Origin of the sequence: Salinibacterium sp. CAN_S4 (assembly GCF_015752305.1) — a bacterium.
Classification (GTDB): Bacteria; Actinomycetota; Actinomycetes; order Actinomycetales; family Microbacteriaceae; genus Rhodoglobus.
The window spans coordinates 57,672-114,773 of the sequence record NZ_JADOVB010000003.1; the positions used below are offsets into that span (position 1 = coordinate 57,672).

General features: G+C 64.8%; 53 protein-coding genes, 1 tRNA gene and 1 riboswitch (2 of these 55 running past the window's edge). Of the genes, 16 read left to right on the plus strand and 38 right to left on the minus strand.

The features are described from left to right. On the minus strand, positions 1 to 192 hold the start of the coding sequence (locus IWX81_RS09280) for an ABC transporter permease subunit (protein ID WP_334593692.1). It extends 1,194 nt beyond the left edge of the window; only the first 192 of its 1,386 coding nucleotides appear in the window; the start codon lies at positions 190 to 192; the stop codon falls past the left edge of the window. Further along, a complete protein-coding gene (mmsA, locus tag IWX81_RS09285) occupies positions 189 to 1,712 on the minus strand; it encodes a multiple monosaccharide ABC transporter ATP-binding protein (protein ID WP_199281274.1) in 1,524 nt (507 codons plus the stop codon). Before mmsA (IWX81_RS09285) ends, IWX81_RS09280 begins: the two co-directional genes overlap by 4 nt. A 239-nt stretch (positions 1,713 to 1,951) precedes the next feature. On the opposite strand from mmsA (IWX81_RS09285), the gene IWX81_RS09290 reads away from it, so the two are divergent. Further along, positions 1,952 to 3,127, plus strand: a complete 1,176-nt coding sequence (locus IWX81_RS09290) for an ROK family transcriptional regulator (RefSeq protein ID WP_199281053.1) — start codon at positions 1,952 to 1,954, stop codon at positions 3,125 to 3,127. A 146-nt stretch (positions 3,128 to 3,273) separates the two neighbouring features. Beyond that, positions 3,274 to 3,993 (plus strand): ATP-binding cassette domain-containing protein, encoded by a 720-nt coding sequence (locus IWX81_RS09295; RefSeq protein WP_334593889.1) that lies wholly within the window; start codon positions 3,274 to 3,276, stop codon positions 3,991 to 3,993. Positions 3,994 to 4,074: 81 nt separating this feature from the next. Here IWX81_RS09295 and mmsB read toward each other — a convergent pair whose 3' ends face one another. The 15 genes from mmsB to IWX81_RS09370 form a co-directional block, all read right to left on the minus strand. Beyond that, positions 4,075 to 5,295: a multiple monosaccharide ABC transporter permease gene (mmsB, locus tag IWX81_RS09300; protein ID WP_199281054.1), complete on the minus strand. Its 1,221-nt coding sequence runs from the start codon at positions 5,293 to 5,295 to the stop codon at positions 4,075 to 4,077. Between the two features lie 29 nt (positions 5,296 to 5,324). Continuing rightward, positions 5,325 to 6,854: a multiple monosaccharide ABC transporter ATP-binding protein gene (gene mmsA, locus IWX81_RS09305; RefSeq protein ID WP_199281055.1), complete on the minus strand. Its 1,530-nt coding sequence runs from the start codon at positions 6,852 to 6,854 to the stop codon at positions 5,325 to 5,327. 114 nt (positions 6,855 to 6,968) lie between these two features. Then, positions 6,969 to 8,096, minus strand: coding sequence for a multiple monosaccharide ABC transporter substrate-binding protein (gene chvE / locus IWX81_RS09310; RefSeq protein ID WP_334593695.1), 1,128 nt, complete (start codon positions 8,094 to 8,096; stop codon positions 6,969 to 6,971). 115 nt (positions 8,097 to 8,211) lie between these two features. Continuing rightward, positions 8,212 to 8,922 carry an L-ribulose-5-phosphate 4-epimerase gene (locus tag IWX81_RS09315; protein ID WP_199281056.1) on the minus strand — a complete coding sequence of 237 codons (711 nt, stop codon included), beginning with the start codon at positions 8,920 to 8,922 and terminating at the stop codon, positions 8,212 to 8,214. A 153-nt stretch (positions 8,923 to 9,075) separates the two neighbouring features. Further along, complete coding sequence (locus tag IWX81_RS09320; protein ID WP_199281057.1) at positions 9,076 to 10,092, minus strand: LacI family DNA-binding transcriptional regulator; 1,017 nt, start codon at positions 10,090 to 10,092, stop codon at positions 9,076 to 9,078. Between the two features lie 97 nt (positions 10,093 to 10,189). Continuing rightward, positions 10,190 to 11,710, minus strand: coding sequence for an L-arabinose isomerase (gene araA / locus IWX81_RS09325; protein ID WP_199281058.1), 1,521 nt, complete (start codon positions 11,708 to 11,710; stop codon positions 10,190 to 10,192). Positions 11,711 to 11,725: 15 nt separating this feature from the next. Next, the gene (locus IWX81_RS09330; protein ID WP_199281059.1) at positions 11,726 to 13,309 is read right to left on the minus strand and encodes a xylulokinase; all 1,584 of its coding nucleotides are present in this window, start codon (positions 13,307 to 13,309) and stop codon (positions 11,726 to 11,728) included. Next, a complete protein-coding gene (locus IWX81_RS09335) occupies positions 13,306 to 14,013 on the minus strand; it encodes an L-ribulose-5-phosphate 4-epimerase (RefSeq protein WP_199281060.1) in 708 nt (235 codons plus the stop codon). The genes IWX81_RS09330 and IWX81_RS09335 overlap by 4 nt, the downstream gene beginning before the upstream one ends. Beyond that, positions 14,000 to 15,082 carry a LacI family DNA-binding transcriptional regulator gene (locus IWX81_RS09340; protein ID WP_199281061.1) on the minus strand — a complete coding sequence of 361 codons (1,083 nt, stop codon included), beginning with the start codon at positions 15,080 to 15,082 and terminating at the stop codon, positions 14,000 to 14,002. Before IWX81_RS09340 ends, IWX81_RS09335 begins: the two co-directional genes overlap by 14 nt. A gap of 31 nt (positions 15,083 to 15,113) precedes the next feature. Next, a complete protein-coding gene (locus IWX81_RS09345) occupies positions 15,114 to 16,016 on the minus strand; it encodes a cyclase family protein (protein WP_199281062.1) in 903 nt (300 codons plus the stop codon). A gap of 226 nt (positions 16,017 to 16,242) precedes the next feature. After that, positions 16,243 to 17,133, minus strand: a complete 891-nt coding sequence (locus IWX81_RS09350; RefSeq protein ID WP_199281063.1) for a sugar ABC transporter permease — start codon at positions 17,131 to 17,133, stop codon at positions 16,243 to 16,245. Then, positions 17,133 to 18,716, minus strand: coding sequence for an ABC transporter permease subunit (locus tag IWX81_RS09355; protein ID WP_199281064.1), 1,584 nt, complete (start codon positions 18,714 to 18,716; stop codon positions 17,133 to 17,135). Before IWX81_RS09355 ends, IWX81_RS09350 begins: the two co-directional genes overlap by 1 nt. A 64-nt stretch (positions 18,717 to 18,780) precedes the next feature. Next, complete coding sequence (locus IWX81_RS09360; protein WP_199281065.1) at positions 18,781 to 20,001, minus strand: sugar ABC transporter substrate-binding protein; 1,221 nt, start codon at positions 19,999 to 20,001, stop codon at positions 18,781 to 18,783. 267 nt (positions 20,002 to 20,268) lie between these two features. Continuing rightward, on the minus strand, positions 20,269 to 21,453 hold the full coding sequence (locus IWX81_RS09365; RefSeq protein ID WP_199281066.1) for a cystathionine gamma-synthase: 1,185 nt from the start codon (positions 21,451 to 21,453) through the stop codon (positions 20,269 to 20,271). A 17-nt stretch (positions 21,454 to 21,470) separates the two neighbouring features. Beyond that, positions 21,471 to 22,835 (minus strand): cystathionine beta-synthase, encoded by a 1,365-nt coding sequence (locus IWX81_RS09370; protein WP_199281067.1) that lies wholly within the window; start codon positions 22,833 to 22,835, stop codon positions 21,471 to 21,473. Here IWX81_RS09370 and IWX81_RS09375 point away from each other — a divergent pair. Together IWX81_RS09375 and IWX81_RS09380 are read left to right on the plus strand one after the other, a co-directional pair. Then, complete coding sequence (locus IWX81_RS09375) at positions 22,816 to 23,622, plus strand: DUF3105 domain-containing protein (protein ID WP_334593700.1); 807 nt, start codon at positions 22,816 to 22,818, stop codon at positions 23,620 to 23,622. The genes IWX81_RS09370 and IWX81_RS09375 overlap by 20 nt on opposite strands. Beyond that, positions 23,600 to 24,280, plus strand: a complete 681-nt coding sequence (locus IWX81_RS09380; protein WP_199281068.1) for a DUF305 domain-containing protein — start codon at positions 23,600 to 23,602, stop codon at positions 24,278 to 24,280. Before IWX81_RS09375 ends, IWX81_RS09380 begins: the two co-directional genes overlap by 23 nt. On the opposite strand, the gene IWX81_RS09385 is transcribed toward IWX81_RS09380, so the two are convergent. From IWX81_RS09385 to IWX81_RS09400, 4 genes are all read right to left on the minus strand, one after another. Next, entirely contained in the window at positions 24,277 to 26,118 is a 1,842-nt protein-coding gene (locus IWX81_RS09385) for an ABC transporter ATP-binding protein (protein ID WP_199281069.1), read from the minus strand. The genes IWX81_RS09380 and IWX81_RS09385 overlap by 4 nt on opposite strands. 72 nt (positions 26,119 to 26,190) lie before the next feature. Further along, positions 26,191 to 27,171, minus strand: a complete 981-nt coding sequence (locus IWX81_RS09390; RefSeq protein ID WP_199281070.1) for a carbohydrate ABC transporter permease — start codon at positions 27,169 to 27,171, stop codon at positions 26,191 to 26,193. Next, entirely contained in the window at positions 27,168 to 28,295 is a 1,128-nt protein-coding gene (locus IWX81_RS09395) for a carbohydrate ABC transporter permease (protein WP_199281071.1), read from the minus strand. Before IWX81_RS09395 ends, IWX81_RS09390 begins: the two co-directional genes overlap by 4 nt. Before the next feature lie 130 nt (positions 28,296 to 28,425). Beyond that, a complete protein-coding gene (locus IWX81_RS09400) occupies positions 28,426 to 29,763 on the minus strand; it encodes an ABC transporter substrate-binding protein (protein WP_199281072.1) in 1,338 nt (445 codons plus the stop codon). Positions 29,764 to 30,060: 297 nt separating this feature from the next. Between IWX81_RS09400 and IWX81_RS09405 the strand changes: the two genes are divergently transcribed. Further along, positions 30,061 to 31,080 carry a LacI family DNA-binding transcriptional regulator gene (locus IWX81_RS09405; protein WP_199281073.1) on the plus strand — a complete coding sequence of 340 codons (1,020 nt, stop codon included), beginning with the start codon at positions 30,061 to 30,063 and terminating at the stop codon, positions 31,078 to 31,080. A 74-nt stretch (positions 31,081 to 31,154) separates the two neighbouring features. Here IWX81_RS09405 and IWX81_RS09410 read toward each other — a convergent pair whose 3' ends face one another. After that, a complete protein-coding gene (locus IWX81_RS09410) occupies positions 31,155 to 31,358 on the minus strand; it encodes a hypothetical protein (RefSeq protein WP_199281074.1) in 204 nt (67 codons plus the stop codon). 298 nt (positions 31,359 to 31,656) lie between these two features. Between IWX81_RS09410 and IWX81_RS09415 the strand changes: the two genes are divergently transcribed. Then, positions 31,657 to 33,264 carry a helix-turn-helix transcriptional regulator gene (locus IWX81_RS09415; protein ID WP_199281075.1) on the plus strand — a complete coding sequence of 536 codons (1,608 nt, stop codon included), beginning with the start codon at positions 31,657 to 31,659 and terminating at the stop codon, positions 33,262 to 33,264. 89 nt (positions 33,265 to 33,353) lie between these two features. Here IWX81_RS09415 and rplL read toward each other — a convergent pair whose 3' ends face one another. From rplL to IWX81_RS09450, 7 genes are all read right to left on the minus strand, one after another. Beyond that, positions 33,354 to 33,737, minus strand: coding sequence for a 50S ribosomal protein L7/L12 (gene rplL, locus IWX81_RS09420; protein WP_199281076.1), 384 nt, complete (start codon positions 33,735 to 33,737; stop codon positions 33,354 to 33,356). 65 nt (positions 33,738 to 33,802) lie between these two features. Continuing rightward, positions 33,803 to 34,318, minus strand: a complete 516-nt coding sequence (rplJ, locus tag IWX81_RS09425) for a 50S ribosomal protein L10 (RefSeq protein ID WP_199281077.1) — start codon at positions 34,316 to 34,318, stop codon at positions 33,803 to 33,805. A gap of 279 nt (positions 34,319 to 34,597) precedes the next feature. Further along, positions 34,598 to 35,443, minus strand: coding sequence for an NAD-dependent epimerase/dehydratase family protein (locus IWX81_RS09430; protein WP_199281078.1), 846 nt, complete (start codon positions 35,441 to 35,443; stop codon positions 34,598 to 34,600). 389 nt (positions 35,444 to 35,832) lie between these two features. After that, positions 35,833 to 37,308 carry a sensor histidine kinase gene (locus IWX81_RS09435; protein WP_334593706.1) on the minus strand — a complete coding sequence of 492 codons (1,476 nt, stop codon included), beginning with the start codon at positions 37,306 to 37,308 and terminating at the stop codon, positions 35,833 to 35,835. Further along, positions 37,305 to 38,054: a response regulator transcription factor gene (locus IWX81_RS09440; protein ID WP_199281079.1), complete on the minus strand. Its 750-nt coding sequence runs from the start codon at positions 38,052 to 38,054 to the stop codon at positions 37,305 to 37,307. Before IWX81_RS09440 ends, IWX81_RS09435 begins: the two co-directional genes overlap by 4 nt. Before the next feature lie 127 nt (positions 38,055 to 38,181). Beyond that, positions 38,182 to 39,282, minus strand: coding sequence for a Gfo/Idh/MocA family protein (locus tag IWX81_RS09445; RefSeq protein WP_199281080.1), 1,101 nt, complete (start codon positions 39,280 to 39,282; stop codon positions 38,182 to 38,184). Continuing rightward, a complete protein-coding gene (locus IWX81_RS09450) occupies positions 39,279 to 40,040 on the minus strand; it encodes a sugar phosphate isomerase/epimerase family protein (RefSeq protein WP_199281081.1) in 762 nt (253 codons plus the stop codon). The genes IWX81_RS09445 and IWX81_RS09450 overlap by 4 nt, the downstream gene beginning before the upstream one ends. A 137-nt stretch (positions 40,041 to 40,177) precedes the next feature. Between IWX81_RS09450 and IWX81_RS09455 the strand changes: the two genes are divergently transcribed. Next, positions 40,178 to 40,777 (plus strand): YqaJ viral recombinase family protein, encoded by a 600-nt coding sequence (locus IWX81_RS09455; RefSeq protein WP_199281279.1) that lies wholly within the window; start codon positions 40,178 to 40,180, stop codon positions 40,775 to 40,777. Here the strand turns inward: IWX81_RS09455 and IWX81_RS09460 are convergent. Both IWX81_RS09460 and IWX81_RS09465 read right to left on the minus strand, forming a co-directional pair. Beyond that, positions 40,733 to 41,413: a DUF998 domain-containing protein gene (locus tag IWX81_RS09460; RefSeq protein WP_199281280.1), complete on the minus strand. Its 681-nt coding sequence runs from the start codon at positions 41,411 to 41,413 to the stop codon at positions 40,733 to 40,735. The genes IWX81_RS09455 and IWX81_RS09460 overlap by 45 nt on opposite strands. A gap of 3 nt (positions 41,414 to 41,416) precedes the next feature. Continuing rightward, the gene (locus IWX81_RS09465; protein ID WP_199281082.1) at positions 41,417 to 42,025 is read right to left on the minus strand and encodes a Pr6Pr family membrane protein; all 609 of its coding nucleotides are present in this window, start codon (positions 42,023 to 42,025) and stop codon (positions 41,417 to 41,419) included. 110 nt (positions 42,026 to 42,135) lie between these two features. Between IWX81_RS09465 and IWX81_RS09470 the strand changes: the two genes are divergently transcribed. Continuing rightward, on the plus strand, positions 42,136 to 43,101 hold the full coding sequence (locus tag IWX81_RS09470) for an NADP-dependent oxidoreductase (protein ID WP_334593709.1): 966 nt from the start codon (positions 42,136 to 42,138) through the stop codon (positions 43,099 to 43,101). 2 nt (positions 43,102 to 43,103) lie between these two features. On the opposite strand, the gene IWX81_RS09475 is transcribed toward IWX81_RS09470, so the two are convergent. From IWX81_RS09475 to rplK, 3 genes are all read right to left on the minus strand, one after another. Then, complete coding sequence (locus IWX81_RS09475; protein ID WP_334593711.1) at positions 43,104 to 43,712, minus strand: GNAT family N-acetyltransferase; 609 nt, start codon at positions 43,710 to 43,712, stop codon at positions 43,104 to 43,106. 122 nt (positions 43,713 to 43,834) lie between these two features. Continuing rightward, positions 43,835 to 44,527 carry a 50S ribosomal protein L1 gene (gene rplA / locus IWX81_RS09480; protein WP_199281083.1) on the minus strand — a complete coding sequence of 231 codons (693 nt, stop codon included), beginning with the start codon at positions 44,525 to 44,527 and terminating at the stop codon, positions 43,835 to 43,837. Then, positions 44,527 to 44,958 (minus strand): 50S ribosomal protein L11, encoded by a 432-nt coding sequence (gene rplK / locus IWX81_RS09485; RefSeq protein WP_097060284.1) that lies wholly within the window; start codon positions 44,956 to 44,958, stop codon positions 44,527 to 44,529. Before rplK ends, rplA begins: the two co-directional genes overlap by 1 nt. A gap of 268 nt (positions 44,959 to 45,226) precedes the next feature. On the opposite strand from rplK, the gene IWX81_RS09490 reads away from it, so the two are divergent. After that, the gene (locus tag IWX81_RS09490) at positions 45,227 to 46,333 is read left to right on the plus strand and encodes a DUF222 domain-containing protein (RefSeq protein ID WP_199281084.1); all 1,107 of its coding nucleotides are present in this window, start codon (positions 45,227 to 45,229) and stop codon (positions 46,331 to 46,333) included. Positions 46,334 to 46,357: 24 nt separating this feature from the next. Continuing rightward, on the plus strand, positions 46,358 to 46,618 hold the full coding sequence (locus IWX81_RS09495) for an HNH endonuclease signature motif containing protein (protein ID WP_199281085.1): 261 nt from the start codon (positions 46,358 to 46,360) through the stop codon (positions 46,616 to 46,618). Between the two features lie 220 nt (positions 46,619 to 46,838). Here IWX81_RS09495 and nusG read toward each other — a convergent pair whose 3' ends face one another. The 3 genes from nusG to IWX81_RS09510 all read right to left on the minus strand — a co-directional run bounded on the left by nusG (position 46,839) and on the right by IWX81_RS09510 (position 48,326). Then, positions 46,839 to 47,843 (minus strand): transcription termination/antitermination protein NusG, encoded by a 1,005-nt coding sequence (gene nusG / locus IWX81_RS09500; RefSeq protein ID WP_199281086.1) that lies wholly within the window; start codon positions 47,841 to 47,843, stop codon positions 46,839 to 46,841. Positions 47,844 to 47,920: 77 nt separating this feature from the next. After that, positions 47,921 to 48,202: a preprotein translocase subunit SecE gene (gene secE, locus IWX81_RS09505; RefSeq protein ID WP_199281087.1), complete on the minus strand. Its 282-nt coding sequence runs from the start codon at positions 48,200 to 48,202 to the stop codon at positions 47,921 to 47,923. Between the two features lie 51 nt (positions 48,203 to 48,253). Further along, positions 48,254 to 48,326, minus strand: a tRNA-Trp gene (locus IWX81_RS09510). A gap of 235 nt (positions 48,327 to 48,561) precedes the next feature. Between IWX81_RS09510 and IWX81_RS09515 the strand changes: the two genes are divergently transcribed. The 3 genes from IWX81_RS09515 (at position 48,562) to IWX81_RS09525 (ending at position 53,505) form a co-directional block, all read left to right on the plus strand. Next, positions 48,562 to 49,878, plus strand: a complete 1,317-nt coding sequence (locus IWX81_RS09515; protein ID WP_199281283.1) for a UDP-glucose dehydrogenase family protein — start codon at positions 48,562 to 48,564, stop codon at positions 49,876 to 49,878. 292 nt (positions 49,879 to 50,170) lie between these two features. Next, positions 50,171 to 52,201 (plus strand): choice-of-anchor G family protein, encoded by a 2,031-nt coding sequence (locus tag IWX81_RS09520; RefSeq protein WP_199281088.1) that lies wholly within the window; start codon positions 50,171 to 50,173, stop codon positions 52,199 to 52,201. Positions 52,202 to 52,314: 113 nt separating this feature from the next. Beyond that, positions 52,315 to 53,505 carry a pyridoxal phosphate-dependent aminotransferase gene (locus tag IWX81_RS09525; protein ID WP_199281284.1) on the plus strand — a complete coding sequence of 397 codons (1,191 nt, stop codon included), beginning with the start codon at positions 52,315 to 52,317 and terminating at the stop codon, positions 53,503 to 53,505. A gap of 36 nt (positions 53,506 to 53,541) precedes the next feature. Here the strand turns inward: IWX81_RS09525 and IWX81_RS09530 are convergent, their stop codons facing one another. Next, entirely contained in the window at positions 53,542 to 54,303 is a 762-nt protein-coding gene (locus IWX81_RS09530; RefSeq protein WP_199281089.1) for an SDR family NAD(P)-dependent oxidoreductase, read from the minus strand. 129 nt (positions 54,304 to 54,432) lie between these two features. Continuing rightward, a riboswitch (FMN riboswitch) is annotated at positions 54,433 to 54,586 on the plus strand. A 79-nt stretch (positions 54,587 to 54,665) separates the two neighbouring features. Between IWX81_RS09530 and ribD the strand changes: the two genes are divergently transcribed. The 3 genes in view from ribD to ribA are tightly spaced (each overlapping or abutting the next) and all read left to right on the plus strand, a layout consistent with a single transcriptional unit that may run on beyond the window. Continuing rightward, entirely contained in the window at positions 54,666 to 55,820 is a 1,155-nt protein-coding gene (ribD, locus tag IWX81_RS09535) for a bifunctional diaminohydroxyphosphoribosylaminopyrimidine deaminase/5-amino-6-(5-phosphoribosylamino)uracil reductase RibD (RefSeq protein WP_334593718.1), read from the plus strand. Continuing rightward, positions 55,820 to 56,422 carry a riboflavin synthase gene (locus IWX81_RS09540; RefSeq protein ID WP_199281090.1) on the plus strand — a complete coding sequence of 201 codons (603 nt, stop codon included), beginning with the start codon at positions 55,820 to 55,822 and terminating at the stop codon, positions 56,420 to 56,422. The genes ribD and IWX81_RS09540 overlap by 1 nt, the downstream gene beginning before the upstream one ends. After that, a protein-coding gene (gene ribA, locus IWX81_RS09545) for a GTP cyclohydrolase II (protein ID WP_199281091.1) crosses the window boundary here: on the plus strand, positions 56,419 to 57,102 show its 5' portion. It continues 624 nt past the right edge of the window; the window shows 684 of its 1,308 coding nt (coding positions 1-684); the start codon lies at positions 56,419 to 56,421; its stop codon lies beyond the right edge, outside the window. Before IWX81_RS09540 ends, ribA begins: the two co-directional genes overlap by 4 nt.

Sequence of the window (57,102 nt, forward strand, 5' to 3'; positions counted from 1 at the left end):
GTAGGCGTTGCCATTGACCAGGTTGATGAGGTTGGAAGAATCGAGGGTCTTTCCGCCCGTGACGATCTGGAAGAAGGCGATGATGATCACAAGCGCCCCGAGGATGCCGAACTGCCGGCCGCCTCCGCTGAACATCTTGCGAAGGTCTCGGATCCCCCCGGACTTCTCCGGCTTGGTGGTCATGTCGGTCATAGCTTCGGGGCTTTCTTCTCGGTGGACGTCATGCTCTTCATCAGTGTTTCGGGGTCGGCGCGGTCGGCCGAGATCTCGCTCGTGATCGCACCCTCGAAGATCGTGTAGATGCGGTCTGAGACACCGAGCAGTTCGGGCAGCTCGGACGAGATCATGATCACGCCTTTACCCTGCGCCGCCAGTTCGCGGATGATCGCGTAGATCTCGGTCTTGGCACCGACGTCGATGCCGCGGGTGGGTTCGTCGAGGATCAGGATGTCGGGGTCGGTGAACATCCACTTCGCCAGCACGACCTTCTGCTGGTTGCCGCCGGAGAGCTTATTGACGCCCTCGTACACGGTGGGGGTCTTGATACGCAGGCTCTTGCGGTATTTCTCCGAGACCTGGTACTCCTCGACCTCGTTGACGACGTCCGCCTTCGAGATCTTGGAGAGCTTGGCCGAGACGATCGATCGCTTGATGTCGTCGAGCAGGTTCAGCCCGAGCGCCTTGCGGTCTTCGCTCACGTACGCGATGCCGTTCTCGATCGCCTCGCCTACGTTGCGAACGCGGATCTCCTTGCCGTCCTTGATCAGCTCACCGGAGAGGAAATTGCCGTAGGACCGGCCGAAGATACTCATGGCGAGCTCGGTGCGGCCGGCGCCCATCAGGCCCGCGAATCCGACGACCTCACCGCGGCGCACCGTGAAGCTGGAGTTCTTCACGACCATGCGATCGGCGGCGAGGGGGTGCTGCACGTTCCAGTTCTTCACCTCGAAGAACACCTCGCCGATGTGCGGGTTGCGCTCGGGGAAGCGGTTCTCGAGCGAGCGACCGACCATGCCCCGGATGATGCGATCCTCATCGACACCGTCGGCCTTGACGTTGAGGGTCTCGATCGTCTTTCCATCGCGGATGATGGTGATCTCGTCCGAGATCGCCTCGATCTCGTTGAGCTTGTGGGAGATCATGATCGAGGTGATCCCCCGACTCCTGAGCCCGCGCAGCAGGTCGAGCAGGTGCTGGGAATCCGATTCGTTGAGAGCGGCGGTCGGCTCATCCAGAATCAGGAGTTTCACCGATTTGTGCAGGGCCTTGGCGATCTCGACGAGCTGCTGCTTGCCCACGCCGATGTCTTTAATGAGCGTGTCTGGATCGTCGTCGAGGCCGACCCGAGCCAGCAGTTCGCGAGCCATGCTCTTGGCCTTCACCCAGTCGATGACCCCGCGCTTGGTCGGCTCGTTGCCGAGAAAGATGTTCTCGGTGATCGACAGCAGCGGGATGAGCGCGAGCTCCTGGTGGATGATGACGATGCCGGCGCCCTCGCTCTGGCGGATGTTGCTGAACCGCACCTCGGCGCCCTGGTAGATGATGTCGCCCGTGTAGCTGCCATAGGGGTAGACGCCGGACAGCACCTTCATGAGGGTGGACTTGCCCGCGCCGTTTTCTCCACAGATCGCGTGGATCTCTCCGGCCTTGACCGTGAGGGTGACGTTATCGAGTGCTTTTACGCCGGGGAACTCCTTGGTGATGCCGCGCATCTCCAGGATCGTCGGCTCATTAGTGCCTGCCAACTCCACAGCGTGACCTCCGCGTCATGGCTTTACACGAGATATTCAGTGCAATGCGCCTTGGAGAATCTAACCCCGCGAGGGCTTGGCGTCAAATAGTGAAGACAAGACAGACCAAATCGTGATCTTGATGCAATCTCCGAGGGGTATTTGTTGTCTAATCCGCATTCCACATCCGCGGAAACACGGCACAAGGGTAGGATCTCGATGTGCAGAGCCGACACCCCACGCCGGGTTCGCAGACTTCACTACGCGAAGCCAATCGCGCTCGAATCGTCGAATCCCTCAAACGCCACGGCCACCTGACCCAGGTGGAACTCGCGGGCGCGACGGGGCTGTCTGCCGCGACGATCTCCAATATCGTCAAGGAACTGTCGGGTGCCGGCGTCGTCAACACGGCCGCCACCTCCCGCAGCGGTCGCCGCGCGGTCGAAGTCACGCTCGCCAGGCGACAGGGACTCGTCGCGGGACTCCACATCTCGAAACGGCACCTGCGGGTCGCCATCTCCGACGTCGACCGCACGGTGGTCGCGGAGAACCACCTGCCGCTGGCCGTGGACCACCGGTATGACCGGGAGCTGGATCGTGCCGCCCTGCTCATCGGCGACATGGTCGAGGCACTCGATGCCAGCCTGAGCGATCTGCTCGTGCTCGGAATGGCACTCCCCCATCCGACCGACCCGGCCACCGGGATCATCTCCACTCCTGGGCTCATGCGCGGGTGGGACGGCGTCGCGATCGCGGACTCCATGAGTGAGCGCATCCAACTGCCCGTCTTCGCCGACACCGAGGCCAACCTGGGCGGGCTCGCCGAACTCAGATCGGGCGCAGCACGAGGTTTCACCAGCAGCGTCTACATCAGGGTCGGCTACTCCATCGGTGGCAGCCTGCTCATCAACGGCTCTCCATACCGGGGTGGATCGGGCCGCGCGGGCGAGGTCGGCCACGTCATGATCGACCCGCACGGCCCGCTCTGCGCGTGCGGCAACAGGGGCTGCCTCGAGGTCTTCGCCGGTGGCCCGGCTCTGCTCGAACTGTTCCGGGGAGATCCGGGGATCCACCGCCTTCGGGACCTGCTGCTGCGAGCGGAAGCCGGCGACTCTAGGGCCGGCAGGGCGATTGCCGACGCCGGTCGCCACATCGGGGCGGCCGCCGCCACGGTCAGCACCCTCTTCGATCCCGAGCTCGTGGTCATCGGAGGCGAGATGGCGGAAGCGGGGGAACTTCTTCTCGCACCGTTGCGGCACGAGCTGGAGAGGGCCACGATCGGGGCGCACGCCCCCGACGTCGTCACGGGAACGCTGGGCGACAGGGCCGCCGTGCTCGGGTGTCTGGCTGCAGCGATCGATAACGTAGGTGCCGAGTGGAAGCCCCAACTACGATGACCAGCACGGAGTTCGACGGAGCGGGAACCATGAACGAGGCGCAGAGTCGCACCGAGGAGAAACCGATGATCCAGGCATCGCCTGCTGCAACGACGCAGCCGACAGTGCAGCCGACAGTGCAGTCGACCGTACAGCCGCTCGTCTCGATGACCGGCATCAGTAAGAACTTCGGCGCGATCCGCGCCCTGACCGGCGTCGATCTCGAGGTGTATCCCGGCGAGGTCGTCGCACTCGTCGGCGACAACGGCGCGGGCAAATCCACGCTCGTGAAGATTCTGGCCGGGGTCTTCAAACCCGACGGGGGCAGCATCAGCCTCAGCGGCACGCCCGTGATCATCAGCAATACTGCCGAAGCCTACGATCTCGGAATCGCCACGGTGTTCCAGGATCTCGCGCTGTGCGACAACCTCGACGTCGTCAGCAACCTCTGGCTCGGTCGGGAACTGAATGTGCGCGGCGTGCTCGATCATGTCGGAATGGAGACCCGCTCGTGGGCGCTGCTGCGCGAACTCAGTGCGCGGATCCCTTCGGTGCGGGCACGAGTCTCGACCCTGTCAGGTGGCCAGCGGCAGACCGTGGCGATCGCACGGTCGCTGATCGGTGAGCCGACGATCGTCATCCTGGATGAACCCACGGCAGCGCTGGGTGTCGGCGCTGCCGCCGAAGTGCTCAACCTGATCGAGCGACTCCGCGAGCGCGGCCTCGGCGTGATCGTCATCAGCCACAACATCGCGGATGTGCAGGCCGTCTCAGACCGGATCGTCGTGCTGCGCCTCGGGCGCAACAATGGCCACTTCCACACCGACGACGTGACGAACGAGATCGTGATCTCCGCGATCACCGGTGCGTCAGACTACTCCCGCTGACCAGCAGCACGAACGGCAGCGTCACGAACGACGGATGCCCGGCCGCAAAGCCGCGGCCGGGCATCCGAACGCTACTGAGGGTCAGCGACCGCCCGAGCGGCGCTTGTTGAACACGTCGAAGGCGACCGCAAACAACAGCACGAGCCCCTTGACCGCCTGCTGCCATTCGATGCCGATGCCGAGGATCGACATACCGTTGTTCAGCACACCGATGATCAGGCCACCGATGATGGCGCCACCGATCGTGCCGACACCACCCTGCACCGCGGCTCCACCGATGAAGGCTGCGGAGATGGCTTCGAGCTCGAAGCCGTCACCGGCCTTGGGCCCTGCGAGGTTGAGTCGCGCGGTGAAGACGAGTCCGGCGAGAGCCGCGAGCACACCCATGTTCACGAAGATGTAGAAGTCGACCTGGCGGGTCTTCACACCACTGAGTTCTGCCGCGTGGCGATTGCCGCCGATCGCGTAGATGTGGCGACCGAAGACGCTGCGGTTGGTGACGATGCCGTAGATCATCACGAGCACGGCGAGCACGATCAGCGTGACGGGGATGCCCTTGAAGGTCGCCAGTGCGTAGGCGAAGGCGCCGACACCGATCGTGACGATGACGAGCTTTCCGACGAACCAGGGAAGCGGCTCGACGTCCTGGCCATAGCTCTCGCGAGCGCGACGGGTGCGCAGGCTCTGCACGACGAACGCGATAATCGCGATGGCGGCGACACCCATGGTCAGCGGATCGACAGCGAACTCACCGAAGACATTGGTCAGGAAGCCGTTACCCAGCGCACGGTACTCGGCCGGGAACGAGCCGATGTTCGTGTTACCGAGCACGACGAGCGCGAGCCCGCGGAATATGAGCATGCCGGCCAGGGTCACGATGAACGCCGGTATTCCGACGTACGCGATCCAGAATCCCTGCCAGGCGCCGACCAGCGCTCCGATCAGCAGCGACAGCAGGATGGCGGCCCACCACGGCATGCCGGCATCACGGATCAGCACGCCCGACACGGCGCCGACGAACGCGGCCACCGATCCCACCGACAGGTCGATGTGGCCGGCGACGATCACCATGACCATGCCGATCGCGAGGATCAGGATGTACCCGTTCTGCACGATCAGGTTGGAGATGTTCTGCGGGCGCAGCAGGATCCCGTTGGTCAGGAAGGAGAAGAGCACCACCACGGCGATAAGCGCCAGAAAGATGCCGTTCTTGCCGAGGTCGGTGACGATATGACTGATGGCCGTGGTCGCACGGTTCCGGGGCGGGCCCACCTGCTCGGTGAGTTCGACGTTATCGCTCATTGTGTGTGCTCCTAGTACGTGGCGCCCCGTTAGCGGGGAGCCTCCATGGTCATGAGTTTGAGGAGGGCTTCTGGATTGGCCTTCTCGATGGGCAGTTCACCGGTGATCCGGCCCTCAGAGATGGCGTAGATGCGGTCGCAGATCCCGAGGAGCTCTGGAAGCTCCGACGAGATGACGATGACGCCCTTACCCTCTGCCGCGAGTTTGTTGATGATGGTGTAGATCTCGTACTTGGCGCCCACATCGATACCGCGGGTCGGCTCATCGAGGATGAGTACATCGGGGTTCGAGTAGATCCACTTGCTCAGCACCACCTTCTGCTGGTTGCCGCCCGAGAGCTTCCCGGTCTTCGCCAGCACGGTCGGCGCCTTGATGTTCATGCTCGTGCGGTACTCGTTGGCGACCTTGAACTCTTCGTTGTCGTTGACGAGTCCGAGGCTCGAGAGCCTGTCGAGGGCCGCCATCGAGATGTTGCGCTTGATGTCTTCGATGAGGTTCAGCCCGTACTGCTTGCGATCCTCCGTGGCGTAGGCGAGGCCGTTCTTGATCGCTTCGGAGACCGTGCGGGTCTGGATCTCCTGCCCGTTCTTGAAGACCTTGCCCGTGATGCGGCTGCCGTAGCTGCGGCCGAACAGGCTCATGGCGAACTCGGTGCGGCCGGCCCCCATGAGGCCGGCGATTCCGACGATCTCGCCGCGACGCACGTTGAGGTTGACGTTGTCGACCATCACGCGGGTCGGATCCTGGGGGTGGTGTGCCGTCCAGTTCTCGACGCGGAGGATCTCGTCACCGATGTGGGGAGTGTGGTCCGGGTAGCGGTGCTCGAGATCGCGACCGACCATGTCCTTGATGATGCGCTCTTCGGTGACCTCTGACTTCTCGATGGTCTCGATCGTCTTGCCATCCCGGATGACCGTAACCGAGTCCGCGATCTTCTTGATCTCGTTGAGCTTGTGGCTGATGATGATCGACGTGATGCCCTGTTCCTTCAGGTGCAGGATCAGGTCGAGCAGGTGATCCGAGTCGTCATCGTTCAGTGCTGCGGTCGGCTCGTCGAGGATGAGCAGCTTCACGCGCTTCGAGAGGGCTTTGGCGATCTCGACGAGCTGCTGCTTGCCGACACCGATATCCATGATCCGCGTCGTGGGATTCTCGCGCAGTCCGACGCGGGCGAGCAGCTTGGCCGCCTCGTCGTTGGTCTTGTTCCAGTCGATGAGGCCGAGCGCGCCCCTGACCTCGTTGTTCAGGAAGATGTTCTCGGCGATCGACAGGTACGGGCTCAACGCCAGCTCCTGGTGGATGATCACGATGCCGACGGATTCGCTGTCTCGAATGTCTTTAAATGACACGACCTCGTTCTCGAAGACGATGTCGCCCTCGTACGAGCCATGCGGATAGACCCCGGACAGCACCTTCATCAAGGTGGATTTGCCCGCGCCGTTTTCACCGCAGATCGCGTGGATCTCACCGCGACCGACCTCGAGGGTCACTTCCTGGAGAGCTTTCACGCCCGGGAACGTCTTGGTGATGGAACGCATTTCCAGGATGTTGGTCGTCACAGGCTTTTCCGGCTTCCTTGTCGATCGGCTTGATGTGGATCGTAGTGCTGATGGGAGCCGGTGGCGGGGATTGACTCCCCGCCACCGGCGATGGTGGTGCTTCTCAGACCTGGATTACAGGCCGAGCTCCGCGGCGGTCCAGTATCCGGTGTCAACGAGAGCGGACTCTACGTTGTCCTTGGTCACGGGAACCGGGCCGAGGAGGAACGACGGGACGATCTTGACCTTGTTGTCATAGGTCTCGGTGTCGTTGATCTCCGGCTCGTCACCGTTCAGCACGGCGATGGCCATACCAGCGGCGACCTTCGCAAGTTCGCGAGTGTCCTTGAAGATGGTCGCGTACTGCTCGCCCGACAGGATCGCCTTGACCGAGTCGACTTCAGCGTCCTGGCCCGAGATGATCGGCCATTCTGCGCCTACCGAGTAGCCGGCGTCTGTGAGCGCGGAGATGATTCCACGCGAGATGCCGTCATACGGTGAGAGAACAGCGTTGACCTTGCTGCCGTCGGAGTAGTTCGCCGTGAGGAGGTCTTCCATGCGGCTCTGCGCCTCTGCGCCATCCCAGCGGAGGGTTGCAGCCTGCTCGATGTCGGTCTGCGTCGACTTGACGACGAGGGTTCCGTCGTCGATCAGCGGCTGGAGGACATCCATTGCGCCGTTGAAGAAGAAGAACGCGTTGTTGTCGTCGAGTGATCCTGCGAACAGTTCGATGTTGAACGGTCCGGCGGGAGCGCCGTCGATCGGGGTGCCATCGAGCTCGGCGAGACCGAGTCCGTTGAGGACCGACCATGCCTGCTGCTGGCCGACGAGGAAGTTGTCGAACGTCGCGTAGTAGTCGACGTTCGGCGAGTCCACGATGAGACGGTCATACGAGATCACGGGGATGTCGCTGTCCGCTGCGGTCTCGAGCACGCTCGTGAGAGTCGTGCCGTCGATCGCCGCGATGATCAGGGCCTTGGCGCCCTTGGTGATCATGTTCTCGACCTGGCTGACCTGGGTGGGGATGTCGTCTTCTGCGTACTGCAGGTCGACGGTGAAGCCCTGGTCTTCGAGGGTCTTCTTGAGCGCGTCGCCGTCGGCGATCCAGCGCTCTGAGGACTTCGTCGGCATCGCGACGCCGATGAGGCCGCCGTCTCCGCTTCCGGCGTCGCCGCCGCCACCATCAGCTGCCGGTGCGCAGGCCGCGAGGCCGACAACGATGGCAGCTGCAGAGACGAGTGCGAGTGCAGTTCTCTTCTTCACTGTGTTTCCTTTCGATTAATGGACGTCATTGTCGTTTCTGGTGCAATGCGCTCGATCTCGTCCATGAAGATCGGGCCTCTGGCCAGGACGGGCCCTGGGGAGTATGTGGGGACGTTCACGCCATCGACCTCTGGGCGGACTGTCCGTAGACGTTCTGGTAGCGGTGGAAGAGCGCGTCGATCGCGACCTGCGGGATGGGGATGGTCTGGCCGCCGGCCCTCGCGAGCTGGACCGTGCGCGCGACGTCTTCGACCATGACGGCAGCCTTGACGGCATCGCGCGGGCTGTGCCCGATGGTGAACGGCCCGTGGTTCTGCATGAGCACGGCGCGCGAGCGGTGGCCGGTGAGGGTCTCTACGATGCCGCGGCCGATGGAGTCGTCACCGATGATCGCGAAGGGACCGACGGGCACGTCGCCGCCGAACTCGTCGGCCATGGCCGTGATGATGCAGGGGATCGCCTCCCCGCGGGCGGCCCAGGCCGAGGCATACGGGGAATGGGTGTGAACAACCCCGCCGACCTCAGGCATGTTCCGATAGACGTAGGCGTGAGCAGCGGTATCGCTCGAGGGCTCACGGTCGCTGCCCGGCGTGTTCGCGATGACGACACCGTCGAGATCGCACACGATCATGTTCTCGGGGCTCAGGTCGTCGTACGAGACGCCACTCGGCTTGATCACGAAGGCCTCGGCGCCGACCACGCGACCCGAGATGTTGCCGCCGGTCCAGACCACGAGGTTGTTCCGGACGAGCTCGGCGTGAAGGGAAGAGACCTCTTCGCGAGCCCTGGCGATGGCGACTTCGACCTCGGGAGAGAACGCGCTCATGCCGCTGCGCTCTTTCGCTCGCCGAGGTGGGACATGAGACTCCGTTGTCGTGGTGATGGTCGTTATGCGAAACGATGTGACCGTTTCGCATTACGAGATTGAGAATACACGCGAAACGATCACATGTGTCAAGATGCGAAGATCACCGAATGATCACGATCGGCGCGGAGGCGCCGTCGTCGATCGGCGAACCACGAGCTCTGGCATGATCTGATCGTGGGTGGCGGTGCCCCCCTGAAGTTCCGTCAGCAGAAGGGATACGGCCCGACGCCCGATCTCGGGAAAGTTCTGGCGCACGGTCGTCAGCGGCGGGTAGAAGTGGGCCGCCTCGGGGATGTCATCGAATCCGACGACGCTCATGTCTCCCGGCACGCTGAGGCCGGAATCCCAGCAGGCGTGGATGAAGCCGAGCGCCATCTGGTCGTTGCCGGCGAACATCGCCGTGAAGTCCCTGAAGCGCAACAACTCGAGCCCGGCGTAGTAACCGAAGTGCGCGCTCCAGTCGCCGAGGATCGGAGCCCGCGTGCGCAGGTCGCCGTCGCTGAGCGCATCGAGGTAGCCCTGCATCCTGGCCTCGGCCTCGATCCAGTCCTGGGGGCCCGAGAGATGCATGATCTCGGTATGCCCCAGGTCGATCAGGTGCTGGGTGGCGAGCCGACCTCCGGCCACCTGGTCGACCGACATGCTGCGATCCCCGCCGAGGTCGGCATTCTGGAGGGTGATGTACGGCACGGTGATGTCGAGTTCGCGGATCGCCTCGAGCACCCGCACCTGGGGCGCGATCACCACGATCGCTTCCACTGCCTGCATCTGCAACTGGTCGAGCGCGGCCTTGATCGACGGGTACTCGTTCGACGCGATGCTCGTGATCGTGATGCGATAGCCGGCATCCCGAGCCGCGTGTTCGATCGCTGTCACGCTCGTGGTCGGCCCGTAGTCGGCGTTCTGGGCCGTCAGTACGCCGATCGTGCGGGAACGGCTCGTGACCAGGGCGCGCGCAGCCTGGTTCGGTCGGTAGCCGATCTCGTCGATGGCATCCAGCACCCGCTGCTTGGTCGACTCCCGGATGCTTGCGTGCTCGTTGAGCACTCTCGACACCGTCTGGTACGACACTCCCGCGAGGCGTGCGACGTCGCGGATATTGGGCGCCCGAACCTTCTCTGGTTCCACCTGACTCGCTCCGCGCTTCGTTGCTTGTGTACGTTCACATTCCGGTCCTATTATGCACGGGCGGGACCGGGGACACGACGGCGCCGAAGCCGGAGCGCTACAGGGTCTGGTTCAGACGGTAGTACGCGGCGTTCCAGCGGACCTCGTTCTGGAAGCCCCTGACCGTGGTGTCCTTATCGATGACGAGCAACTCGGTGGAGGCCATATCCGCGAAATCGCGGAACACTTCCACTCCCACCTGGGTCGACATGACGGTGTGGTGAGCCGCCCCGGCGGTGAGCCAGGCCGCGGCGGAGGTGGCGAAGTCGGGCGCGGGCTTCCACACCGCGCGACCGACCGGGAGATTCGGCATGGGCGCATCCAGAGGCACATTCTCGACCACATTGGCGACCAGGCGGAACCTGTCACGCATGTCGCTCATCGCGACGACCACGGCAGGGCCGGAGTCTGCGGTGAACACGAGTCGCACCGGGTCTTCCTTGCCGCCGATGCCGAGCGGGTGGATCTCCAGGCTCGCACGCTCGGTCGAGAGCGACGGGCTCACCTCGAGCATGTGCGCCCCCAGGATCTTCTCCTCGCCGGGCGTGAGGTGGTAGGTGTAGTCCTCCATGAGGCTTGCACCGCCCGGCAGGCCGGCTCCCATCACGGATGCCACGCGCACCATGATCGCCGTCTTCCAGTCGCCCTCGGCACCGAAGCCGTAGCCGTCTGCCATGAGCCTCTGCACCGCGAGGCCCGGCAGCTGCCGGAGGGCGCCCAGGTCTTCGAAGCTCGTCGTGAACGCCGAGAATCTTCCGGCCTCGAGGAACGAGCGCAGGCCGAGTTCGATGGCGGCGCCGTAGCGGAGCGAGTCGTGACGCGCCCCACCCCTGCGCAGTTCCGCGACAACGTCGTACTGCTCCTCGTACTCGGCGACGAGTGCGTCGATGTCGGCCTCGGAGGCCGAGTGCACGGCATCCGCCAACTCGTTGACGCCCCAGGTGTTGACCTGCACACCGAACCGGATCTCGGCCTCCGTCTTGTCGCCCTCGGTGACGGCGACGAATCGCATGTTGTCACCGAACCGCGCGAGCTTCATGTTCTGCGCTGCGTCCCAGCCCGCCGCGGCCCTCGACCAGTCGGCGATCTGCGCGACCACCGCGGGGTTGGACACGTGGCCGACCACGGTCTTCCGCGCGATGCTCATCCTGCTCAGGATGTAGCCGTGCTCACGGTCACCGTGTGCCGCCTGGTTGAGGTTCATGAAGTCGAAATCGATCTCGTCCCACGGCAGCGCGACGTTGGCCTGGGTGTGCAGGTGCAACAGCGGCTTGGTGAGCGCGCCCAGTCCGTGGATCCACATCTTGGCGGGGCTGAAGGTGTGCATCCAGGTGATGACGCCGATGACCGAGTCGTCGGCCGACGCGTCGATCATCGCGCGGCGGATTGCATCGCTGCTCTTGAGCACGGGCATCCACCTGATGGTCACCGGAATGCCGTCGGCGCTGCCGAGAGACGCCGCGACCTCCTGCGACTGCTCGGCGACCTGGCGCAGGGTCTCCTCGCCATACAGGTCCTGGCTGCCGGTGAGAAACCAGACGACCTTCGTCGACAGGTCGGGAATGATGCTCGTGCTCATGGGGGTGTCCTTTGGTTAGAGCGCCTGCGTGGCGGCGCGCTCGATGGCGAGTCCCGCGCGATAGCGGGTGAGATAAGAAGCGAAGCCGGCGACGTCATCAGGATGCGGCTCGGCAACGGTGACGCTCGCGCCCAGGAAGACCCGCGACTCGAGGTAGTCGGAGAGCGAAAGCTCTGCGCCCGATGCCGCGTATGCCGCCAGCACCGCCATGCCCCACGGGCCACCCTCCGACGCTGTCTCCGCCACCGATACGGGCGAGCCGAGAGCCGCGGCAAGGAATCGCTGAGCGACTCCCGCGGTGCGGAACACCCCACCATGAGCGAACATGCGGTCGAGCTCGACACCCTCGTCGTCGAGGACTGCCATACCGATGCTGAGCGTCGCGAAGACGCCGTACAGCTGGGCCCGCATGAAGTTCGCGAGTGTGAAGCTGCTGTCGTTGGAGCGGACGACGAGCGGTCGACCCTCGTCGAGCCCCGCGATTGGTTCGCCGGCGAGCTGGTTGTAGGCCAGCACACCGCCGGCATCCGCCTCCCCCGCGAGAGCCTCGCTGAAGAGCGCCGCAAAGGCCGTATCGGCGTCGACGGGAACGCCCGCAGCCTCGGCAAAGCGCCGGAAGATCGACACCCAGGCGGCGAGCTCGCTCGCACCGTTGTTGCAGTGGACCATGGCGACCGGATCACCAGCGGGTGTCGTGACGACATCGAGCTCGTCGTGCACCTTCTGGAGCGCACGCTCGAGCACGACCATGGCGAAGATGCTCGTGCCAGCGCTCACGTTGCCCGCACGGGGTGCCACCGAGTTGGTGGCGACCATGCCCGTTCCCGCGTCACCCTCCGGCGGGCACAACAGCACCCCAGCGCGCAGCACACCGCTCGGGTCGAGCAGCGCTGCGCCGGCGGCAGTTAGCTCGCCGGCCGGGCCGCCCACGGAAAGAATGTCAGGAAGAAGACCTGCAAGCCGAAACTGGGGTACACGGCCGACGACGAGCTCGTCGAACGTCGAGACCATGCCCGAATCGTAACCGCGCGTGGCATCGTCGATGGGGAACATGCCAGAGGCATCCCCCACACCGAGAACGCGCTGCCCCGTGAGCTTCCAGTGCACGTAGCCGGCCAGGGTCGTCACGAACCGGGTCCGGGCGACGTGCGGTTCACCGTCGAGCACAGCCTGGTAGAGGTGGGCGATCGACCAGCGCAGCGGGATGTTGACGCCGAACGCGGTGGTGAGCTCGGTGGCGGCCTGCGCCGTCGACGTATTGCGCCAGGTACGGAACGGAACGAGCAGCTCATCATCGTCGCCGAACGGGAGATAGCCGTGCATCATCGCCGAGACTCCGATGGCCCCGAAGGTCTCGGGACGCACGCCGTAGCGCGACTCCACGTCGTCGGCGAGTGTCGAGTATGCCGCCTGGACCCCGGCCCAGACGTCGTCGAGGGCGTAGCTCCAGCGTCCATCCACCAGCTGGTTTTCCCACGCATGCTCGCCGACCGCCAGCACCTCGGAAGGGTCTTCCCCGACGAGACAGGCCTTGATCCGCGTGGAGCCGAGTTCGATTCCGAGCGCGGTGCGCCCGGCCCTGATTGCGTCTGCGGTCATCGTCGTTCGTCCGTTCCCTGGCCATACACATTCTGGTACCGGTCGAAGAGGCGATCGATCGCGTCCTGGGGGATCGGGATGACCCCGCCCGACTCGCGGGCGAGGTGGACTGTTCGCGCCACATCCTCGACCATGACCGCAGCTTTGACCGCGTCTTTCGCCGAGCTGCCGATGGTGAACGGCCCGTGGTTCTGCATAAGCACAGCACGTGACCGATGGCCCGTGAGGGTGTCGACGATGCCGCGGCCGATCGAGTCGTCACCGATGATCGCGAATGGCCCGACGGGAATCGGCCCGCCGAACTCGTCGGCCATCGCCGTGATCACGCACGGGATTTCTTCGCCTCGGGCCGCCCACGCGGTCGCGTAAGTCGAGTGGGTATGCACGACTCCCCCGACGTGCGGCATGTTCCGATACACGTAGGCGTGGGCTGCCGTGTCGCTGGAGGGCGATCGCTCGGAACCCGGGGTTCCCGCCACCACCTCACCGTCGAGATCGCACAGGATCATGTTCCCGGCCGTCAGTTCGTCGTAGGAGACTCCCGATGGCTTGATCACGAAGAGATCTGAGCCCGGCACCCGGCCCGAGACGTTGCCGCCGGTCCAGACGATCAGCCCGTATCTGACGAGTTCTGCGTGCAGTTCCGCGACCTCGGCGCGCACGCTGGCGATGGACTCCGCTACAGCGCGGCTAAAGCTCGTCATGAGCGTCGATGTTACCGTTCACATCGCCTCGCGGCAACCCACGCGCGGCCTGGGGAGCCGCGGTGTGCGGCGGGGCCGCGGATGCCCTGAGCACGAGTTCGGGCTCGATGAGGGTGCGGTGCGGAACGTCCCCGCCCTCGAGCTCCGCGAGCAGCGTGGCCACGCTCAGAGTGCCGAGTGCGCGGAAATCCTGACGGACAGTGGTCAACGGAGGCAGGAAGTGCCTCGCATCCGTCACATCGTCGAAGCCGATGACACTCACATCCTGCGGAACCCGGATGCCCCGCTCGTGCAACGCGTGCATGAGTCCGAGTGCCATCCGGTCATTGGCCGCAAAGACCGCGGTGACCGTCGGATCCATCGAACCGCCGAAGGCGTACCCGGAGTCCGAAGTCCAGTCGCCCACCACCGGTTCGCGCGCTCGAAGGCCGGCCCGCTCGAGACACTCCCGCCACGCGCGTTCCCGGCCGCGAGCATCCAGCCAGTCCAGCGGGCCCGCCAGGTGCAGGATCTCGCGGTGACCGAGATCGATCAGGTGCTGGGTGGCGAGTGCAGCGCCCATCCGCTGGTCGACCGAGACGGTGAAGAAGTCCTCCTCGGGCTCGGCCTTGACGACGAGGGTGGGAATCCCGCTCGACACCTCCCGTAACAGGTCGATCGAGGAGGTGCGGGGCGTGATGAGGCACAGCGCATCGATTCCGATCGACATCAGGTTCACGAGAGCGTCATGTGCCGTCACGGAGCGATCGGCCGACAACGCGACGGTCGAGACCGTGTATCCCCTGTCGTGCGCGGCATCCTCGATGGCCCGAAGCGTGCTCGCCGGGCCGAATTCGATGACGCTGTCGACCACGACACCGATGCGGTTGGATTTTCGGCTGGCGAGCGCCCGCGCTGCGCTGTTAGGGCGGTAGTTGAGCTCACGCATCACCTCCAGCACACGCTCCCGGGTTGCCGGCGCGATGCTCGGATGCTCGTTGAGCACCCTCGACACCGTCATATGGGAGACGCCGGCCACCGCCGCAACCTGGCGGATGTTGGCCCTGGGCCCACCCGACAGCGCCGTCATACCCCGAAGCCCGTCATGCCCCGAAGTTTAGTCAGCCCACGACCGCGAATGCCCGCACAGGGAACGTGCCGAAGCCCTCGAACGCGGGCGGTGCGGCCGTGAACCTCGCGCCGGATGGCGGCAGCTCCCCCAGGTTCGTCAGATGTTCGACCACGTGGATGCCCGCCGCCAGCAGCCCGGAATGCACGGGTCGCTCACCCCCCGACTCGGTGTCGTCGACATTGAGCGAGTCGATTCCGACGAGCAGCGCCCCCTGTTCGACGAGGTACTCCGTCGCGTCCACTGTCAGGTACGGTGCTCCAGTGGAATAGGCGGGGGTCGCGAAATGGCGGTCCCACCCGGTGTGGACGAGCACCGCGGCCCCACCCACATCACGGTCGAAGAACACGCTCGCCGGCACACCCCTGTTCGTGGCATCCTGCACATGAAATACCTCGGCGCGCAGGCCTACCAGCGTCGCGAGATCGAGCCCGGCAAGGTCGGCACCGCCCTCATACCGGTGGTACGGGCTATCGAGATAGGTGCCGGTGTTGCCGATCATGGTGACGATGTCCATGGCGAACTCGGTGCCGGGCGCGTAGTGCGCGCGTGATGCGGCACGAGTCAGGTGCGGGGTAACCGACGGGGCCGGGAGACCCGGGTAGGTCACCAGGCCGTCGCGGATGACATGGCTCAGGTCCACGACGCGGCCAGGCTGTTCGATGGGCTGCGTCTCGATCCCTCGCGAGCCGCGGTGCTTCTCTGCCACGACCACAAGGTCAGAGATCCGTACGGTGGAGACCAGCGCCAGTCCGAGGTGTCGCACGAACAGACGACCGACGGTGAGCGGGTCTGTCACGCGGTCGGGCAGATCGATCCTGAAGCCGTCGGCTCGAAGCGATCCGCCGTTGACGAATTCGACCACTGCGTCGAAATGTGCTCGGTATTCAGGCACGGTGACCCCTTCTGCAACCAGGATCGCGTCAATCCCCACCGCAAGACTGCCGTCCGTTGGTCTCACGCTCAAGCCAGAAACAGCCAATGGCCCGCAGCATCACGCCAGCCGCCGGTTCACAACTCCTGCACGGCGAGCGGTCCGACCCGCACATCCGGATGATTCCGGCACCGTTCGCGCCGGGGCTGGCCGATCTGCAGGAGTTATGGACACGGGACGATGGTGCCTACTTCACCGAACCGGCGGTCAGCCCGCTGACTATGTACTTCTGCAGGTAGAGGAACAGCGCCATGACCGGCAGTGCCGCCAGCACAGCTCCCGCGGCGAAGATGCTGTAGTTCTTCGAGAACTCGTCTGACACGAACTGGTAGAGCCCGACGGCGAGCGTCTGCTTCTCCGGCTCGATCAGCACAATGGAGGCGATCACGAACTCATTGGTGGTTCCGATGAACGAGAGCAGCCCCACCACGGCGAGGATCGGAGCGACCAGGCGCAGGATGATCGTGAAGAAGATCCTCGCGTGACCCGCTCCATCGATCTTCGCCGCTTCGTCGATGGAGGTCGGCACGGTGTTGAAGAACCCGTACATCAGGTAGGTGTTCACCCCGAGAGCACCCCCAAGGTAGACCATGATCAGGCCGATCTGGGTATCGAGGCCGATCGCCGGGAAGATGTCGCTGATGCCGTTGAGCAGCAGGAAGATCGCCACGACCGCGAGCAGCTGCGGGAACATCTGCACGAGCAGGAGGGCAAGCAGCCCCACGCGCCGTCCGGTGAATCGCATACGCGAAAAGGAATATGCCGCCATAGCGCCCAGGAACACTGTGCAGATCGAGGTCGTGATCCCGATCACGAGGGTATTGCCGTACCAGGCGGCGTATGGCTGCTGGGGAAGATCGAACAGCCGGGTGTAGCTGCCGAAGTCGAAGACGCTGAACAGCGCGTTGGCGCTGATGAGGGTGCCGCTGGGGTTGAGCGACGCAGACAGCACGTAGAGCAACGGGAAGATCGCGAAGATCGACATGGTGATGCCGATGACGTGTCGCCATCCCGTCGCCCTGAACCAGCGCCCGACGTGAAACGGCCTGCGCGTGCCTGTGGAGGTGACAGTGCTCATCAGTTCAGCTCCTCGAGTGATTTGGTGGCCCTGAAGCTCAGGGCGGCGATGACTCCGACGAGAACGAAGATGATGATCGAGAAGGCACTCGCGAGACCGTAGTCGCGGCCGGCTCCGACGAACGCCACCTTGTAGACCATCGAGATCAGGATGTCCGTCGCCCCGACATTCACGCCGGCAGACACGTCTCGCGGCCCGCCGTTGGTGAGCATATAGATCAGGTTGAAGTTGTTGAAGTTGAACGCGAATGAGGAGATCAGCAGCGGCGCGATCGATACCAGCAGCAGCGGCATCTTGATGAAGCGGAACACCGCCCAGGGCTTGGCGCCGTCCATGGTGGCGGCTTCCTGCAACTCTTCGGGAATCGACTGCAGCGCACCGGTGCAGACGAGGAACATGTAGGGGAAACCGAGCCACAGGTTCACGAGGATGATGCTCACCTTCGCGAGCCACTCGTTGGTGAGCCACGGGATGTCGGCTCCGCCGAACAGCACCTGGTTCACGAATCCGAAGTCCCGATTCAGCATTCCCGCCCAGACCAGTGCCGACAGGAACGCCGGGAAGGCGTAGGGAAGTATCATCATGACGCGGTAGACCTTGCGCCCGCGCATCCGCCGGTCATTGAAGACGACAGCGAGGAAGAGGCCGAGAAGGAACGTCGTGGCGACCGACAGGAAGGCGAACGCGAAGGTCCACAGCGCGACGCTGAACAGCGGACCGCGGATGGATTCATCGCCGAACGCACGGGCGAAGTTGTCGAAGCCGATCTCGATCTTCCACCCCGGCAACAGTTCTTCCCCGTTGCTGGCGGTGAATGCGCCGACCCCGGTGTCCGAGTAGACGACCCCCGTCGTGCTGTTCGTCATGGTGGCGGCGGTTTCGTCGTAGACCAGGTTCGACCGGTAGACGAACGCGCTGCTTCCATCCGGAGTGCGCAGTGCGCCGTCGTTCTGATCGTCGCTGATCTGCACGGTGAGGCCGGCGATGGTCTCCTGGGCGGCCACGATCTGCGAGAAGGTGAGGGTGTTGTATCCGGGAATTCCGACGGCGACCCCTCCCTCGATGGTCGCGTTGTCGACCGGGCTGAGGGGGTTGTCGGCGTTGCCGATGCTGACGTCGCCGTCGGGGTCTGTCACGAGAAAGCTGTAGGTGCCGAGGCTCTCGACGACGGTCAGTCCGTACGCCGGTGAATCCTCGACGCGCTCCTGGGACGATCCGATGAGGGCGGCAACCGCATCCTCTTTCGTACTGTTGTGCCCGGTGCCGTAATTAGTGAAGGCGATGTAGGCGGTGTATCCGATGATGAACACCTGGAACACGACGAGGAAGATCACGCCGGGCACGAGATATTTCGCCGGCAGGAATCTCCTGCTGAAATAGACGACATTCACGATGACCGTGACGACGACGATCGCCGCGAACACTATCCAGTCGCGTTGGGCGCCGACGATGAACAGCGCGTACAGGCTGATGGCGTCCACGATGGCCAGGGCCGCGATCTTGACGACCAGCACCCTGAGGCTCGTCGAGGTCGGGTGAGGCACCGGAGTCGTCCGCGGCGCTCGAGGTTTCGTGATGCTCATGTCGTCCTGCTGTGCTCAGGCGTGGGCCCGGGCGGTAACGCCCGGGCCCACGCGAAGGTGAGTGCTAGATCGCGCCCTGGACGTCGGCGGCCATCTTCTGCCACAGCCCGACGGGATCGGCCTGACCGCCGATGATCGCGGCCTCCGTCACGCCCCAGAACTGCCAGACGGAACCCATCTCCGGGATATTGGGCATGGGCACAGCTGTCGCTCCGACCTCGCCGAAACCGGCGATGATCGGGTCGGCGCTGGCAGCCTCGAACGAAGCGGTGAGCGCGGGAGCGCGCTTGCCGACCTCGTAGAGTGCGGTCTGCACCGACTCAGTCGCGATGTAGTTCGTCAGGAACTCGCTCGCAGCCAGCGTGTTGGTGCTCTTCGCGCTGACGAAAAATCCCTGCACGCCGACGAAGGGCTGGGCGGCGTTCGGGCCAGGAGCAGGAATCGGGTCGACGGCGACGTCGATGCCGGCTGCCTGGGCATCCGCGACATTCCAGGGTCCGGTGAGGAAGAACGGCGAGGCGCCCGCGTTGAACTTCTCCTTGGCCAGATCACCGGTCAGCGAGATGTTCAGGTTGCCGGCGGCACCCTGCTGCGCGAGCCAGGTGGCGAACTGGTCCCCACCGGCGTCGCCGATGGTGAGCTCGTCGGCGTTGTAGCTGCCGTCGGCGTTCGTGCCGAAGACCGGGGCGCCGAATGACGTCTGGAACGGGTAGAGGTGGTATGGATCCGATTCTGGACCGACCTGCACGATGAACGGGAACTCGGTTCCGGCGCTCTTCCCCATCGCGATCATGTCGTCGTAGGAGGTCGGAGCCGTTGGCGCCAGCGCGGTGTTGCGCAACATGGCGATGTTCTCGATTGAGTACGGCACGCCGTAGGTGACTCCATCGAAGCTCATGGCCGTGACGGCGACCTCCTGGAAGTCGCCGGCCTTATCCCCGAGTTCGACGGGAGCGACGACGCCGTTGGTGACGAAGTTACCGAGCCAGTCGTGGGCCCCGATGGTGATGTCCGGCCCCTTGCCGGTCGGCACCTGCGCGATGAATTGCTCCTGGATGTCGGCGAAGTCCTTTTGGACGAGCTTGACCTCGACGCCGGATTCTTTCGTGAACTCTGCTGCGGCATCCTTCAGGACGGCCGCGCGGTCTGCGTCGACCCAGACCGTGAGGGATCCTGCTGAATCTGTGCTGTCGCCGGGCTCCGAGGCGGAGCAGGCGGTGAGGGCGAGGGCCGCCGTGAGCAGAACTGCCCCGGCTGCCAATCGGCCGCGTGAATGATGGACCATGGGACGTTGCCTTCCTGTGTTGCCGATCGACCGGCCAGGGCCGATGACCGCCAGGATCACCCGGAGTGCTGCGCCCGGGTGGGGCATTCATACGCCGAAAGGCCGTTCTTTCGAAGTTCTCGCGATGTGCAAGCGCTTACAACCATAGCCCCCGGATGGGGGTAGACAAAAGGTCCTGAGAGATCATGCAAAAATCCCCGGGGCACGACGAACAGATTTATCGCTTCTGTACAGGTCGAACTGGCTGCGTCGGGCGGGAGAATCTGGTTAGAGGCGGTCGAGCGACTGCAGCACGTCGGCCAGCAGGTCATCCACGTTCTCGATGCCGACCGAGAGCCGAACGACGTTATCCGGCACTTCGAGTTCCGTGCCGCGCACCGAGGCGTGCGTCATCTCCGAGGGGTAGCCGATGAGTGATTCCACTCCGCCGAGCGACTCCGCGAGCTGGAAGAGCGTCGTCGATTCCGCGAAGGTGCGGGCGGCGGCGGATCCACCGCTGAGTGCGACGGACAGCATTCCACCGAACGCCGTCATCTGCTTCGCCGCTATGTCATGGCCCGGGTGTGTTTCGAGCCCAGGGTAGTAGACGGCGTCGAGCTTCGGATGCCCCACGAGGGCCTCGGCGATGGCGAGTGCGTTGCTCGAGTGGCGGTCGGCACGTACCGCCAGGGTCTTGATTCCCCTGACGGTGAGCCAGGCATCCATGGGGCTCGAGATCGCCCCGACGGCGAACTGCAAAAATCCGACTTTCTCGGCCAGCGCGTCGTCGTTCATCACGAGGGCCCCGCCAAGCACGTCGGAGTGTCCGCCGATGTACTTCGTGGTCGAGTGCACCACGACGTCGGCTCCCAGCGCGAGGGGCTGCTGCAGGTAGGGAGACGCGAAGGTGTTGTCGACGACGACCAGAACCCCGTGCTCCTTGGCGATGGTCGCGAGCGCCGCGACGTCACTGATCTTCATCAGCGGATTACTGGGCGTCTCGACCCAGAGGATCTTCGTCGTCGCGGGGTCGATGGCGGCGCGAACCGCATCCAGGTCACTCATGTCGACCGTGGAGAGCGAGACACCCCACGGCACGTGCACGCGGTTGACGAGGCGGTGGGTGCCGCCGTAGACGTCGTTGCCCATCACAATGTGCGAGCCGGGCGTCAGCACCGCGCGCAACAGGGTGTCTTCTGCGGCGAGACCAGAGGCGAAGCTGTAGGCGTGCTTGCCCCCCTCGAGAGAGGCGAGGAGAGTCTGCAGTGAGTCCCTGGTCGGGTTTCCGCCGCGGGCGTACTCGTAGCCTCCCCGGAAGCCGCCGATGCCGTCCTGCACGAACGTCGACGTCATGTAGATGGGAGGCACCACGGCGCCCGTCGTCGGATCGAATTCCTGGCCGGCGTGGATGGCTCGGGTCGAAAAACCGAGGTCGTCGTTGGCAGAGTCGTCGTGCGCAGTGTCGTCGTTCACAGTGTTCTTTCCGTGATTCAGGAGCTGAGGTAGTTCAGCAGGTCGTGTCGGGTCAGTACTGCGACGGGCTTGCCGCCGTCCGTGACCATCAGCGCATCCGCGGCCCCGAGGGCTGCGCGCGCCGAACCGACAGATTCGTTCACACCGATCAAACCGAGCGGTGCGCCGACGAATTCCCGAACGGCGTCTGTCATCTGGACTCCACCTGTGAATACTGCCTCCATGAGGGATCGCTCATCGATGGCGCCGATCACCTCGCCCATCACCACGGGCGGCTCGGCCGTCAGCACCGGCATCTGCGAGACCTCGTACTTGGTCATGATCTCGATGGCGTCGCGGACCGTATCGGTGGGATGCACGTGCACGAGATCGGGCAACCCCCCCGTCTTCGACCGCACGACGTCTCCGACGGTCTTCTCCTCCGTGACAGAGGCGAATCCGTATGACCGCATCCACTTGTCATTGAAGATCTTGCCGAGGTAGCCGCGGCCGCCGTCGGGCAGCAGGATCACCATGACGTCGTCGGCGCTCAGCAACCTCGCGGCCTTGAGCGCCGACGCGACGGCCATTCCGCTGGAGCCGCCCACGAGCAGGCCCTCTTCGCGAGCAAGCCTGCGGGTCATGTCGAATGATTCGGCATCGGAGGATGCGATGATCTCGTCGACGACGCTCGGGTCGTACGCCTCAGGCCAGAAGTCCTCCCCGACGCCCTCCACGAGATAGGGTCGCCCGGTTCCGCCCGAGTACACCGAGCCTTCGGGGTCAGCGCCGATGATGTGCACGCCACCGTCGGAGATCTCTTTGAGGTACCGGCCGACGCCGCTGATGGTGCCACCCGTGCCGACGCCGGCGACGAAGTGGGTCACCTTGCCCTCGGTGTCGCGCCAAACCTCGGGACCGGTGGTCTCGTAGTGGCTCAGCGGTCCGTTCGGGTTCGCGTACTGGTTGGGCTTGAACGCACCGGGAATGTCGCGCGCGAGTCGATCCGATACCGAGTAGTACGACTCGGGGCTATCAGGCGCGACGGCCGTCGGAGTCACGACGATCTCGGCCCCATAGGCCGTCAGCACGTTGCGCTTGTCTTCGCCGACCTTGTCGGGAAGCACGAAAACGCAGTGGTAGCCGCGCTGCTGGGCGACGAGTGCGAGCCCGACGCCGGTGTTACCGCTCGTCGGTTCCACGATGGTGCCGCCGGGCTTCAGGAGACCTTTCGCCTCGGCGTCATCGATGATGCGGGTCGCGATGCGGTCTTTGGACGAGCCGCCCGGATTGAGGTACTCGATCTTGGCGAGGACGGTGGCCGAGATCCCCTCGGTGACGCTGTTGAGGCGCACGAGCGGGGTGTTTCCGACAAGGTCGAGGATGCTGTTGGCGTACTTCATGGTGGGCATAATCTACCAGCGGGCGCATGACACGACGTCAGCGGGCATTCACACCACCGCCACAGAACCAAACTGTACGGTGGATGCACCGAGACCACCGAGCCGACAGGATGCCGTGCCCGATCCATCGAAACCCACAGTCCAACAGCAGCGCGAGGCCCGCAGGGCCGAGAAGGTGGCCGGGCTGCAGAAGCAGCTCGCCACCCAGCGACGCAATCGGCGCATCGGCATCGGTGCGGCCATCGTGGCGGGAGTCGCCGTGCTCTCGCTCGCTGTCGGCTTCATCGTGGTCGGCTCTACCCCTAAGCCGAACCCCGATGACATCGACATCGCCGGGCTGACCGAGTTCCCGGGCCTGACGTCGGTGCACGTGGGGCCGGAACCCGTCGACTACGAGGCGGCCTACGACATGAACCCGCCCGCTGGTGGCGACCACTACGCCACCTGGCTCAACTGCGGCGTCTACGAGCAGCCCCAGCCCAACGAGAATGCCGTGCATGCGCTCGAGCACGGAGCCGTCTGGGTGACGTACGACCCCGAGGCGCTCGACGATGCCGAGATCGCGTCGCTGCGCGACGCCGTGCCGAGCACATATTCTGTGCTGTCCCCGTTCCCCGGGCTGCCAGCTCCCGTCGTGATCTCAGCGTGGGGAGCCCAGGTGCAACTCGAAGGCGTGGATGACCCCCGCATGCAGTCGTTCATCTCGAAGTACTGGAAATCCGCGTCGGCTCCCGAGCCGGGCGCGCCGTGCACCGGAGGTCTCGATGGTGCAGGACGCATCGCCTGATCCGGCCGGACACACCGACCAGAGCCGAAAGACGCGACTCGCGATAGCTGCGGTGCTCACCGCGATCGGGCTGGTGGCGGCATCCCTCGTCATCGGCAGGGTGAGTTCGCCGGTCGACAGCGACCCTCTGGACTCGAGCGCCGAGGCTGGCTTTTCCCGCGACATGCAGGTGCACCACCAGCAGGCCGTCGAGATGGCCATGATCGTGCGCGACGAGACCGACGACCCCGAAGTCCGGCTGCTCGCCTACGACATCGCCACCTCCCAGGCGCAGCAGTCCGGCCAGATGTTCGGCTGGCTCGCCGAGTGGGGGCTGTCGCAGGCGGCGAGCGAGCCGTCGATGATGTGGATGTCACGCCCGGCGCCGGGCGCCTCCAGCCACGATCACGCCGCAGGCTCCTCCCACGAGCCGGGGTCGCCGATGCCGGGGCTCGCGACCCGCGAGCAACTGCAGCGGCTGTCGGAGAACGAGGGACCGGACGCAGAGCGACTCTTCCTCCAGCTCATGATCGCGCACCACGAGGGTGGGGTCGAGATGGCGGAAGCCGTCATCGAGCGCAGCTCCAAGCGAGTGGTGGTCGATCTCGCGACCAGTATCGTGCAGGCGCAGTCGAGCGAGATCGAGCTGATGGAACGGATGCTCGCCGAGCGGAGCTAGCCCAGCTGCTGCGCGTACAGCGACGAGTACATCCCGTCATTCGACAGCAGTTCTTCATGACGTCCACTCTCGACGATTTTTCCGCCGACCACGACGAAGATCACGTCGGCCGAGATCACGGTAGACAACCTGTGCGCCACCGCGATGGTGGTGCGTCCCTTCGATGCTGCATCGAGCGCATCCTGCACCACCCGTTCCGAAATGGAGTCGAGGGCGCTCGTGGCTTCGTCCAGGATCAGCACGGCCGGGTCTTTCAGCAGCACCCGCGCGATGGCGATGCGCTGCTTCTCGCCCCCGGAGAGTCGGTAACCGCGCTCCCCCACCACGGTGTCGTAGCCATCGGGGAACGACATGATGGTGTCGTGGATGTTGGCACCCCTTGCCGCGGCTTCGAGCTCGTCGAGCCCGGCCTCCGGTTTCGCGTACCGCAGGTTCTCGCCGATGGTCGCGTGGAACAGGTAGGTCTCCTGGCTCACGATCCCGATGTTTCGCACGAGCGAGTCCGACTCGAGGTCACGCACGTCGTCACCCGCGAACAACACCCGGCCCGTCGTCACATCGTGCAGGCGCGGAATCAGGTACGACACAGTCGTCTTACCTGCCCCCGACGGCCCCACGAATGCGGCGAACTGCCCAGGCTCGATGACCAGGGAGACGCCTTTGAGGGTTGCGGGGGAATCCTCCGGCGCATCCGGGTAGCGGAACACGACGTCGTCGAACTCGACCCTCCCGAGCTCGGCGGGACGCACGGCGTGCGAATCCGGTTTATTCGTGATGGCAGGCACGAGATCGAGGTACTCGAAGATCCTGGCGAACAGCGCTGACGAGGTCTGCAGGTCGAGGGCGACCCTCAACAGGCCGAGCAGCGGGAACATGAGACGCGCCTGCACCGTGGTGAAGGCGACGATCGTTCCGGCCGTGACATCCACCCCGCCCGAGATGAGGTACGCCGCGACGACGTAGATGACCGCGGGGATGATCGACAGGAAGATGTTGACCATGGCGAAGAACCATTGGCCGCTCATCTGCTGGCTCACCTGCAGCCTGATCTGGTTGCGGTTTTCGGCCTCGTACCGGCCCGTCTCGGACTGCTGCTGGTTGAAGCTCTTGGCGAGCAGGATGCCGCTCACGCTCAGCGCCTCCTGCGTGATCGCGGTCATGTCGCTCAGCGACTCCTGGGTCTTCGTCGCGATGCGCGCGCGCACCTGACCGACCCTGCGCTGGGCCACGACGAGGATGGGCAGCAGGATGACCGCCACCACCGTGAGCTGCCAGCTCAGCACGAGCATGCTCACGAACGCCGCGACCACCGTGACCGTGTTGCCGATGACGCTCGAGATGGTGTTGCTGAGCACGCTGGCGACACCCCCGACATCGTTCTGGAGTCTCGACTGGATGACGCCGGTCTTCGTGCGCGTGAAGAAGGCGAGTTCCATCGCCTGGAGGTGGCCGAAGAGGCGGATACGCAGCGCGCCCATCACCGTGTTGCCGACGGAGGCGGTCAACCAGGTCTGCCACACGCCGAGGGCGGCGGACGAGACCCACAGCACGACCATGATCGAGACGAGTTCGACGAGAACCGGGACATTCGGTGTGCCGCTCGGCGGGAACAACCCTTCGTCGAATGCCTGCTTGGTGAGCAAGGGTGGGAGCACGCTGAGCCCGGCGCTGACGAGCACCAGGATGATCGTGATCGTCAGTGCACGACGGTGGGGGGCGAACAGTCCCGCGATCCGCTTCAGAAGGTCGGGCACCTTCGGCGCAGAGGCGTTGGCCGCCTTCTGTGCGGCCGCATCGCCCCCGCCCATCATGCGACCGCCGCCGCGCATTCCGCTCATACCTCAACTTTAGGTCGGTTAACACAGCGAGCCCGCCGGTGTCCCGGCGGGCTCGAGTGAGGTGCGAAAGGATCAGCCCTTCGTCGAACCTGCCAGCAGTCCGCGCACGAAGAACCGCTGCAGTGCGAAGAACACGATGAGCGGAACGATCATGGCGATGAAGGCTCCCGAGGTGAGCAGGTACCAGTCCTGGCCGCGGTTTCCCGTGATCTCGCGCAGCACCTTGGTGATCGGGCCGACCGCTCCATCCGCGAAGACCAGCGCAACCAGCAGGTCGTTCCAGACCCACAGGAACTGGAAGATCGCGAACGATGCGATGGCCGGCATGGCCAGCGGGAGCACGATCCTGAAGAACGTCTGCCCGTGCCCGGCGCCGTCGACCCTCGCTGCCTCGATGAGCTCCTGCGGAATCTCCGAGATGAAGTTGTGCAGCAAGAAGATCGCCAGCGGCAGCGCGAAGATCGTGTGCGCGATCCAGATCTGGCCGTAGGAGTTACCTCCGGCGCCGAGTCCGGAGAAGACCTCGAAGTCACCGATGCTGAGCCCGCGGGAGAAAAGGCTGAGCAGCGGCACGAGGGCCATCTGGATCGGAACCACCTGCAGGGCGAATACCCCGATGAAGAGGATGTTGCGACCCTTGAACGGAATCCACGCGAAGGCGTATGCCGCCAGTGACGCGATCACGAGGGGGAAGAGCGCGGCCGGCAGGGTGATCGCTATCGAGTTGATGAATGACTGCCCGAGGGTGACCGTCGTGGCAGATCCGTTGAGCACCGCATCGTAGTTTCCGAGCGTGAAACCAGGGTTGGTGAAAATGCTCCACCACCCGCTCGTATTGATCAGCTCCGGCGGTCGGAACGACGTGATCAGCAGACCCAGGGTGGGCGTCGTCCACAGGATGGCGATGACGATCGCCGCCGCGGTGGCGCCCTTGCTCGTGAGCCGGTCTTTCGACTTCTTGAGCGTGGAACGCTCTGCGGCTTTCTCACCGCGCGCGAGCTGGGTCTTTGTCTTCTGGTCGACGGGGAGGTCGATCGGGGCGACGGCGCTCATCGGATCTCCTTCTGCAGACGCATCTGCCTCACGTTGTAGATGATGATCGGCAGCACGAGCAGGAACAGGATGACGGCGAATGCCGAAGCCCTGCCCTCCTCGAGCTTCTGTGCGTACACCGCGTTGGCGAGCACGTTGGTTCCGTTGGCGCCTCCCGTCATCGTCTGCACGATGTCGAAGACCTTCAGGGATGCAATCGAGATGGTGGTCAGCACGACGATGAGTGAGCTCCGGATGCCCGGCACCGTCACGTTGATGAACCGTTCCCAGGCGTTGGTGCCATCGAGCTGCGCCGCCTCCATCTGCTCGGCCGGCACGCCCTTGATGGCCGCGGAGAGCACGACCATCGCGAATCCGGTCTGCACCCAGATGAGGATGACCATCAGGAACAGGTTGTTCCAGGGCGCCACGTTGATGAAGTCGAGGGGCTGGCCGCCGAAGAACGTGATGATCCCGTTGAGGAGACCGATCTGCGGCTGGTCGGCAGAGTTGGCGTCGTAGACGAACTTCCAGATGATGCTCGCGCCCACGAAGGATATTGCCATGGGCATGAAGACCAGCGCCTTCAGCACCTTCTCACCCCTCGCCTTATCGACGAAGACCGCGTAGGCGAGACCGACGATCGTCGAGAAGGCCGGAACGACAAGCACCCAGATGATGGTGTTGATGATCGCCACCCGGTTCGCTTCCTGGCCGAACACGAAGATGAAGTTCTCGAAGCCCACGAACCTGCTGCCCCGCGCATTCATGAATGCCTTGAAGAAGGTGGCAACGGTCGGATAGACCAGCCCGATGGCGAGCAGGAAGACCGCCGGACTCAGGAATCCGATGAGCTGGAAGAGGTAACCCGCGCCCTCGCGAGAGCGGTAGTCCAGAAGGAAGAACACCCCACCGAGCACTGCCGCGACGACCGCTGCAAGCGGGATCGAGCCGAGCAGGAGGAAGACGACGACCGGTGCGAGCACGCAGACCAGCGCGCGGATGATCGTATAACGACGACCGGAACGCGGCGCGATCTCGATGAAGAAGATGAGGATGCCGGCTACCAGGAGGAAAGCCCCGATCACCAGGGGGATCTGGGCGAACGGATTGAGGCCAGCAAGCCATTTCAGGAACCCTGACATTGACGTCCTTTCGAGTGCACCAGTGAACTCGCGCTTATGTTGTGAGACTAAAGGTAAGTGAGGGCCGGCGGAAGAGGTCTCCGCCGGCCCTCGATCATGCTGTTCTAGCCGATGTTACTGAACGGCCAGACTATTCGGACGGCCAGGTGGCCTCGATGTTGTCGAGCACCTCGTCCGTCGACTTGCCGTTGATCCAGTCGACCATGCCGGTCCAGAAGGAACCAGCACCGACAACGCCGGGCATCAGGTCAGAAGCGTCGAACCTGAAGGTGGTGGCGGGGTCCTGGAGAACCTTGATCGCCTCCTGCAGGATCGGGCTTGACGCGCTGGCGGGGTCGAGGCCCTTGTTGGCGCTGATCACGCCACCGAGTGCGACGCGGCTGTTGGCCCAGTCGGGGCTGGAGAGGTACTCCTGCACCTTGACGGTGTCTGCGTCGTTCGAGAAGGCAGCGACGATCTCGCCACCGCCCGTGACGGCGCTTCCGCCTGCTTCGATCGACGGGGTGATGAACGCCCAGATGTCAGCGTCGGGTCCCACGGTGGCGTTTCCGTTCGCGGGGTCCTGGATGAATCCGTCGTAGAACGATGCCTGGTGGTGGAGTGCGCACGATCCGTCGCCGAGGGCGCGGGCCGGGTCACCGAACGGCGTGGTGTTGATCGACTTGACGTCGCCGAATCCCGCGTTCACGTAGTCCGGGTTCAGCAGGATCTCGCCCACTGAGTCGAAGGCTGACTTGATGGCGGGGTCGTTGAACGGAATCTCGTGTGAGACCCACTGGTCGTAGACGTCCGGTCCGGCTTCGCGCAGGACGAGGTCTTCGACCCAGTCCGTTCCGGGCCAGCCCGTTGCCGCGTCAGAACCGAATCCGACACACCACGGTGCGGTGTTGGTCGTTTCCTGGATCGTCTTGGTCAGGTCGAGCAGCTCTTGGTACGTGGTCGGAACTTCTACGCCCCACTCCTCGAACTGAGCCGGCGAGTACCAGACGAAGCCCTTGACGCTGGCCATGAGAGGTGCGCCGTACAGGGTGTCGCCGGTGCTGGCGTATCCAGCCCAGTCTTCGCCCCAGTACTCGGAGACGTTGGATGCAACGCCCTCGGGAGCCGGCTGCACGTAATCGCGTGACGCGAGGTCACCCAGAAGACCCGGCTGCGGGAAGATGGCGAGGTCGGGAGCCGTGCCGCCCTGGGCGCGGGTTCCGATCTGCGCTTCGAATTCCTTCGAGCCTTCGTACTGGATGTCGATGTCGTTTTCTTCTTCCCAGGCAGCCCAGGACTCGTTGAGGAGGTCTGCCTCGGTGTCCTGGATGGTGCCGTAGATCGTGACGACGCCATCGGCCTCGCCTGCGTCTCCTGGGCCTGCGCTCGAGCCTGAGCCTGTGTCGCTCGAGCAGCCCGCGAGTGCGAGCCCTGCTACGGCGAGTATGGCGAACGGTGCTGTGAATCTACGCTGCACGATGAAACTCATACTTCCTCCTCGTTGAGGGTGAATCGCGAGCGCCGTTATTGGCTCACGCGGGGGTGATTGCAAAACGGAACAGCCCCGGACGGGAACCGGTTCCACAGCACAAACTAGGTGAAGTTCGAGAGCATTGCAAGCGCTTGGCACGAACTAGCGCCTAACGATTCGGCCACATCCGCGTAATTCCGTGAGAGCGCTCTCACAACAATTTGATCACGCTCGACTTCGAGGTGTGGAACCGGTTCCACATTTGCGTCTACACAACTAGGCTGTGGGCGTCCTGTCATCGGCGAAGGGAGCATCGTGAGCGCACTCAGCGATGTCGCCCGCCTTGCCGACGTCTCCAAGGCGACAGCCTCTCGAGCATTGAGCGGCAACGGTTACGTCTCAGTCGAAACCCGTGATCGCGTGGTTGCCGCCGCCGCGACCATCGGATACGTCGTGTCGTCGAACGCCTCGAGCCTCGTCACGGGGCACACGAAGAACGTCGGCGTGGTCATCCCGTTCATCAACCGCTGGTTTTTCGGGGAGGTGCTCGAGGGCATCGAGACAGCCCTCATCGCCGCCGGCTACGACCTGACCCTCTATCGGCTGAGTGCCGACGACGCCGCGCGACGACGCGTGTTCGAGTATTTTCTCGTGCGTAAGCGAGTGGATGCCGTCATCGCGGTCGGAATCGAACTCACCGGAACCGAGGTCGACCTTCTGCGCTCCCTCGGCAAACCGATCGTCGGCATCGGGGGTGCCGTCGAGGGAATGGCCACTCTCAGCATCGACGACGTCGCGGCGTCGGCTCTCATCACCGAATTGCTCATCAACCTCGGCCACACGCGCATCATGCACGTGGGAGGCAGTCAGCACAAGCAACTCGATTTCCGCGTGCACTCCCAGAGGCTGAAAGGGTTCACCCAGGCCATGCGGGCGGCCGGGTTGCCCTACGACGACGAATCGTTCAGGCCCACGGAGATCTCGATCGAGGGCGGATATGCCGCCGGACTGTCGATCCTCGCCGACCCGCGCTCGCGCCCGAGCGCGATCGTGGCGGGTGCAGACGAAGTCGCGATCGGCATCATCGTCGCGGCACGCCAATTGGGCATCCAGGTGCCCGCCCAGCTCTCCGTGGTCGGCATCGACGGACACGACCTCGCCCCGATGTTCGGGCTGACGACTCTGGCGCAGCATCCACATTCCCAGGGAACGATGGCGGTGCGCCTCGTTCTCGAGGAGCTCACCGAGCTACCGGACCGACCAGCGTCGAACTGGCACACGTTCCCCGTCAGCCTCGAGGTGCGCCGGAGTACCACCGCTCCCCCGCTGCCGTGATCCACGGACCCCGCCGGCGTACAGCGGAAGCCCGGCCCGCAACCGGTGAGAGTCGCGGACCGAGCCTCCCGGGGTCACTCCGCGCGCGTCCCCGAACGGCGCACTGCAGAGATGAGCCCCGCGGGAACGAACCCGCGCTTGAAGAACCCGATGCCAGCAAGCGCGTAGGATTCGCCCCCGAGCACCATGGTCGCTGTCGTTACCTGGGCATACAGAAGGCCACCACGACGTGAAGCGATCGGGTGGTTCGGTGACGGCGGAGCGACAAGTTCATGCATTCGGGTATGCACTTTCGGGGGTGTACTGCGGATGCTCACGCGCGCCGTGCTGCGGTGCTAGCCAGAGGGTAAGGCTGTCCAGTACCGATTCGTTGCAATTCGGGTTGCGTAACCATCGTTCGGGGGTGTCCCACGTTCGGGGGGATTCCGGGACAGTGCTCATTATGGGGCGACCGGCGGGTGCGCGCAACCAGCGCTGACACATCCGAAAGCGATTCTGTTCCGAATCACCTTCCACGCAGCACTACCCGAATCCGATCGGTCCGCCATCAGCGCCATGCAGCCTTCCCCCAGCCACGTGTCCATCGACGATCTCGAACGGGCCTTCGACGGCCCAGCCAGAGAGGTCGCTCTCGACGCTCTCGACGCTCTCAGAGGCTGCTGGCCCGTTCTCGTCGCCGAGCACGGAGACCGGCTTCGCGCCATCCTCGATCAGCTTCCCGCCGATCTCTGGGATGCCGATCCCTGGCTCGTCGCGGCCTACGGCTCGAGCTTCCGGTCCGTCGGCTCCATGAATGCATCGGCAGCGATGCCGTACTTCACAGCTGCGCGATCGTTGATCACGGATGCCACGACCGCGGCAGAGCGGATCGGTATCGGTGTGCACCACTCGGCCGCATTGCGCGGGCTCGGCCGGCTCGCAGATGCCCTCGAGTCCGCCACCGGCTGCGCGGCCGGAGTGGAAAGTGACACCACCCTCACCCTCGCCTCCCGCATCAGCCTCGGGGCGCAGGCCTCGCTCCAGAAGGGTCTCGCCCGTTATCACCTTGGAGACTATGACAGCGCGGCTGCTGAGCTCGGGCTCGCGGCCGCCCTCGCCACCACGCAGCTGTCCCGGTCCGACCAGATGGAATGCTTCGGCGGCCTGGCGATGGTGCACTACTCTCTCGGCAATTTCGAGCAGGCAACGCACTGGGTCGAGTCTGCGCGGCGGGTAGGCGCGGAGTCTGGCCTGATGGAATCGCGGTTCGGCGCGGGCGGACTCGTGGCAGATCTCCTGATGTGCGTCGAGCAGGGCAGGCTCGCGGATTCCGAAATTCTTGCTCCCGTCGTGGCATCCGCCACCGTGGGGTGCGACTGGGCGCCGCTGGGGTTCTACTCGCGAGCAACCATCTCGATTCTCAGCGAGCGCTACGTCGAAGGGCTGGACCTCCTCAGGCTGTGCGTTCAGGAATACGCCCCGTGGGCGCCGCCCGGAGCGATCGTGACGAGCTCGGAGGGGCTCAGGGCTACCCTCCTGTTGAGGCTCGGTGAAGCCGAGTCCGCCTGGGATATCCTCGGCGCCCTCGAGCCCACCCAGCATCAGGCCAACTGCCCAGCGCGCTTTATCGCACACCTGCGATTCACCACCGGGGACGCACGGGGAGCGCTGGCGGCCCTCCAGGCCTGCGAAGCGCTGGGAGACGTGCATTCCACTCGAACTCTGGTCGACGTCTTCCTCATCAAGGCCGCAGCCACTCACCAACTCGGGGATTTCGCGATCTCGGATATCTCTTTCGACCGCGCCATGCTGCTCGCCACCTCGCACGGCCTGAGAACCCCGTTTCGACTCGTCCCGTCATCGGTCATGCGCGCGATGATCGCCCGCGCGACGGAACGCCCGCTGCCCAAAGAAGTCGTCGAACTCTTCGACACGGTTACGGACTCCGACAGCGCGGTCCGTGGGGTCGACGTCGGCGTGCTGAGTGACAGGGAGCGGGACATCGTGATGGCGATCATCCGGGGTCTCTCCGTCGCGGAGATCGCCCGGAGCCTGTTCATCTCGGTCAACACCGTCAAGACCCACGTCAAGAGCGTCTACAGGAAGCTCGGAGTGAATTCACGCCCTGACGCTATAAAGCGGGCGAAGACGCTGGGGCTGCACTGGGAGACTCCCAGGGACACTCCGGCTCCACCACCGAACTGAACCCGGCATGAGCCCCTAACGAGACAACGGCCTAACGAGACAACGGCGCCGCTCCCCGAAGGGAACGACGCCGTCGTGCGAAACCGAAGTTACTTGAGGGTAACCGTGGCGCCAGCCGCTTCGAGCTGAGCCTTTGCCTTCTCGGCGGTCTCCTTGTTGACACCCTCGAGCACGGGGCCCGGAGCGCCATCAACGACTGCCTTCGCTTCACCGAGGCCGAGGCTGGTGAGAGCGCGCACCTCCTTGATGACCTGGATCTTCTTCTCGCCGGCAGCCTCGAGGATGACGTCGAAGGAATCCTTCTCCTCAACCTCTTCGACTGCTGCAGCGGCGCCACCGGCGGCCGCAACGGCGACGGGTGCTGCTGCGGTGACCTCGAAGGTCTCCTCGAACTTCTTGACGAACTCGCTGAGCTCAATGAGCGTGAGCTCCTTGAACGCTTCGATCAGCTCTTCGCTGGTCAGTTTTGCCATGATGTGTCTCCTTGTTTTTGTAAGTTACGGTCGGCGCAGTGCGCGACTGTGCTTGCGTGTCGCGTCTACTGAGCGGACGACTGCTTCTCGCGCAGCGCCTCGACCGTGCGAACGGCCTTGGCGAGCGGAGCGTTGAACAGGTAAGCAGCACCGAACAGCGAAGCCTTGGCGGCTCCGGCAAACTTCGCGAGGAGCACCTCCCTGGTTTCGAGATCGGCGAGCTTGGTGACCTCTGCGGCGCTGAGGGGGTTACCGTCAAAGTAACCACCCTTCACAACCAGCAGCGGGTTTGCCTTGGCAAAGTCACGCAGTGTCTTCGCGACGGTGACAGGGTCACCGTGCACGAAGGCGATCGCGGAAGGCCCGACAAGCTCCTCGTCGAAAGACGAGATTCCTGCCGCGTTTGCCGCGATCTTTGTCAGCGTGTTCTTCACCACGGCGTATGTTGCGTGCTCACTCATAGACATGCGCAGCGTTTTGAGCTGGGCAACAGTGAGTCCGCGATACTCGGTGAGCAGGACAGCGGTCGAGGTGCGGAACTTCTCCGTCAACTCGGCGACTGATGCTTCCTTGTTCGCCATGGTGCTCCCTAAATTGTGGATTGGACTGCCGCAGACCGCACCGTCCTGAGTCGGCCGGGAACTAAAAAAGCTCCGGCTGGCTGCATTCGCAGGGCACGGAGCTGAGAATCGGACTGTCCTGAGGACGACCCGAAAAACTTCTTCACACACCTGCGCTGGCTGTCGCTTTCGCGACACTTCGGTCATCCCGTGTTTTCACACCGGACAACCACCTGCGGTCTTTGGCTTCGCTAAGACTAGGCCACACCGTCCTCGCGTGCAAACCGGCCGACGGGTCGCCTAGACGTGGTCACGCCAGCTGTGCCGGGGCACGAAACCCAGGATGCGCCGGGCTTTCTCGCTCGGGGCGAGGGAATCAGTGCCATCGACGGGGGTCCGGAACTCCACCTCGGGAAACACCTCGGCCATGAGCTCGGCGCTGGGGCGGGACATCACGGTGTCTGCGGCAAAGATGTTGAACACGTCGAAACCCGGGCGCGAGGCCTCCAGCGACAACCTGATCGCCTCTGCACCGTCGCGCGCGTCGATGTAACCCCACAGGTTCCAGGAGCGCAGGGTCGCATCGGCATCGAACGCGGGGAAGGCCGCATAGTCGGGCACGGTCATGACATTGGAGAACCTCAGCGCGGTGATGCTCAACTCCGGATCCCAGCGCACGAGCTTCTGCGCGAGCTCCTCCTCGAGGTGCTTGACCACCGAGTACATGGATTCCGGTCGGCTCGGGTATTCCTCGTCGAGTGGCACGTAGGGTGGCGGAGACTCGAACGGGATGCCCAGCAGCGTCTCACTCGAGGCGTAGACGATGGTCTGGATGCCCACCCGACGGGCGGCCTGGAACACGTTGAACGTGGAGGTCATGTTGTTGTGGAACGTGGCGCTGTCAGACCTGAAGCCCCCGGCAGGAATCGCGGCAAGGTGCACGACCGCGTCGAGGCCGTCATGCCTGTTGTCGACGCTGCTGAACGCGTCGACGGTCTGCCCGTAGTCGGTGAAATCGACGACAGTGAATGCATCTCGATCCGGCCCGACGACGTCGAGGACGGTGACGTCATGGCCGGCGTCCCGCAGGTGCTGCACTGTGACGCGGCCCAGTTTGCCGTTGCCGCCGGTGACCGCGACCCTCATGAACTGCACCGCGCTGTGTATGGGATATTCATACTTCCAGTGTGCCATCGCTGCCGCGTAGTGGATCGTCGGGCACACCCTTCGCTCCCTGCGCCTCCTTCGGCTCCCGCTCGCACCGCGCGTACCGCCGGTACCGCCCTTCCTGCTCTTCCCGCGCTCGCCGCGCTCGCCGCGCTCGCCGCGCTCGCCGTGCTCACCGTGCTCGCCGCGCTCACTTCCGAAGTGACGGAGATTCGGAGCGATATGTGCTTGATCCGCGCCCAAACCCAACGGATGCGCCCGCGACTCCGTCGTTTCGGAAACGAGCAGCGGGGAGCGGGCAGGCAGCGGGGCAGGCAGCGGGGCAGGCAGCGCGGAGGCAGCGGGGCACGCAGCGAGACGCGGGGTGACTACAGGATGCGGCCCGGCAGCGTGATGCGGAAGACCGTGTCGCCCGGCTCGCTCCACACCTCCGCCGTGCCGCCGTGTGCCTCGACGACGGCACTCACGATGGCGAGGCCGAGGCCTGTACTGCCTTTCGCCCGGGAACGGGATCCATCCCCGCGCACGAACCTCTCGAAGACGTTCGGCTGCAGCGCCTGGTCGATCCCCGGGCCGTCATCACGCACTTCGATGACCGTGTCGCTGCCGTCGAGTCGAAGGCGCGCGGCCACGTGCGTGCCTGCTGGCGTGTGGGTGCGCGCGTTGGAGAGCAGGTTCGCGAACACCTGGTGCAGTCGACCGGGATCGGCTGTGATCAGCACGACCTCATCCGGAACCTCGATCGCCCAGTGATGATCCCCGCCCGCGGCTTGCGCATCGCTGACGGCATCGGCGAGCAGCCTCCCAAGGTCGATCTCGGCGAACTGCAACTTGTTGCCCTCGTCGAGTCTCGCGAGCAGCAGCAGGTCTTCCACGAGGGAGGTCATGCGCACCGATTCCGACTCGATGCGCGCCATGGCGTGCACGACATCGTCGGGCAGCTCGTGATTGCCGCGTCTGGTGAGCTCCGAATAGCCCCTGATCGAGGCGAGGGGGGTCCGCAATTCGTGGCTGGCATCCGCGACAAAGGTGCGCACCTTGTTCTCGCTGGCCTGGCGCGATTCGAGGGCGGATGCCACGTGCTCGAGCATCCGGTTCAGGGCAGAGCCCACGGCACCCACTTCGGTGGCGGGGTCGGCGTCGGCGTCGGGCACCCTCACGGCGAGCGCCACGTCACCGCGGTCGAGCGGGAGCTCGGACACCCTCGTGGCCGTCGCGGTCACCCTCTCCAGCGGACGCAGTGCGGCCCTCACGATCAGCGCCCCCGCTACGGCCGCAGCGGTCACTCCCAGCAGGCCGATGCCGGCGATGAGAGCCGAGAGTCGCATGACGGTGTCCTGGACGCCGGCCAGGGGCAATCCGATCACGAGCAGGTCGTCGGCCGACGGTCCAGTCTCGACAACCACCCGATACTCGCCCAAACCCTTGCCGAGATCGACGGTGGTCGGGGTCCTGTCGGTGGGAACGGCCAGGAGCGCACCGAGCGCTGCCGAATCCAGGGTCACCGGTCGGCCACCGGAGTCCAGCACTGCCGCGTTGAAGACGGCCCCCGATCCGATGATCGCGCCGAGAGTGCCCTCGGGCTGTCCGGACAGTGCCAGGAACTTCTGCGCGTTGGGTTCGTCGCCTCTGCCATCCCTTTCTCCGCCCGGACCATCGTCCGACGGCCTGAAGGCTCCCTGCGAGCGATTGGTCGCGGCATCCAGCTGGAGATCGAGGCGGTTCATCAGGAACCCCTGGAGCGCGATGACACTCACCACCCCGATCACGAGGGTCACGGCGGCGAGAAGCCCCGCAATACCGATGACCAATCGTCGCCTGAGAGTCAGACGGGGACGGCTCACAATTGCGGTTTCAGGACGTAGCCGAATCCGCGAACGGTGTGGATCATCGCGGGGCCGAGAGAGTCGATCTTCTTACGGAGGTACGAGATGTAGATCTCCACCACGCTCGATCGCCCGCCGAAGTCGTAGCTCCATACCCTGTCGAGAATCTGCGACTTGCTCAGCACCCTGCGCGGGTTGCGCATCAGGAAGCGCAGCAGTTCGAATTCGGTCGCGGTGAGTTCCACGAGCACTCCCCCGCGGCGCACCTCATAGCTCTCCTCGTCGAGCACGAGGTCTCCCACCTCGATGATCGACTGCTCCTCCCCGGAGAGAGTGAGGTTCGAACGACGGATGAGGCCGCGCAGTCTCGCGACGAGCTCCTCGAGGCTGAACGGCTTCGTCACGTAATCGTCCCCGCCGACGGTGAGCCCTGCGACGCGATCGTCCACGGAATCCTTGGCGGTGAGAAAGAGGATGGGCGTCTGGATGCCGTCGGCCCTCAGCCTCGACAGCACGGTGAGCCCGTCGATGTCGGGAAGCATGATGTCGAGCACGACGACATCCGGACGGAAGTCCCTGATGGTCGAGACCGCGCTCTGGCCGTCTGAGGCGAGCCGCACATCCCAGCCCTCGTACCGCAGGGCGATCGACAGCAGGTCGGTGAGTGACTCCTCATCGTCGACGACGACGGCCCGGATGGGGCTGCCGTCAGCGCGGGTGAGCCTCGGCTGAGCCGCCGAAGAGATGTGGCGTGAGTCTGACATGACTCCAGTATCCGCATCCAGCTATGAGTCACCTATGAACACGTGGTGTAAAGGCAGAACACAGCGTCGCCTTGGGTGATCACTCCGTCACATCAAGCAGGGGACGGTGACCGGGAAGAGCTAGCCGTCACAGGGTTGCTGCGCGAGGGTCCCACCCCTCGGGCAGCGACTCTGCGGCGCCGACAGTGCTCTCGACCGTGACGAACTCCCCGGACCCGGCCGCCTCGATCATCGAGACCATCACGTCGAGCACGTGGTAGCCCTGCTCGCCTGAGGCCCGCTCGGTGACCCCTGCGCGAATGGCTCTGGCCAGCTCGACGACTCCTGTTCCTCGGCCGACAGCCGACGTGGTCGGGATGACCTGCGCTTCCCTCGCGCCATCCGCCCACAACTGCAGGTCACCCTCGAACATGTTCGGGTCGGGGAATACGAGCGTGCCGTCGGCCCCGGCGAATTCGACGAGGCCAGTGCGGGGCAGCGCCGACTGGAAGCTGAAGATGCACTGCGCCGACGCCCCACCCTCGAACTGGATCAGGGCGCTGATGTGGGTGGCGACGTCCACGGGGATCTCCACCCCGGCACGCGCTCCAGACCCGATCACGCGCGACAGCTTCGACACCGACGAGGTTGCCGCCACCCGCTTTACCGGTCCGAGGTTCTGGATGAGGGTGGTGATGTAATACGGCCCCATGTCGAAGAGCGGCCCACCGCCCTGCACATAGTAGAAGTCGGGATTCGGATGCCACGGCTCCGGCCCGGCGTTCTGGAACAGCGCGAGCGCCGTGAGTGGCGCACCGATGCTCCCACTTTCGATGAGCCGCTTCCCGGTCTGCAGCCCGGCGCCCAGGAACGTGTCCGGCGCCGTGGACACGCGAAGACCGAGCCGCGCGGCCTCCGCGAGCAGGGCCTTGCCGCTCTCGCGGTCGAGCGCAAAAGGCTTCTCCGTCCACACGTTCTTGCCCGCCGCGAGCGCGAGCATCGCAACGTCGACGTGCGCCGCGGGGATGGTGAGGTTGACCACGATCTCGATGCGATCGTGGGCGAGCAACTGCTCGGTGGTGCCGCTGCCCGGCACACCGTATTTCTCGGCCTGTTCCTTAGCGCGAGCCAGGTCGATATCGGCGATGAACAGCACCTCGACATCGGGGAAGGTCGTGAGGTTGTCGAGGTACTGGGTGCTGATATTGCCTGCGCCGATAATTCCGACCCCGACGCGTCCACCGCTCATGACGGCGTCACCGGTGACAGGGTCTCTCCCAGCGAACGGAGGAATGTGACGCTGTCCGCGAGGGCGTCGAACACATCGCCCTCGAAGTCGTCGAGCTCGATCACCCGCAGCGCCTGGGGCGCAGCAGCGAGCACCTCGGCCACGGGCATCCTGCCATTGCCGACCGCCACCTGGGCCTTGTCGTCCTTGCTGATGTCACCATCTTTGACGTGGAGGAAGCGCACGCGGTCACCCAGTCGCTCGAGAAGGCCGACCGCGCTCACACCGCCGACCTGGGCCCAGTACGTGTCGACCTCGAGCACGACCGATGGGTCGAGATTGTCGGCGAAAGCCTCGAGCCCCGTGGTGCCGTCGAGGTCGCCGAACTCCCACCAGTGATTGTGATAGCCGACGGTGATGCCGAGGTCGGCAGCGACGCGAGCGACAGAGTTGAGTTCGTTCGCCGCCCTGACGACGGCGTCTGAATCGGTCCAGGTTTCGGGGCGGATGTTCGGATCGATGACGGTCTTCACCCCGAGCCTGCGTGCGGCATCGAGCACGGGAACAAGGTCGGTTCCCAGCAGCGTCGCGTGCGCGGACGATGGCGTGAGACCGAACCTCGGCAGCAGCTCCTCGAACATGTCGACCCGTTCGAGAATCCCGAAGAGTTCGACCGTGGTGAATCCCAGTCCGGCGATGCGCTCGAGAGCCGCCGCGGGATCTGAGGCGAGCGCCCCGCGAACCGTGTAGAGCTGGACAGACAGGGGGAACTGGGACACAGAAAACTCCTTCGTTGGCGACTGCGTGCCACCCCACTCTAGGAGCACCGCCTCATGCAGCACCGCCCGCGCGACCGACAACTGCAGTGAGCCTGCCCACCGCCGACGGCAGATCGGGAGACAATGGACCTGTGATCATGCAGCCCGAACTCGACCTGTGGGAGGTGCCCGCCCAGGACCATCGGGATCGGATAGTCGCCAACTCAGACGACAGGGTGTCGTGGATCCGTGCTCGCAGCCGCGGAGTCACCGCGACGGACGCCGCCCGGCTCTCCAGCGAGCGAGCCCTGCAGTCTCTGCTTCAGGACAAAATGCTCGGCTCGGGATTCGGCGGCAATGCGTATACCGACCACGGCAGGGCGCGGGAACCCGAGATCGCGCGCTGGGTGCGAGCACGCCACAGGATCGAGCCCAGCTCCACCCTGTTCCACGCTCACGGCCAGCCGCTGCACCTCGCCACCCCCGACGGGGTTTCGCTGCTCGACGGCACGGTGGTGCTGGCCGAGATCAAGACGACGGGACACGCCTGGCGCAGCATCCCCCGTTCCTACCTGCGGCAGGTCTGGTGGCAGCAGTATGTGCTCGGTGCCGAGCGCACGCTCGTCGTGTGGGAGCAGCACACCGACTTCGTGCCGGTCAACGCCGAGCCGGAGTGCCGCTGGGTGGAACGTGACGACAACGAGATCCACGTTCTAGTGGGACTGGCGAACCGTCTCCTGGAGCTCATGCAGCGCTGAGCCGTCAGGCTCACTGCGCAGCAGTCGTGCGGCGAGCACGGCCCCGAAGACCACGAGCCAGGCGATGGCGAGAGTCGTGGCGACGAACTCCATCCGGCTTCCGAGCTCCTGTTCGAACCTGAACAGCGAGAATAGACCGCCGGTGCCGGCAATCACCGCGACGAGGATGCCCGTCACGCGCGAGAACACCGCGAGCACGCGATGATTGCGGGCGAAAGACGACTGCAGCATCGCCCAGCAGGCTGCGGCGAACGCGAATACGGCTGCGAGGGTGTGGAGGAAATCCTGGACATTGAACGTTGACCCGTACGGCAGGGGGCATCCTGCCGTACACGTAACCTGTGACGCGAACAGGAACAGCGCGCAGCCGATCCAGAGTGACACTGCCGGGGTCCAGGCTCGCAGCACCCTGGCTTTCGATCGCACGCGCCGACCGGCCCAGGCGATCGCGCTGCCGCCGACCGCAATCAGCACAAGGGCGACCTCGAACCACCCTGCGGTGGGCATACCCTCGGCACCGAGTTCACTCACGTACAGTTCCCTGGGCACCGAGAGTCTCGTCGCCCAGATGATCACGAGCGAGCTCAGCACGAGGACGCAACCGCCAAGGGACGCGCCGAGCTCGGCTTTTCTCATCACTCAGGGCTTCAGGATCCGGACGCGGCTGACCGCCCAGGCTCCGACCCCGAACACCCCGATCCCGACGGCAATGCCTACGCAGTAGAGCGCAACTGAGGCGTATCCGGTGGCCGGGTCGAGAAACGGGTATGGAACCCAGCCGTCAGTAGCTCCACGTACGAGCACGACCACGAGCCACACGACCGGATACACCAGTACGACCCAGAAACGATTCCACTGCAGCGCCGGGCGATCACCGAAGAAAACCCAGTCGATCGCGACGTAGAGCGGCATCACGACGTGCAGCACGGTGTTCGCCCATGGCAGTTCGACTCCGCCGGGCAGCCCCACCAGCAGCGTGTTGTAGACGACTCCCACGATCACGATGTACGTGGCGACGCACCCCCTGGCAAGAATGAGCGCGGGCGATTGCGTGCGGCCGAGGAAGATCATCACCGCGCTCATGATCAGCACCACGGCGGTCAGGATATTGCTCTGAAGCGTGAAGAACCCGAAGAAGTTGAACGGGTTGATGGGAGACCTGGATGCCGTGTCCGCGAAGGTCGCCATGACGGCCGACAGGCCCAGCACTCCCGCGACGATCCGGAGCGTGGCGAAGACCATTTTCATCCTCGAATGCTACCGGCTCGAGAGTTTGCCGCGAAGTGACATCACCGAAACAGGGCCGACTCATTCGGGCCCTTTACTGGTGATGTGAAGCACCGCGGGGAGGCCACCACATGAGCACAATGCGTGCCGTCGTTATCGATGCCATCGGTGGGCCAGCGGAATTGCATGTCGCCGAAATCGACCGGCCGGCGAGGGTGAACTCCGAATTCCTCGTCAGAGTCGTCGCGGCCGGCGTCAACCCGATCGATACCCACTCACGTTCGGGTGACGGTGCTGCCGCCGCATTCGGACCGTTCCCCATCGCGCTGGGCAACGATTTCAGCGGACACGTCGTCGAATCGTCATACGAACTCCACCCCATCAAGGCTGGCGACGAGGTGTACGGCATGACGATGGTCCCTCGATTCGGAGGCGCATACGCTGAATACATCAGCGTGCCAGCGACCTGCCTCACGCGAAAGCCCCGAGCACTCTCGCATGTCGAGGCCGCTGCCGTGCCCATGGCGGCCCTCACAGCGTGGGGAGCTGTCGTGGATGTCGCCAAGGCACACGAGGGGCAGCGCATCCTGATCCACGCCGGGGCTGGCGGGGTCGGCCACTTCGCGATCCAGTTCGCCAGCTACTTCGGCGCCTACGTCATCACCACAGGGTCGACCCGCAACACCAACTGGCTGCGCGAGCTCGGAGCACGTCAGGTCGTCGACCACACCACCAGCCGGTTCGAAGACGTCGTGTCCGAAGTGGATGTCGTGATCGACCTGATCGGCAACCTCACCGACCAGACCTCGACGCGATCGCTCGCGGTGCTGAAACGCGGGGGCCTGATCGTCAGCGTGCCGAGCGGGGGCTGGCCCACCATGGCTGAGGATGCCGCGGCTGCCGGTGTGCGCGCCACCGGGTACAACGTCCCTGCTGACGGCTCGACTCTCTCCGTGATCTCGCGACTGCTGGAGTCAGGCGACGTCAGGGTGTTCGTCGACCAGGTCTTCGAGCTCGACCAGGCGGCGGCAGCCCATGCTGCTCTCGAAACGTGCCATACCCGCGGCAAGATCGTGCTCAACGTCAGCCCCGGCTGAGGTCAACCGAGCCGTCGTTCCCGCACGAAATCGCTCTCCAGCCGTTCACCGAGCCTGAATCGCTTGGTGCCGACCTTCAGGAATCCACTCTTTTCGTAGAAGCGGTTCGCTCGCTCGTTCTCATCGTTCACACCGAGCCACACCGACAGCGAGCCCCGCGCCGCTGAGGCCCGCACCGCCGCATCGACGAGAGCAACAGCAACTCCGGCGCCGTGATGCGCGGCACGCACATATAGCTTGCTCAGCTCCGATGTCGGGCGCGCGGAAACGGATGCCACGACATCCGGGTCCGTCGGATCGGCGTGCACGACCATGGCATACCCCGCGGCGAGATGGTCCACCTCGGCGATGAAGAGTTCGCGCGCCGGGTCCGCCAGATAGGCGTCGAACGCATCCTCCGACAGGCTATGCGCGATGAAAGCGAGGATGCTCCCCTGGTCCGCATCCGGCGGGCAGGCCAGCGGGAAGGTCTCGGCGGCGACCGCGTGGAGCAGACCCGCGTCATCCTGAACCGCCGCGCGCACGTCTACCCTTCGACCCGCGCCCTTCCGAAACGACGGAGAGTTGGCGGCAAAGAGCGGCTGTGGCCCCTGGTCCGGGTCGATGGTCACGAGATCTCCGTCAGATCGGAAGGTGAAGGTGGTGGGCGCAGCGGGGATGCAACGGCGGCAATACAGCGGCGGGGATGCAGAAAAGGGGCCGACCGAAGTCGACCCCTTTCCCGCAACTGGAGTTACGCCAGCGAGTTGACGTCGAGCGGGATGCCCGGGCCGAACGTCGTCGAGACGGTTCCCTTGGTGATGTAGCGACCCTTTGACGAGCTGGGCTTGGAGCGGACGACCTCGTCGATCGCTGCCTTGATGTTCTCGCTCAGCTGGTCGTGAGTGAATCCGGCCTTGCCCACGACGAAGTGCACGTTGGAGTGCTTGTCGACGCGGAACTCGATCTTTCCGCCCTTGATCTCGGACACGGCCTTGGCGGTGTCCTGGGTCACGGTGCCGGTCTTCGGGTTGGGCATGAGACCGCGGGGGCCGAGCACCTTTCCGAGTCGACCGACCTGGCCCATGAGCTCGGGGGTCGAGACGGCGGCGTCGAACGACGTGTAGCCGCCCGCAACCTTCTCGATGAGCTCAGCGCCACCGACCTCGTCAGCGCCGGCAGCGAGTGCTGCGTCCGCTGCGGGGCCCGTCGCAAAGACGATGACGCGGGCGGTCTTGCCCGTGCCGTGGGGCAGGATGACGGTGCCGCGCACCATCTGGTCTGCCTTACGCGGGTCGACACCGAGCTTCAGTGCGACTTCGACCGTGGAGTCGAACTTCTTCGATCCGGTCTCGCGGGCGACAGCGACTGCCTCGGTGGCTGTGTAGAACTTGCCGTCTTCGATCTTCTCGACGGCGGCCTTGTATGCCTTGGAATTCTTGGACATTATGCCTCCACCGTGATTCCCATTGAGCGAGCGGTTCCCGCGATGATCTTCATCGCGCCCTCGACGTCGTTTGCGTTGAGGTCGACCATTTTCTGCTCAGCAATCGTGCGGACCTGGTCTTTGGTGAGCTTCGCAACCTTGACGGTGTGCGGCGTTCCTGAGCCCTTGGCAACTCCCGCTGCCTTCTTGATGAGCTCGGCTGCCGGCGGGGTCTTGAGGATGAACGTGAATGAACGGTCCTCGTAGACGGTGATCTCCACCGGGATGACGTTTCCGCGCTGCGACTCGGTCGCGGCGTTGTACGCCTTGCAGAACTCCATGATGTTAACGCCGTGCTGTCCCAGCGCAGGCCCGATGGGCGGTGCGGGGTTAGCGGCGCCGGCCTGGATCTGAAGCTTGATCAGACCCGTGACCTTCTTTTTCGGTGCCATTGGTTTCCCTTTTCTGTTCGAACTGGCCGGAGTTGGCCAACTCTCCCGACATCCGACGGATGCGGTGCGCTCATCCCCTGAAGGACAACCTGTTCATCTTACGGGATGTGTTCGTGAATGCCTAGGCGCTGCATCGCCATCGCTGGGAAAGCGGGGAACTGCCGTCGAGCTCGCGCTGGCCAACGGCTCTGCCCGCCACCCCGCCAGTTCCCGAAATTACCCCCAAACAGGGGTGTACATATGTTCGAATGTTCGTTAGAATTGGGCCATGTCGCAGCTACCGACAATCTCCCGCCAGGTGGATGCGGTCGCGCGCGAGTTGACTACGTTGATCGACCTGCTGCGCGATGAAACCGCGACCTATCCGGTTGCCGATGCGATGGTGGCGGTCGAGACGGCGGGTCGATTGATGGACTGCGCGCGAGTGAGGGTGCTCGCTCCCATCGTCGGTGACCCTGGCATTGTCGAACGGCTGGGGTACGCGTCATCCATTGCTGCCGTTGCGTCTCTCGCTCGCATCTCGGAGCGCTCCGCCGCAGCACGCCTGAGAGTCGCTGCCGCCGTCTGTGGCGAGAAGACTCTGACAGGCGGCTCGCTGCCAGCCCCGCGCCCCCTGATCAGTGATGCACTCACCTCGGGCGACGTCGGGCTCGACGCTGCCGCTCTGATCGCCTCGGAGTTGGCCGCCATTACAGGCCATGCATCTACCGGGGCGCTGCACGTGGCCGAGAGGGTGATGATGGATCTCGCGAGCGGGCGCGACTCTCACGGTGAGCCCATGGTGGCCACAGTTTCTGTCGATTATCTTGGCGGCGAGATCCACCAGGTGAGCGCGCTGATCGACCCTGACGGAGCCCGACCTCGCGAGGAACGCGCAACACGGCGGCGGCAGTTTCAACTGGGCACTCCCGATGAAGACGGACTGGTGCCAGCGTATGGACGACTGTTGCCCGAAATCGGGTCGCTGCTTGCCGGGATGCTGGAAGCGCATCGCCGATCGCCCCGGTTCGTCGACGTCGCCTCGACGATTCTGAGCGCCGACCTCGTCGACGCCGATGGCGCGATCGATGCAGGCGACCAGCGCACACCGGCACAGCGCCGCCATGATGCGCTTGGCGAGATCGTCATGGCTGCCGCAGCGACGGAAGGTGCTCCCCGACTCGACGGACTACCGGTCTCCGTGCTGGTGACCGTCACCGCCGCCGATCTCGCGAATGATTACGGTCTCGATTCTGATGCCATCGGAACCCTTTCCGGCTCTCCGTTCCCGGTCTCGCGTCGCACCATCGAGCGTTTCATCGATGCCGGAGGCTACCGCGTCGTCACGACAGACGAGAACGGCGCCGTCACCGCCATCAGTTCACCGCAGCGCTGATTCACACCGACACACCGGCTGGGGATGGCGGCTCGGGACGGGCTCGGCTGCTCCACACCAGGGTGCACCAGCCCCCACTACACGCTGCAGGCACACCACGTCATCCCCGATCGGGACGACGGGCCGACCGCCCTCGATAACGGTATCCTGCTCTGCTATTGGCATCACCGGATAGTCGACACCGGACCCTGGCAGTATCGGATGATCGCGGGCATGCCGCACGTGCGCGGGCCCGGTGTCGTCGATTGGACTCCGACCCGCAGACCGGTTGCTCACGCGGCCTGATGCCGGACCGGCTAATGCCGGTGCGGCCAATGCTGGTGCGGCCTGATGCTCACGCGGCCTGATGCTGGCGCGGCTAATGCTGGCGCGGATCGAGCGCGCCTCAGATCGGTCGTGCAGGTCGTCCGCAGAAAGCGCACACGCGCCACCAACAGCTACGCTGCCAAAAAAGGGCGCACCGCAGGTTTTTCAACCCGGGGTGCGCCCTTTCCCAAAAGACGAACTACATCTTGGTGACCTGGTCGAAGCTGAGCTCGACCGGAGTCTCGCGCTCGAAGAGCGAGACGAGCACGATGAGCTTGCCGCTCTCCGCCTTGATCTCGCTGATCGAACCCGGCAGGCCCGCGAACGAACCTTCCTTGATGGTGATGGTCTCGCCGATCTCGAAGTCGATTTCAGCGGGAATGACGCGTGACGGGGACTTGCCCTTGCCGGGAGCGCCCTTGGCCGCCGGAGCCTCGACGATCTGCACGAGGCTCTTGAGCATGTTGAAGGCTTCTTCGAAGCGCAGCGGGCGGGGGTTGTGCGAGTTGCCCACGAAGCCGGTGACGCCGGGCGTGTGACGCACAACAGACCAGCTGTCTTCGTTCAGGTCCATGCGGACAAGCACGTATCCGGGGATGCGCACGCGGTTGACGAGCTTGCGCTGGCCGTTCTTGATCTCGACGACATCTTCCATCGGAACCTGAACCTCGAAGACGTAGTCTTCCATCGCCATCGAGATCTTGCGGTTGTCGATGTTCTGCTTCACGCGCTTCTCGAAGCCGGCGTAGGAGTGGATGACGTACCACTTGCCCGGCTTCTCGCGCAGTTCCGCCTTGAATGCGTCGTACGGGTCCACCTCAGCGGCGTCGAGCTCTTCACCGAGGTCGGGTCCGTCGTAGGGGGTGACATCGGGCTCCTCCGAAGCTTCCTCTTCTGCTTCGATGTCAGCCTCGTCATCGGTTGCGGCGACCGAGGCGTCAGCCTCATCCACAGAATCGATGTCTAGCGCGTCGTCGACGATCGAGTCAGCCTCGGGATCGATGGCAGCATCGAGTGCCTCGAGGAGCCCGGCGAGGTCGCCCTCTTCCTCGTCATCATCGATCACGTGCATCGCTTCGTGCTCTGCAGCGTTCTCTGACCTGTCGGCCGCCAGATCGGTGTTACCCGTCTGCGCTTCGTCGACCTCGCCAGACTGCTCGGCTGCCGTAGCGAGCTCGAAGTCGTCGCGGTGGTTCTCAGACACAAAATCTCATTTCATTGCTCTTGTTCACTGGGCGACACTCGATCGCCCCCGTACTCGTGCAGTCCGTGCTGGTTCGATCAGCCCGCGATGGTGGGATCGCCGAACAGGAAGTTGACCAGGGCGCTGAAGCCGAAGTCGAGCCCCGATACCAGGGCCATCATGATGACAACAAACACCAGCACGACGAGGGTAAAACTCACCAGCTCCTTGCGCGTCGGTGTGACCACCTTGCGCAATTCGAGCATGACCTGGCGAAGGAACAGGATGATGCCCGCGAACGGTCCACGCTTTTGGGCGCGATCGGTTCTGGCATTGGCGACGACGTCCTCACTCGGATCGTCGACCACGTTTCTCGCCATTCGTTTCTACCTTCCGATACCCCCGCAGACAGAAATGGCTGCCGGGACTTGCAGGGCGGACAGGACTTGAACCTGCAACCTGCGGTTTTGGAGACCGCTGCTCTACCAATTGAGCCACCGCCCTATGCATTTCGCCACTCCCCTGAACTGCTGACGACTTTCCAGCCGACAAAATCTCGTCAAGGGCGCGCAAAAGCTTGGCAGACTTCAACTACCTCCACCAGTGTATGTCATCGACACTCAGGACGAAATCCCGCTCACGCTCGGCCGACCAGCCGTGAGTCCCCTCGGGCATTCTGACAAAATGATGCACGTCGCCGCCGGGTGGCCAGCGAGCTCGCCTACGAAAGAGAGACACCATCAAACTTTCCGTCATCGGATGTGGGTACCTCGGAGCGGTGCATGCCGCAGCCATGGCCGAACTCGGTCACGACGTCATCGGTATCGACATCGATCAGGCCAGGATCGACGAGCTCTCCCTCGGTCGTGCGCCATTCTTCGAGCCCGGACTGCCCGAGATCCTCACCTCGGCGACAGCCTCGGGACGGCTGCGCTTCTCCACCCGAATGGCGGATGCCGCCGGGGCGGACGTGCACTTCATCGCCGTCGGCACCCCGCAGAAGAAGGGCTCGTACGCGGCAGACCTCACCTACGTCAATGGGGCCGTGCGCGACCTCATCCCGTTCCTGCGTGACGGCGACCTCGTGGTGGGCAAGTCGACCGTGCCCGTGGGAACCGCCGAAACGCTCGCGGCCATGCTCGATGCCTCCGGCACGAAAGCAATCCTCGCGTGGAACCCCGAGTTCCTGCGCGAAGGATTCGCCGTCAAGGACACCATCTCGCCCGACCGCCTCGTGTACGGGCTTCCCGCATCACAGTCCGACGCGGCCTCCGCGAAATCGCGGCTCGACGACATCTACAGCGCAGCACTCGACGCCGGGACCCCGCTGATCGTCACCGACTACGCCACAGCCGAACTCGTCAAGGTCTCCGCAAATGCGTTTCTCGCGACCAAGATTTCGTTCATCAACGCGATGGCCGAAATCGCCGAGGTCACCGGAGCCGACGTCACGCAGCTGGCTGACGCCATCGGACTGGATGCCAGGATCGGCCGTCGCTTCCTCGGGGCCGGTGTCGGCTTCGGAGGAGGCTGCTTGCCCAAAGACATCAGGGCGTTCACGGCTCGAGCCGAGGAGCTCGGTCGCGGGGAATCCGTCGCCTTCCTCAAGGAAGTGGATGCCATCAACCTCCGTCGCCGCCAGCGCGTCGTCGACCTCACCGTCGAATCCCTCGGCGGTACGGTGTTCGGCAGGAAGGTGGCCGTGCTGGGCCTCGCGTTCAAGCCGTACTCGGATGACATCCGCGACTCTCCCGCCCTGGATGTCGCCGTGCAGCTCCGCGGACTCGGAGCGAGGGTGGTCGCCACAGACCCGCACGCCATCGCGAACGCGAGGAAGGCGCATCCCCAACTCGAGTACGCGGAGAAACTCGAGGATGCTCTCACCGATGCCGACGCCGTCGTGCTCGTCACCGAGTGGGAACAATTCAGGCGACTGGATGCAACGTGGGCGGGCGAACTCGTCGCGAACCGCATCGTCATCGACGGTCGAAACTGTCTCGATACTGCCGAGTTCCGCGCCGCAGGCTGGACGTACCGTGGCCTCGGCCGTCCGTAAAGAAGCGCTCGTAAAGAAGTTAATCAAAACATTTACGGAAACCGCGTCATAGCCGACGCAGTGCTCGGTCTCTTTCACTAAGCGAAGACCTCAGGGTCGACGCCCGCGAGGCACACCCACTCGCGCAGGCCACAAGTGAAAATCGTGCACCACCCCACCCATGGGCGTAGCGAAGCTGAGATCAGGCAGTTTCGTCACCTCATCGTTCCCGCACGGGAACACCCGAGTTGAGATCGACGACGATCGAACCACAGCTTCCTCATCCACAACCAGGATCAGGAAGGTATCAATCATGTTTACACAACGCTCAACCAGCTCGGCCCCACGAGCCGGTCGTCCGGCCCGCTCGATCATGACGACAGTGGGAGCCTCAGCAGCCATCTGCGCCCTGACTGTCGGATTCGTCATTGCGGCACCCGTTGCGGCCTCGGCCACAACCCTCCCGGTGTCCTATGGAGAGGGGCAGTTTCTTTCCGGCTCGCTCCTCGGGCTCGATCTCGATGCGATAGTCGAACTCGCGCCGGCGACAGCCAGCAACAACGGATCCCAGGTCACGCAGCGAAGCAATGACCCCCTCAGCCCGACGCTGCTCAATTCGATCGGCTTCGAGAGCCCCAGGGGCATCCAGCTGAATCTCGGTGATGTTCTGGATGCCGGGGTCCTGCACCAGTTCGCCCAGGCTGCGAAAGACGGCTCATCGGTCGCCTCTGCCGGAGCCGTGACCAACGACGGTGGAATTGGCGTCGGTGAGTCGAGCACGGGTGTCGCGAGCGACCTCGCACTCGATCTCGACGCGCTGCTCGACAGCAGGTACGCCTCGATCCTCACCGACCTGGACCTGTCTCTCGAAGCGGTGTCGGCCAATGCCAGCGCAAGCCTGGACTCGGCATCCGGCGACTACACGCTCGCGGGCGCCACCCTGACGTTCACGAGCCCGGCCATCGCGCAGTTGAGCCCGAAAGTGCACTCGGCACTGGCGCCGGTGGATGATGCGATCGCGAGTCTCGGCGGAGACGACGGCGTACTCGGCAACGCGGTCGATGGCGTCATCGACCCGGTGCTCGGTGTCGTCGGATCATCGGCGAACGTGACGGCCACAGTCACGAGCGATGTACGTGGCGCGGTCGCACCACTGCTCACTGGCGAATACGGCGACGGTGCCGTGCGGTTCAACCTGCAGACCGGTCAGGTGTCGGTCGACCTCGAACAACTGCTCGGCGGAGACCTCAACAACCTCGCCCCCGGCACGGAATTGCTGACCGGCCCGGTCGTGAACCAGATCCTCAAGGGGATCACCGACACGGTCTCGACGCTCTCTGACCAGATCATCCAGAAGGTCGATGTGGCGCTCGACGGCGCGCAGGTCGACGTGCACGCAGACCTCGACCTGCTGTCGTCGCAGGGCAGTCAGGACAATCGGGTGTGCCGCGACATCCAGGTGCCGATCATCGGGGACATCATCACTCCCCTCACCGGAGGGCTCCTCGGCGGCAGCAGTGGCGGGGGCCTGCTGGGCGGAATGCTCGGCGCCGGCCACGCCAACAGCGGCGGCACGACCCAGGGGGTCATCGGCCACACCACGGACACCGTGTGTGAGGTCGTGGGAAGCGTGCTTCCGGACCTGCGCAGCACCGTCGACGTCGACGTGCAGGGAACCGTGCGCCAGATCCTCGACGGGACCGCTGCCACTGGCACAGCCTCCGTCTCCCTTCTGGGCGGAACCGTCGACGCGAGTCTTACCGTCGATTCCGTCATCGGGGGTATCGCCGCCGGACTCACCGATTCGCTGTTCGATTCGGATGGTGCCGTTGCGCAGGTTACCGACAGGCTCAACTCCGGACTGGTCAATCCCGCGGTCGACGGGCTGCTCGGCTCCACGAGCGTGGGCAGCGTGCTCGACGACGTGCTGTCGGTGAGGGCGAACGTGCAGAAGGTCAGCGACGGAACATTCATCCAGACCGCGGTGAGGGTCACCGTCCTGAAGGATGCGGGATCCTCCGGACTTGCCACGATCGACCTCGCGAAGGCGACGGTCGGACCGAACGTCACCAGGGTCATCGACCCGTGCGTGGGTGACTGCGGATCCGGTAACCCCGATCCTGACCCGACCTGCACCACAGACTGCCCCACCGGCGGCAACCCCGGCACCACCACTCCGGGCGACTCTGCAGGCTCGGGCACCTCGGCAACCAACCGGCTCGCCTACACGGGAGCCGGGATCGCCAGCCTCATCGCGGTGATTCTCGCGCTGCTCGGCGCCGGCGTATACCTGGCGCGCATGGGCCACCGCCGTTCGCTCGCCAGGGCGATCGCCACAGACTGACCCCGTCGCCCCCGGCGACAGATGGTGGCCGGAATCATGACCCAGTCCTGATTCCGGCCACCATTTCGTGCGCCCTGAACGAGGATGTCGCGCCCTAAACTTGACCCGTGACCATGCCCCGCATCTCCCGCCGTATCGCCGCCATCGCCGAATCCGCCACCCTGAAGGTCGACGCGAAAGCCAAGGCCCTCCAGGCCGAGGGTCGCCCCGTCATCAGCTACGCGGCGGGCGAACCCGACTTCGCGACACCCGCGAACATCGTGGATGCCGCGTCCCGAGCGGTGCTCGACCCGAAGAACTACAGGTACACGCCGGCGGTCGGCCTGCCCGAGCTGCGAGAGGCGATCGCCGCGAAGACGCTCCGTGACAGCGGATGGGCGGTGCCGGCATCCCAGGTCATCGTCACCAATGGCGGCAAGCAGGCCGTCTACCAGTCGTTCGCGACCCTGATCGACCCCGGCGACGAGGTGCTGCTGCCCTCCCCGTACTGGACCACATACCCGGAGGCCGTGAAGCTCGCCGGCGGTGTCCCGGTCGAGGTGTTCGCCGGTGCCGACCAGAACTACCTCGTCACGGTCGAGCAGCTCGAAGCTGCCCGCACCAATCGCACCAAAGTGCTGCTGTTCGTCTCCCCCTCGAACCCGACAGGGTCGGTCTACTCTCCCGAGCAGACCCGCGCCATCGGGGAATGGGCCCTGGAACACGGGCTGTGGGTCATCTCGGATGAGATCTACCAGAACCTCGTCTACGACGGAGTGCGCGCAGTCTCTATCGTCGAAGCCGTGCCCGAATTGGCCGATCGCACGATCCTGGTCAACGGCGTCGCCAAGTCCTACGCCATGACCGGATGGCGGCTCGGCTGGATGGTCGGCCCCGCCGACGTCATCAAGGCCGCGGGCAACCTGCAGTCGCACCTCTCGTCCAACGTGTCCAATATCTCGCAGCGCGCCGCGATCGAGGCCCTCACCGGGCCGCAGGACCAGGTCGAGGTCATGCGCCAGTCATTCGACCGGCGCCGCAAGATGATCGTCGCCGAGTTGAACAAGATCGAGGGACTGCACTGCCCGACCCCCGAGGGCGCGTTCTACGTGTATCCGGATGTCACGGGGCTGCTCGGCCGCACGTGGGGCGGAGTCACGCCCACGACGTCGCTCGAACTCGCCGACCTGATTCTCGAACAGGCCGAGGTCGCTGTCGTGCCCGGAGAGGCCTTCGGGCCATCGGGCTACATTCGCCTGTCGTATGCCCTCGGCGACGACGCACTCATCGAGGGCGTCACGAGGCTGCAGAAGCTGTTCGGCTGAGCAACTGGTCCGTTGGTCCGTCGAGAAGCGATGGCGTCAGCGCGGCGCCATCCTGATCGCGCCGTCCAGGCGGATGGTTTCGCCATTGAGCATCGGGTTCTCGACGATGTGGGCCGCGAGCGACGCGTACTCCTCGGGTTTGCCGAGCCTCGCCGGATGCGGCGTCTGGGAACCGAGGGAAACGATCGTCGCCGGTGACAGTGCATCGAACAACGGTGTGTGGAACAACCCCGGCGCGATGGTCATCACCCTGATTTTGAACCTCGCGAGCTCCCGGGCCATCGGCAGGGTCATTCCCGCGACGCCGGCCTTCGACGCCGAATAGGCCGCCTGGCCGATCTGGCCGTCGAACGCCGCCACGGAAGCCGTGTTGATGATCACCCCTCGCTCTTCGGCGTCGGTGGGCTGCTCGGCCATGCTCGCCGCGGCCAGCCTGATCATGTTGAAGGTGCCGATGAGGTTGATCTGGATCACGCGGCTGAAGATGTCCAGCGGGAACGGGCCCTCTGGCCCCACCACCCTGGCGGCCGTCGCGATTCCGGCACAGTTGACGAGCACATCGAGTCCGCCGAGTTGTGCGGCGGCGTCGACGGCGCGAGCGGCATCCTGTTCATTCGTGACGTCCGTCGGCACGAAATGTGCTCGCGCGCCGAGTTCGGTCGCGACGGCAGCGCCCTGGGACGACTCGAGGTCGGCGATCACGACGGTGGCTCCCCCGGCGAGCAGTCGACGTGCCGTCGCGAGGCCGAGGCCCGAAGCTCCACCAGTGATGAGCGCCACAGTGTTGTCGATGTCCATGGTGGATAGGTCCCCTCGATCGCTGTCGTGGGAGCAACTCTAACTGCGTCCTCGGTACACGTCAGGGATAGGGGTCACGCCGGGAATATAGGGAGCCCGGCGACGTTGAGTACACTGATAAGCAATAAACACGTGCTCCGGGGTCGGTGAAAGTCCGAACCGGCGGTGATAGTCCGCGAGCCACGGATGGGTGCGAACCCTGATGTGGTTGACCTGGTGGAACTCCGGGACCGACGGTAATGGGTGGGAAACCACCCTCAGTCCGGATGAGAGGCAGCACGAGCGTCACGACGGTTTTGTCGTGCCGCGGGTCTCGTGACCCTTAACCCGGAGTCCGTCTTTCGTGAGGACAAGGACACCGGATGACCGCGGAGCAGTGGGGCACAGCGCATGAAGGCACAGCGCTGGCCTTCGAGCCTGCCATGCGCCGCGCCCTCGAGCTCGCCGCCCTCGGACCCGCCACCGGAGTGAACCCGCAGGTGGGCTGTGTGCTGCTGGACGCGACCGGAACGATCGTCGCGGAAGGCTGGCACCGGGGCGCCGGCACCCCTCACGCCGAGGTCGACGCCCTGTCGAAGATCGACCCCGTGACCACTGTCGACCCTCTGTTCACGGCCGATAGCCGCGCTGGCCTGACCGCCGTCGTCACCCTCGAACCGTGCAACCACACGGGGCGCACCGGCCCCTGCAGCGAAGCGCTCATCGACGCGGGCATCACCCGCGTCGTCTACGCCGTGCCAGACCCCGGGGTCGGCTCGGCCGGCGGAGCCGAGCGGCTTCGCACCGCCGGCGTCGAGGTCATCACCGGAGTCCTGACCGCGGAGGCGACAGAGTTCCAGCGTGCGTGGCTCATCTCGACCTCCCTCGGCCGGCCGTTCGTCACCCTCAAGTGGGCCTCGACTCTCGATGGCAGGGCGGCGGCCGCCGATCGCTCGAGCCAGTGGATCACCGGCACGGCATCCCGCCAGCGTGTACATGAACAGCGCGCCGCGAGCGACGCCATCCTCGTCGGCACCGGCACCGTGCTCGCCGACGATCCTTCCCTGACCGCGCGTGGTGATGGTGGAGAGCTGATGGATGACCAGCCGCTGCCGATCGTCATCGGCGAGCGTCACATCCCCGGCGATGCCCACCTCTGGGATCACCCCCGCGGCGTGCTGGAGACCGGCAGCCGCAACCTCGGCGAGATCCTGGAGTGGCTGTTCGGGCAGGGCATCCGTCGAGCTTTCGTCGAGGGCGGACCGACTCTCGCGAGCGCGTTCATCGCCGCCGGGCTCGTCGACGACTACCTCATCTACCTCGCCCCGAAACTCCTCGGCGGCGACCAGCTCGCGATCGGCGACATCGGCGTCTCCACGATCGGCGAGGCCAGGGAACTGCGCATCACGAGCGTCGAACACCTCGGCAACGACATCCTCCTGCGTGCCCGCCCGATCAGCGCCCGTCCGATCAGCGCCCGTCCGATCAGCGCCCGTCCGATCACGGCGGCACGACCGACTACAGAAGCAGGTCACTAATGTTCACAGGAATCATCGAAGAGCTCGGCGAGGTCACGGCCTGGGAGCTCGGCGACGATGCAGCGCGCATCACCGTGCGCGCGCCTCTCGCGGTCAGCGACGCCAGCCACGGCGACTCCATCTCGGTCAGCGGTGTCTGCCTGACCGTCGTCGACCAGGGCCGCGACTGGTTCACGGCAGACGTCATGGCCGTGTCGATCGACATGTCGACCCTCAAGGGCATGACCGTCGGGCAGCGCGTGAACATCGAGCGCGCGGCACACGTCGGCGATCGCCTCGGCGGACACATCGTGCAGGGCCACATCGACGGCACGTCGACCGTGCTGTCGATCGACGATGGCAGCGCCTGGCGGGTGCTCAGGTTCAGCCTCGCACCGGATGTCGCCCCCCTCGTCGCCCGCAAGGGATCCATCGCCGTCGATGGGGTCTCGCTCACCGTCAGCGCGGTCGGCCGTGACTGGTTCGAGGTGTCCCTCATCCCCGAGACTCTCGTCGCCACGATCCTCGGCGCAAAAGTCGTGGGCGACTCGGTGAACATCGAGACGGACATCCTTGCCCGCCACGTCGAACGCATGGTGAACTTCGAGAGGTCAGACCGATGAGTCTTACGAACATCCCCGCGGCGCTCGAGGCGCTGCGCGCCGGAAAGCCCGTGATCGTCGCCGACAACGAGAGCCGTGAGAACGAGGGCGATGTCATCCTCGCGGCACAGTCGGCCACCCAGGAGTGGCTCGCCTGGACGATCCGCAACACTTCTGGCTTCATCTGCGCGCCGATGACCAACGAGATCGCGGACCGCCTGGAGCTGCCGCTCATGGTCGTCGACAACGAGGATCCGCTCGGTACCGCATACACGATCAGCGTGGATGCCGCGGATCGCCTGAGCACCGGCATCAGCGCCGCAGACCGCGCGCACACGCTGCGCGTGCTTGCCGACGTGACATCCACGCCGATGAGCCTTCACCGGCCCGGCCACATCATCCCCCTGCGCGCAGCAGATGGCGGTGTGCGGGAGCGGCCAGGGCACACCGAGGCGACAATCGACCTGCTCAAGCTCGCCGGACTCGTGCCGGTCGGCGCCATCGGTGAGATCGTGGCCGATGACGGCGAGATGATGCGGCTGCCTGGCCTCATCGCGCTCGGCGAATCGATGGACATCCCCGTCATCACGATCGCTGCCCTCATCGACTACCTGCAGGAGTGGCACTGCGACGCAGACGTTCCCGTCGTCGTCGACATCCCCGAGACCTCGAGGGTGATCTTCGAGGTCGAGACGACGGTT

Excerpts from the sequence above, each read along its gene's own strand:
- mmsA (WP_199281274.1), bottom strand. The coding sequence starts at position 1,712 with ATGCGCGGCATCACCAAGGAGTTCCCCGGCGTAAAAGCACTCGATAAC.
- IWX81_RS09295 (WP_334593889.1), top strand. The coding sequence starts at position 3,274 with ATGACCGGCATCAGTAAGAACTTCGGCGCGATCCGCGCCCTGACCGGC.
- mmsB (WP_199281054.1), bottom strand. The coding sequence starts at position 5,295 with ATGAGCGATAACGTCGAACTCACCGAGCAGGTGGGCCCGCCCCGGAAC.
- IWX81_RS09315 (WP_199281056.1), bottom strand. The coding sequence starts at position 8,922 with ATGAGCGCGTTCTCTCCCGAGGTCGAAGTCGCCATCGCCAGGGCTCGC.
- araA (WP_199281058.1), bottom strand. The coding sequence starts at position 11,710 with ATGAGCACGAGCATCATTCCCGACCTGTCGACGAAGGTCGTCTGGTTT.
- IWX81_RS09330 (WP_199281059.1), bottom strand. The coding sequence starts at position 13,309 with ATGACCGCAGACGCAATCAGGGCCGGGCGCACCGCGCTCGGAATCGAA.
- IWX81_RS09335 (WP_199281060.1), bottom strand. The coding sequence starts at position 14,013 with ATGACGAGCTTTAGCCGCGCTGTAGCGGAGTCCATCGCCAGCGTGCGC.
- IWX81_RS09340 (WP_199281061.1), bottom strand. The coding sequence starts at position 15,082 with ATGACGGCGCTGTCGGGTGGGCCCAGGGCCAACATCCGCCAGGTTGCG.
- IWX81_RS09350 (WP_199281063.1), bottom strand. The coding sequence starts at position 17,133 with ATGAGCACTGTCACCTCCACAGGCACGCGCAGGCCGTTTCACGTCGGG.
- IWX81_RS09355 (WP_199281064.1), bottom strand. The coding sequence starts at position 18,716 with ATGAGCATCACGAAACCTCGAGCGCCGCGGACGACTCCGGTGCCTCAC.
- IWX81_RS09360 (WP_199281065.1), bottom strand. The coding sequence starts at position 20,001 with ATGGTCCATCATTCACGCGGCCGATTGGCAGCCGGGGCAGTTCTGCTC.
- IWX81_RS09375 (WP_334593700.1), top strand. The coding sequence starts at position 22,816 with ATGCTGTTGGCGTACTTCATGGTGGGCATAATCTACCAGCGGGCGCAT.
- IWX81_RS09370 (WP_199281067.1), bottom strand. The coding sequence starts at position 22,835 with ATGAAGTACGCCAACAGCATCCTCGACCTTGTCGGAAACACCCCGCTC.
- IWX81_RS09380 (WP_199281068.1), top strand. The coding sequence starts at position 23,600 with ATGGTGCAGGACGCATCGCCTGATCCGGCCGGACACACCGACCAGAGC.
- IWX81_RS09385 (WP_199281069.1), bottom strand. The coding sequence starts at position 26,118 with ATGAGCGGAATGCGCGGCGGCGGTCGCATGATGGGCGGGGGCGATGCG.
- IWX81_RS09390 (WP_199281070.1), bottom strand. The coding sequence starts at position 27,171 with ATGAGCGCCGTCGCCCCGATCGACCTCCCCGTCGACCAGAAGACAAAG.
- IWX81_RS09395 (WP_199281071.1), bottom strand. The coding sequence starts at position 28,295 with ATGTCAGGGTTCCTGAAATGGCTTGCTGGCCTCAATCCGTTCGCCCAG.
- IWX81_RS09400 (WP_199281072.1), bottom strand. The coding sequence starts at position 29,763 with ATGAGTTTCATCGTGCAGCGTAGATTCACAGCACCGTTCGCCATACTC.
- IWX81_RS09410 (WP_199281074.1), bottom strand. The coding sequence starts at position 31,358 with ATGCATGAACTTGTCGCTCCGCCGTCACCGAACCACCCGATCGCTTCA.
- rplL (WP_199281076.1), bottom strand. The coding sequence starts at position 33,737 with ATGGCAAAACTGACCAGCGAAGAGCTGATCGAAGCGTTCAAGGAGCTC.
- rplJ (WP_199281077.1), bottom strand. The coding sequence starts at position 34,318 with ATGGCGAACAAGGAAGCATCAGTCGCCGAGTTGACGGAGAAGTTCCGC.
- IWX81_RS09430 (WP_199281078.1), bottom strand. The coding sequence starts at position 35,443 with ATGAGGGTCGCGGTCACCGGCGGCAACGGCAAACTGGGCCGCGTCACA.
- IWX81_RS09440 (WP_199281079.1), bottom strand. The coding sequence starts at position 38,054 with ATGTCAGACTCACGCCACATCTCTTCGGCGGCTCAGCCGAGGCTCACC.
- IWX81_RS09445 (WP_199281080.1), bottom strand. The coding sequence starts at position 39,282 with ATGAGCGGTGGACGCGTCGGGGTCGGAATTATCGGCGCAGGCAATATC.
- IWX81_RS09455 (WP_199281279.1), top strand. The coding sequence starts at position 40,178 with ATGCAGCCCGAACTCGACCTGTGGGAGGTGCCCGCCCAGGACCATCGG.
- IWX81_RS09460 (WP_199281280.1), bottom strand. The coding sequence starts at position 41,413 with ATGAGAAAAGCCGAGCTCGGCGCGTCCCTTGGCGGTTGCGTCCTCGTG.
- IWX81_RS09465 (WP_199281082.1), bottom strand. The coding sequence starts at position 42,025 with ATGAAAATGGTCTTCGCCACGCTCCGGATCGTCGCGGGAGTGCTGGGC.
- IWX81_RS09470 (WP_334593709.1), top strand. The coding sequence starts at position 42,136 with ATGAGCACAATGCGTGCCGTCGTTATCGATGCCATCGGTGGGCCAGCG.
- rplA (WP_199281083.1), bottom strand. The coding sequence starts at position 44,527 with ATGTCCAAGAATTCCAAGGCATACAAGGCCGCCGTCGAGAAGATCGAA.
- rplK (WP_097060284.1), bottom strand. The coding sequence starts at position 44,958 with ATGGCACCGAAAAAGAAGGTCACGGGTCTGATCAAGCTTCAGATCCAG.
- IWX81_RS09490 (WP_199281084.1), top strand. The coding sequence starts at position 45,227 with ATGTCGCAGCTACCGACAATCTCCCGCCAGGTGGATGCGGTCGCGCGC.
- IWX81_RS09495 (WP_199281085.1), top strand. The coding sequence starts at position 46,358 with ATGGCGGCTCGGGACGGGCTCGGCTGCTCCACACCAGGGTGCACCAGC.
- secE (WP_199281087.1), bottom strand. The coding sequence starts at position 48,202 with ATGGCGAGAAACGTGGTCGACGATCCGAGTGAGGACGTCGTCGCCAAT.
- IWX81_RS09520 (WP_199281088.1), top strand. The coding sequence starts at position 50,171 with ATGTTTACACAACGCTCAACCAGCTCGGCCCCACGAGCCGGTCGTCCG.
- IWX81_RS09525 (WP_199281284.1), top strand. The coding sequence starts at position 52,315 with ATGCCCCGCATCTCCCGCCGTATCGCCGCCATCGCCGAATCCGCCACC.
- IWX81_RS09530 (WP_199281089.1), bottom strand. The coding sequence starts at position 54,303 with ATGGACATCGACAACACTGTGGCGCTCATCACTGGTGGAGCTTCGGGC.
- ribD (WP_334593718.1), top strand. The coding sequence starts at position 54,666 with ATGACCGCGGAGCAGTGGGGCACAGCGCATGAAGGCACAGCGCTGGCC.
- IWX81_RS09540 (WP_199281090.1), top strand. The coding sequence starts at position 55,820 with ATGTTCACAGGAATCATCGAAGAGCTCGGCGAGGTCACGGCCTGGGAG.